We start from the raw sequence: 53,177 nt of genomic DNA, 5'->3' as shown, positions 1-53,177 counted from the left end.
GCGCCGCACTCGAAACCGCCGCGGACAAAAGAAGCGCGAATACCGACCAGAAGGGCGAGCGTCGAAGGCATGCGCGTGCCGTGAGCGCGAGACCGATTGCGACAGCGTAGAGCCCCAGGATCGATATCGCCTCGCCGAGGGGCGGCGGCGGCCGCCAGAAGCCCGGCTGGTTCGAGGACAGGAAGGCAAGGCTGAACAGCGCCATGAGAAAGATCATGCCCATCACAACCAGCAGGATGACCATCGCCCACCAGCCATGGCTCGCCGGCCCGGTAACGTAGGTCGGGACGCGGATGTCGGCGCCAATGTCGACACCCTCGATTTCGACCGGCCGGTCGGTTTCCCAAAGCCATCGCAGTACCCAGATCACCGCGAGGACGCCGCTCACCCATGCGAACATATAGGCCTGCACCGTCAGCGCGAGGAAGAAGCCCGCAGTAAAGATCGCGGCGGCGAAGGGCCATGGCGACGGCCCCGGCATGATCTGCAGATATTGGGGCTCGGCGAGCAGCGGGCTGGTGACGATCGTCTCGCGACGGCCAGTCGCCGAGCGCGGGAGGAAATAGCGCCCCTTTTCGACTTCATGCGCGAGCGCCGGATCGTCCCACAAAGGCTCGCGGCTGGTGACGACCGGGATCGAGCGCGTCGAATAGAGCTCGCTCGGCAACCATTCGAGCGTGCCGCCGCCATAGACATTCCCGGCATTGCCCTCGCCCGGCGCGAGCCGGAAATTGCGCGCCAGGTCGACGAGGAAGAGGAGCACACCGAGCCCGAGCATGAAAGCGCCGACCGTCGAGATGAGATTGGGAAGCTCAAAGCCCTGCCCCGGCAGATAGGTGTAGACGCGGCGCGGCATGCCCTGCAGCCCCGCCAGATGCATCGGCAGGAAGGCGACATTCATGCCGAGGAACATGAGGCCGAACACCCATTTCGCGAGCCGCTCCGACAGCGCCCGCTTGCTCACCATCGGAATCCAGTAATAGAAGGCCGCAAACAGCGGAAAGACCATGCCGCCGATCAGGACATAATGGAGGTGCGCGACGATGAAATAGCTATCGTGCGCCTGCCAGTCGAAGGGCACCATCGCTACCATCACACCCGTCAGACCCCCCGTCACGAAAATAACGATGCTGCCCATCACGAAGAGGCCGGGCGCATTGAACTTCGGCTTGCCGATTGCGAGCGTCGCGATCCACGAGAAGACCTGGATGCCCGCCGGCACGCTGACCGCCATCGAGGCGGCCGAGAAGAAGCCCGTCGTCATCGGCGGCATGCCGGTGGTGAACATATGATGCGCCCACACGCCGAAACTGATGAAGCCCGTCGCGATCATCGCAAGGACGATGAGCCGGTAGCCGACGAGCCTCTCGCCCGCGACGGTCGCGACGATCATGCTCATCATCCCGGCGGCGGGCAGGAAGATGATATAGACCTCGGGGTGGCCGAAAAACCAGAAGAGATGCTGCCAGAGCAAGGGGTCTCCGCCGCGCGTCGCGTCGAAGAAGGGCCAGCCGAACGCGCGCTCGATCTCGAGCAGCAAGGTGCCGAGAATGATGCTCGGAAAGGCGATCACGATCATCACTGCGAAGACGAGCATCGCCCAGGCGAAGATCGGCATCCTGTCGAGGCGCATGCCCGGCGCGCGCGTCCGCAGCACGCCGACGATGATCTCGATCGCCCCCGCGATCGCGCTGATCTCGATGAAGCCGATGCCGAGCAGCCAGAAGTCGGTGTTGATTCCCGGCGAATAGGCCTTGGACGTCAGCGGCGGATACATGAACCAGCCGCCGTCGGGCGCGAGCCCGACGAAGATCGAGGCGAAAAAACAAAGTCCGCCGACGGCATAGGCCCAGAAGGCATAGGCGGACAGCCGCGGGAACGGCAGATCGCGCGCCGCGAGCATCTGCGGGAGCAGGAGCACGCCTGCCGCCTCGACCGCGGGCACCGCGAAGAGGAACATCATCACCGTGCCGTGCATGGTGAAGACCTGATTATAGGTGCCCTGCGGCAGGATCTCGAGCATCGGCGCGGCGAGTTGCGCACGCATGAGCAGACCGAGGACGCCCGCCATCAGGAAGAAGAGGAAAGCGGTTCCGAGATAGTAGATGCCGATATAATTATTGTTGACCGCGAACAGATATTCCCAGCCCTTGGGCTTGCACCAGATCCGGCGGAGTTCTTCCTCCTCTTCCTTCGGCCGCTCGTCCCTGGTCGGAAAGCGATCGTAAAGCGCGGGATCGAACCCCGTTTCCCATCTCATTTGAGTGTGACCAGATAGGCGGTGAGCGCCTGCAGTTCCTCGCCGCTGAACTGGTGATAGGCGGGCATACGGTTCGCGGGCTTGATCGCCTGGCTGTCGGCGACCCAGCCCGCCATCGTCCCCGGATTATTGGGCAATATGCCCGCGCCCAGCGTCCTGCGCGAACCGACATGCGTCAGATCGGGGCCGGCCAGTCCACGCGCCGGCGTGCCGCGGATCGTGTGACAGGCGGCGCAGCCGCTCGAGAGAAAAAGTGCAAGCCCCTCGCCGCCGGCGCCTTGCGACGGGAGCCGCGAAGCCTGCCACCGCGCAAAGTCCGCCGGGGTGTGGGCCACCACCACAAACCCCATCAGCGCGTGCGGGCCGCCGCAATATTCGGCGCACTGTCCCTTGTAGATACCCGGCGCATCGGCCTCGATCAGCAGGCGATTGGTGCGCCCCGGGATCATGTCCATCTTGCCGCCAAGCCGCGGCACCCAGAAGCTATGGATGACGTCGGCCGCCTCGAGTTCGAGCAGGACGGGCTGTCCTATCGGAATGTGGAGTTCGTTCGCATCGCGCAGCGTCTCGCGGCCTTGTCCGTCCTGATAATGGACGCGCCACCACCACATCTCGCCGATGACCTTGACGCGCATGGCGCCTTCGGGAACGCGCGCCGCCGAAAGCGAACTGGTGAGCATCAGGCCCCACACGAGCAGACCCGTGAGCACGACCGAGGGAAAGGCAAATCCCAGAATCCAGATCGCCTTCTCGCCGCCGAGCCGGGTCTTGAGCCGAGGCGATCCGCGCAGCGCGATCCAGAGTGCGCCAAGCACGATCGCCAATATCACGGTTCCGCCAGCAAGCAGCACCCAGGCAAGCAGGGTCACGGGCTCCGAATAGGGGCCGGCAGGATCGAGCACGGCGGGCGGCCAGCCTTCCGAAGGCAGCGTTCGCTCAGTCATCGAGGCTCAGCAGCCAGGCGGCGATATCATCGGCTTCGGCTCTTTTCATCGGTATCGCCGGCATCCCGGTCCCCGGCGCCATCGCCGGCGCGTCGGTGACGAAGGCGGCAAGCAGCGGCGCGCGATTTGGCAGTTTGCCCGCGATCAGCGGGCGCGCGCCGAAGCCCGCGAGCGGCGGTCCCACGCGCCCTTTCGGCCAGGTGATGCCGGGCATGGCATGGCAAGCGCCGCAACCGAGCCGCGCCGCGGCATCGCGCCCGCGCGCGACGGCGGCGGGGTCGGCGGGTGCCGTTTCAACCGGGACGGGCGCGCAGGCGCCGAGCAGCATCAAGACCGAAATCGCAGCACCCCCTTTCATAGCCGTTCACCGTCCTCGTTTCGCTTTGGGAACCACCTCGCGCGGCCATTGGTTCCCGAAGCGTGCGCAAAGCCCCCCTCCTCCTCCTGTTCCTCCTATCCGCATGCCAAGCGCCCGCGCCGACTGACCGCTTTCGCGCGACGGGCGAGACGATCGCGATGAGCGGCGGCGATGCGGGCGCCGAAGCGGCCTGCTTCACCTGTCACGGGCTGCAGGGCGAAGGCGACGGGCGCGACGCGCCGCGCCTCGCCGGGCTCGACGCGGGCTATCTCCATCGGCAGCTCGACGATTATGCAAATGGTCGCCGCGAGCATGCCGCGATGCGCGCAATCGTCCGCAAACTCGGCGACGGCGACCGATCGAAAGTGTCGGCATTCTACGCGGCGATCCAGCCCGCGGCGTGGCCGGTCGAAGCCGGCAATCCGGCGGGTGCGCGCCTCTACGACGAGGGCGATCCCGCGCGGGGATTGCCGTCTTGCGCCTCGTGCCACGGTGTGGGCGGCGTGGGCGATGCCGCCAATCCGCCGCTGGCCGGTCAGTCCGCCGCCTATGTCGCGGGCCAGCTTCGCGCGTGGCGCGAAGCGAAGCGCAACAATGACCCGCTAGGCGAGATGCGCCGCGTCAGCCGCCTGCTCTCGGTCGCCGAGCTTGCGGCGGTGTCCCGTCATGCGGCGTCCTTTCCGCCCCATCCTCCGGAAGCTCGGGCAACATCCCCCGCAGCACGTCGTGCCGATCCCAGAAATGATGTTTCAGAGCCGCGCCAACGTGCAGCGGGATCATCGCGACGAGGAGAATGATCAGGAGCGTATGGATTCCCTCCGCCCAGTCGAGAATCCACCACTGAATGCCTTTTTCCAGACTATCGAAGGGCATGTGCGGCCAGGGAAGGAGCCCCGCCACTTCGAGCGGCTCGCCGCCGACCACCGACCACATCGCCCAGCCCGAGAGCGGCAGACCGAAAAAGCAGACGTAAAAGAGTATGTGCGTCACATAGGCTGCGACCGTCTGCCAGCCCAGCCGGTCGGCATCGTTGATGGGACCCGGCACGATCATCCGCCAGATCGAACGCAGCGCAGCAAGCACGAGCATCAGCAGGCCGAGTTCGGCATGAACCCGAAACGCCTCCAACTTGTCGCCACCCGCGTCGATGCGGCTCATGCGCCAGCCCCAGCCGAGCTGGAATAGGATGAGCGCGGCCATCGTCCAGTGGAATAGCTGCCCGACGGGCGAGTAGCGGCGGTCGGCGGCATAGCGCGCCGCCCACGCCTGGATCGCCTCGATCATGCTGCCACCGGGGGCGGCTCGCCGAGGAGGCGCCAGCCGGTCCAGAGCGCCGCGCCGAGATAAAGAGCCGCGGCAGGAGCCCACATGATGAGCCCCGCCAGTTGCTGATCTTCGAGCGGCGCCAGCCCCCAGGCCATCGTCGTCGCGAGATGGGGCGCATAGAGGGGCGTGCCCGCGAAGGTGATGAGCGCCCCGAGCAGCCCCATCTGCACCATCATGGCAAGCAGCAGGCCGATCGCGAGCGGCGGCGACGACGAGCGGAGCGAAGCCCAGAAGCCGAACGCGGTCGCGAGCAACGAAAGCTGCATCAACCAGAAGGCGCCGTCACTCGCCAGCGCGAGAGCATAGGGCGCCGGCGCGTGCCAGATCCAGAATGCGAGAATGTGCCCGGCCGCCCATAGCGGCGCACCGCCGCGCGGCCGAAACCGCGGCAGGCCGAGCGCAAACAGCGGAGCCGCAACCGCGGTCAGGATGATATGGTGCGCGACGCGCACCGAGAAGAGCGCCGACGACAGGGCGCATAGCGGCGACACGAACAGAAGGGCGATCAGCGCGAACCCGGCCCAGAAGGGACCGCGCGCTTTCCATCGCCACGCCATCAGCGCCGCGGCGCCCAGCGCCGCGAGCAGCCCGGGATCGAGATTCCAGCGCAGCATCCAGTCAGCCGGGATCGGCGCGGGACCACAATAAGGAATCGAGGACGGATCCATCCAATTGCCAACGTCGCGCCCGGCGCGCGGGTTCCGGGAAACTATTGGGCGGTCGGCGCATTATCCAGACGGGGGCCTGCATGGAGATCAATATGGCAACGGCCCCATCGCCTTTCACCGACCCGCCCTATCGCCGACACGCGCCCCATCCGCTGCACGCCATTCTCCTCGCCTTTCCGGTCGCCCTGTTCAGCAGCGCGCTCCTTTCCGACATCACCTATCTCAACAGCGCCGAGATGCAGTGGAGCAATTTCTCGGCCTGGTTGATCACGGGCGGGCTGATATTCGGGGCTCCGGTGCTCCTGTGGTCTGCCATAGCATTTGTCCGAGGCCGAAAGCAGCCAAAGCGCGGGCCTGCCACCGCCTATTTTCTGCTGATCCTCGTTATGTGGATCGCGGGCCTCGTGAACGCCTTCACGCATAGCCAGGATGCCTGGAGTTCGGTCGGCACGGCCGGCGCGACCCTCTCGGCCCTATCCACAGTTGCAGCGATTGCCGCCGCCTGGCTTCTCCACGCAGCGAAGGAGCCCCGCGCATGAACCGGCAGACCTCGCTTGGCCTCGTCGCTGCGGCGGCGCTAGCGGCCGCGCTCGCCGGCTGCGGCAAAGGCGATGAAAAACTCGACCAGACGGGCGCCAGCCCGAGCCTGCCGAATATCGACGAGACGCTCGTCCCACCGATGAAAATCGCCAAGCCTGCAGGATGGAACGGCGAGCTTCCGACCGTTCCAGCCGGTTTCAAGGTCGTGCCGGTCGCCACCGACCTCAAGATTCCGCGGCAGATCCTCATCCTCCCCAATGGCGACATTCTCGTCGCCGAAGGTTCGGGCGGCCATGCACCGAAGCTCCGCCCGAAGGATGTGATCGCGGGCTATATCAAGAGCCTTGGAAAATCCTCGGTGAAGGGCGGCGACCGCATCACCTTGCTTCGCGACGCGAACGGCGACGGCAAACCCGAACTTCGCACCAGCTTCATCGAGGATCTCGATGCGCCCTATGGCCTCGCGCTCGTCGGGAACGACCTTTATGTCGCCAACCAGGGTGCGCTGCTGCGCTTCGCGTACACGCCGGGCGCAACGCGCATCGCTGGCAAGGGCGAGGAAGTGACCAAGCTCCCGGCAGCGGTCAATCATCACTGGACGAAATCGCTCGCCGCGAGCGCGGACGGGTCGAAGCTTTATGTCGGCATCGGCTCGAACAGCAATATCGGCGAGCGGGGAATGAGCATCGAGGAGGATCGCGCCGTCATTTGGGAGGTCGATGCCGCCACCGGCGCGAGCCGCATCCTCGTCTCGGGCATCCGCAACCCGACCGCCCTCGCCTTCGAGCCATCGTCGAACGCCCTCTGGGCGGTGGTGAACGAACGCGACGAGCTTGGCGCCGAGCTCGTACCCGATTATCTGACCTCGGTGCGCGAGGGCGCTTTCTACGGCTGGCCCTACAGCTATTGGGGACGCCATCCCGACCCGCGCGTTCATCCACAAAAGCCCGAGCTCGTCAGGACCGCAGTCACTCCCGATTATGCGCTCGGTTCGCACGTCGCGCCGCTCGGGCTGAGCTTTGCGACCGAAGGCGGGCTCCCGGGCTATGAGACGGGCGCCTTCGTTGGAGAGCATGGCAGCTGGAACCGCCAGACTCTCGCCGGCTACAAGGTCAGCTTCATCCCCTTCGCCAACGGACGTCCTGCCGGCAAGCCGAAGGATTTCGTGACCGGCTTCATCAAGGACGGCAAAGCGCGCGGCCGCCCGGTCGGCGTCACCTGGGACCCGGCGCGCGGCGCGCTCTGGATCGCCGACGATCTCTCGAACACGGTGTGGCGCGTCACCGGACCTCGCGCGCTCGCGATGGGATCACCGGTCGCTGCTGCAGCCAGCAAAAGATGATCAAGCGGCGCCGCTCGGCTTGAAGCGGATCACGCGCCAGATAAAATAAGCGAAGAACGCCGCCATGTTCGCGCTAAGGAGTGGCACTGCCCACCTTCTTCCGCCTTCCGGCACCTTCGCGCCCCCGCGGCGCGCGGTCAGCGTTAGACGCGCGCTGGGCGGCGCTGATGGAGCGGGGACATAGCGACGCGTCTCGGGAACGTGCCGCCCCGCCGGGCGTAGCTGTCCCATGACGCGTCCCATCCCCTGTCTATCGATATCGAGAGCCTGCGCGGCCCCTTGCGCCGCGATGGCGAAAGTAGCTCGGTGATAGCCCAGTCTGATACGGGCAAGCCGCGCTCGAGGGCGCATCATATCAGGGCGAACATCGTGCTTTACGGTGCGCTCTTTGCCAATCTCGGCATCGCCGTCGCCAAATTTGTCGCCGCGGCGATCAGTGGTTCCTCGTCGATGCTATCGGAAGGGGTCCATTCGCTCGTCGACAGCGGCAATCAGATGCTGCTCCTCTACGGCCAAGCGAAGGCAAAGCGGCCGCCCGACAATCGTCACCCCTTCGGCTACGGCCGCGAACTTTATTTCTGGGCGTTCGTCGTCGCAATCCTCATCTTTGCTGTCGGAGCCGGCATTTCCATCTACGAAGGCTGGATTCACTACCGGGATCCCGAGCCGCTTCGCGATCCGACGATCAACTATGTGGTGCTCGCCATCGCATTCCTGCTCGAGGGTGCGTCGTGGACGATCGCGGTGCGCGAGTTCAACGCCGGGCGGCGCGGGCTCGGCTGGTGGACGGCGGTGCGGCGGTCGAAGAATCCCGCAGGTTTCATCGTCCTGTTCGAAGACAGCGCCGCGCTCGCCGGCCTCGCCATCGCCGCCGGCGGCATATGGCTGAGCCATGCGACAGGGGATCCGCGGATCGACGGCATCGCCTCGATGGCGATCGGCGCAATCCTGGCGGCGGTCGCGATCCTTCTAGCCCGCGAGGCGAAGGAGCTGTTGATCGGCGAGGCTGCGGACCCCGAACTGATCGCGCGTATCTGGACCATCGTCGAACGGCGCCGCGAAATTACCGCCGTCAATCATGTGCGCACGATCCACACCGCACCCAATTCGATCTTCGTCGCCGTAAGCGCCGACTTCGAGGATCGTCTCGCCATGGGCGAGGCCGAGACGTTGATCGAGGCGATCGAGGCCGAGCTCAAGGCTGCGTCGAGCGATATCAGCTCGATCTACATCCGCCCCGAAAAGCAGTCCGATGCGCTCGTCCAGCCTCGCCCGTCAGCGGCGGCCGAACCCGCACGGCGGCCGCGCGGCACAAACTAGGCTTTGAGCTCGCCCGGTCGCAACTGGATCCGGATGAGCGCGCTCGTGCCCGGCATATCGCGCGAAGGGTCAACCGCGCCGTAAGAGACAGCCGCCTTGTGGGTCCGCGCCAAAGCTTCGATGAGGCGCGTTCCGAGACCCGTGCCGCGCGCCGTTCCGTCGGACGGCATCCCTGCCCCGTCGTCGACAACCGCGAGTTCGAGCAATGTCTCGTCGGCCCGGCGAAGCGATATCCGAATCTCGCCATCATCGCTGTCGCCATAGGCATATTTGCACGCGTTGCTCACCCATTCGTTGGCGATCATGCCGAGCGCAACGGCCTTGTCGGTGGCCACACGCATGGGCTCGACGTCGGCGATGACACGCCGCGCGGCGACGCCCGTCGACCAGGTCGCCGAGAGATCCTCGGCAAGGCCGCCCAGATAGTCGTCCATCGCCACATATTCGACGTCGTCGGTGGTGTAGAGGCGCCGGTTGACTTGCGCGACCGTCGCGATCCGTTGCTGCGTCTTCTTCAGCGCCTCGCGGGCGGCGGGATCGGCGATCGTCTTGGACTGGAGGGCGACGAAAGACATCACCATCTGGAGATTGTTCGCGACGCGGTGGTTCACTTCCTTGAGCAGCGCTTCCAGCCGCGCATTGGTCGCGCGCAGCTCGCTCTCCACCTCGGCGCGCGCGCGTCGAAGCTGGGCACGCTCGAGTACCTGCTCGAAACTCTAGGCCAAGAGATCGAAAAAATCCTCGCCGACCGACTTTACCACATAATCGTCGGCACCCGACTTCAACGCCGCCACGGCGATGCGGCTCTCCTCGGAGCCCGTCACATAGACGACGGGCGGGCAGTCGCGTAGTGCGCGAAGCGCCTCGAGCGTGGCAAGACCGTCCTGCCCGGGCATATAGTGATCGACGGCAACGAGATCGAAGGCAGTGACCTTCGCCATGTCGACGCCCTCGCCGCCACTTGCCGCGAGGCTGACTTCATAACCTTTCCGGCCAAGCGCGCGCGACGCAAGCCGCCGCATGCCGTCGTCGTCATCGATATAGAGAATGTGGGCCAGGGCGGGTCTCAAGCCGGGTCGGGATCGGGGACCTGGATCACCGAGAGGAAGAGACCGAGCTGGCGAATGGCGTCGGCGAAATTCTCATAGTTCACCGGCTTGGTGATATAGACGTTGCAGCCGAGGTCGTAGCAGCGCTGGATCTCGATCTTGTCGTCGGTGGTCGTGAGCACGACGACGGGCGTGCGGCGCAGCGGACTGCTGTCGGCCTTCAGCCTGGCGAGAATGTCGGTCCCGCTCATGTCGGGCAGATTGAGGTCGAGCAGCACGAGCGCCGGCCCGTTGCGCACCGGGCCCTCCGCCGCATCGTACAGGAACTCGAGAGCCGAGGTGCCGTCAAGAAAATGATGGATCTTGTTGGAAATGCCGGCGCGCCGGATGTTCTTCTCGATAAGGCGCGCATGCCCCTCATCGTCCTCGATCATCACGATGTTTACGGGCAGTTGGTCAGGCATCTTCTTCTCCGCTTTGCCACACGAGAGGCAGGATCAGCCGAAAGGTGGAACCCGCACCGAGTTCGGACTGGATTTCGATATTACCGCCGAGGCGATAGGCAAGCGCGCGGGCGTGGGCAAGGCCGATGCCCTCGCCCTGCTGATCCTGGACACCGGACCTCCGGAAGAGGTCGAACACGCGTTCATGATCGCGCGGCTCGATGCCGCGACCATTGTCGGCGACCGCCACCCAAGCGCGCCCGAGATCGGCGCCCCCGGTTATGCGAATGATCCCCGCCCGCCCCGGCTGCGAATATTTGAGGGCATTCTCGATGAGGTTCGAGAGGATCTGCTCGACCGCGACCCGGTCATTGATCACGGTCGGCAGGTCCGACACTTCGACCGTCGTGCCGGTCTCGTCGATGCGGTGCTGCAGGCTGCCGACGATCGCGCCCACGACGTCGCCGAGAGCAAGCGTTTCGGGCGCGAGCGTGCGGCGACCTTGGCGCGAGAGATTGAGGATCGCGTTGATCAGCCGGTCCATCTTCTGCGTGGAGGTGCGAATGAAGCCGATCGATTCCGGCAGATCCTCCTCGATCGCGAGCCGCGTCGCGGCGTCAGGCGCCTTCCAGCCCTGCGCATCGCCCTGTTCGAGATAGCCCGAGATCGCCTTGCGCGCGGTCTCGAGTTCGGCCGTGAAACCCATCACATTGACGAGTGGCGAACGCAGATCGTGCGACACGATATAGGCGAAGCGCTGGATTTCGGCATTGGCGCGCTTGAGTTCGCCCGTGCGCGCATCGACCAGTTCCTCAAGCCCTTCGTTGAGACGGCGAAGTTCCGCGCGCGATGCGCGGAGCTCGACGAGATTGTTGCGAACGAGGAGCAGCGTGGCGGCTGCAACGACCAGCAGGAGAATCCCGGTTCCGATCAGCGTCAGGGTGAACAGGGATTGCGTGCGCTGCTGGCGTGCTTCGCGATCCTTGAGGAGGGCGAGTTCGCGCTCGAGCATCGTCTCGACGACCGCGCGCGCAGCGCGCACCTCGAGCACCCCCTTGTCGTTCGCGAAGTCGGCGATCAATGCCGCGCGGTCCGTGCCGCGAAGGCCGAGAGTCGCCTGGTAATGACGGCCATAGGCGTCGAGATGCGCGCGGAGCCTGGCGGCGCGGCCGCGCTGGTTTGGATTGTCGCTAATCAGCGCCTCGAGCGAGGCGAGCTGGGCGCGCGACCGGTCCTCGGCCTCATCCATGATCGCCGCGAAGGCCGGGTTCTGCGTGAGGATCAGCCCGCGGCGCGCCGTTTCCATTCGTTCGGTCGCGCTGGCGAAAGCCCCGAGATTTGCCTCGACAGCGAGCGTGTGCGCCACCTTTCGGGCGTCGGCCTCATTCTGGCGCTGCACATAAAAAGCAGTCAAGGCCGCCGCGAGGAGCGCAACAAATCCGAGCGTCAGGAGAAGGATGATGAGGCGACTCGCCCGCGTGTCGCGGCCGAGCGACGAGATCCTGGCCGATTCCATCGATATGCCCCTCGGCCCAGTCGAACAATTTGTGCCGTGCATGCACTGCCATGCCCTTCGTGGCAAGCAGCCTTGCTAGCTCTATCAGCCGAGATTGCAGGCGGCCTGGGTGGCGATTAACATGGATCAATATGATTTTGGATGAGGGTCGCCGATGCTCAGGCGTAGGCGCGGCACCGGGAGGACATTCACTCGGATGCCGCCGTAAGTCGAGCTTCGTGAGCGCGCCGCAAGCGCCTCGCAGATAATGCAGGAAAAATATGCCCAAAAGGATATTGGTCGTCGAAGATGATCCACTTGTCGCCATGATGCTCGAAGATGCGCTGGGCGCGCTGGGGCATGATATTGTCGGGGACGCCGGCGATATCGCATCGGCGCTCAGACATATCGCGACAGGCGAATTCGATGCCGCGATTGTGGACGTCTATCTCGAATCCGGTTTGCCGTGCGACGCGGTTGCAGAGGCTCTTGCTGCACGGTCGATCCCTTTCCTCGTCGCGACGGGCGGTTTCGTCGGTCAGCCTGGCCCCTGCTGGTACGACAAGCCGATCCTCGCGAAGCCTTTCACCATTGATAGCCTCGAAGTCGCGCTCGCCAGCCTCGCTCCATAATGAACCGAGCGCGCGCCGCCGATCAGAGTCCGGCTTTCTCAAGGGCGGCGGCGACCTCATCGCCGAGCCCATCCGGCCCTTTTGGAGACATGCGGTTGAGCAATGTCTGTATCCGCTTCTGGGCGACTTGCAGGGCCTTGTAGCGCACCTCGCGTTCGCGGTTCGTCCGCCAGGATCGGCTCTCACCAAGCAACGCCGCCCATTTCGCCTCTTCAGCGGCAAGGACGGCCAGGGCAAGCCGCAAACCGTCGCGTTGTCCGCGGGCATGATCGTCATTCATCGCAGCCTCCCCACCTTAACCTGCAACTGCAACGAACGGGCCTGCGCCAGATGTCTTTGCTGCTCGCCGCTCCACGAGAGGAACCTTTGCCGCGCACACGGACTGTTTTACGGAAAGGAGAGCGACCATGAAAGACGAACCCAAGAAGGGCGACGAGGTGACGTGGAAGAGCCACGGCGGACGCGCCGAGGGCAAGGTCGTGCGAAAAGTGACGAAAGCAATGGACATCAAAGGCCATCATGTCGCGGCATCGCCGGCGAACCCCGAATATCTGGTCGAAACGGCCGAGGGAAAGCGAGCTGCCCACAAGGCTGGGGCCTTGAATCGAAAAGAGCCGCGTTAAGGACAGCTGCCGAACTCGGCCCTGCGCGCGCCTGCGGCCCCGCCCGCCCGAGTGTCCGCGACCCTCGTTCACGATGCCGCATCGATCATGATCTGTAGCGCTGCGGCCACGGCCTGATCGAGAACATCGCGGCGGCCGATATCGCCGAAATGAAAATCCATGACCCGCACCGCGTCGGCGTCGGCGGCGCCAATGTAGACAAGGCCTACCTCTTCGCGGCCTTCGCGAGGGCCGCAGAACCCCGTGATCGCAATTGCAATCTCGGCATGGCTTGTCCGAAGAGCGCCAGTCGCCATCGCGGCGGCGACCTCGGGATTCACCGCTCCATCTCGCTCGGCGTCTTCTCGGGCGACGCCGAGCATCTCGCATTTGGCGTCGACCGAATAGACGATGAAGCCGCGCTCGAGATGAACTCCGAGCGCGGCATCGGCTGCGAGAACCGCTGAGAGCTGACCGCCGGTGCAGCTTTCGGCTGTCACGAAACGCAGCGTCTTTCCGGCCAGATGCCGGGCCAGCTTACGCGTCCGCCGTTCGATCAGCGTTGCAGCGCTCACCCTACATCGTGGCGAGTTCGGCGGGGGGAAGGCCCGCGGTCTCGGCCTGACGCTTCAGCTCCTCTTTCCGGGCAAGCATCCTTTCGCCGAGTGCGTCGAGGTCGACGTCGGCGGCACGCGCCTGCTGGAACATATTGTCGTGCTGCTTTTCCTCTTCCTTCACATGATGCTTGATCTCTTCCGACAGCACCGTGACCTTCGCCTCGAAAAATTCGTCGTCGGGTCCCGAAGCGACGATATCGTTGATCAGTATCTTGGCGCCATCATGCTCGACATAAGCTTCCTTGAGGAGATCGTCGTCGATCTTTCCCTTGAGCGCCGGATAGAAGACCTCCTCCTCGATCTGCGCATGGATCTTGAGCTCGGTGCAGATCCGGTCTGCGATCTTCGCCTTGCGGTCGGTGCCGCTGGCCTTCTCGAATTCCTCGAACAGGGCTTCGACGGCACGATGATCGGCCGCGAGGATATGGGTTGCGTCGGTGTCGACTTCGGTCGGTTTCATGGCAGTCTCCATCGTCATGCCCCGCGCCTGTTCAGCGCGCGGCGAGCCCGAAAGTTGCGCTCGATCCGCTCAAACCGCGCCGTCGTCGGCATCGCGCTGGCGCGACGCGCCTTCGGACCGCTTGATGAAGCTGATCTTGCCCTGCGGCTCGAGGATCGCCCATTCCACGTCGGAAATGTGGGCAATGCCCGCGAGCCGCATCTCGGACTCGATCTCGTCGGCGGTAAGCCGGTCGCGGTGAAGATTGTCGCGGATGATCTCGCCCTGCTTCACCACGACGCGCGGATGGCCTTCGAGCAGATTCTTGAGCCGCGGAAAGAGATAGGTCGCCCAGCTCAGGGTGAGCGCCCAGAAGGCGAAGGTCACAATCGCGAGCAACGCGCCGGTCAGGCTGAAATCATTATGGGTGACGCCCTGCTGGATGAGGTCGCCCATCACCACAAGCAGAACCAACTCGAAAGGCGTCATCTGCCCCAGTTCGCGTTTCCCCATGAGACGGAGGAGCGCATAGAGCAGGAAAAACATCGCACTCGCGCGAAGGACGATATCCATCAGGGCAGGACCTTGATCTCTAGCGGCATGCTGCCGAGCCCCTGCTCGCCGTCGAACAGCGCAATCTCGCCCTTGGTTCCTGCGAAGAGCGGCGGGTTGATCTGGCCATCGATCTTGACGACCAGCGTCTCGCCCGCGCGAAGCTCCCCATAGGAGAAACGATAGGCGCCGTCCTTGTAGCTTTCCTCGGCGGCGGCGGGGAGCATCGTGTTGATCGTCATGTCGGTCCAGAGCGACGGGGGGACCGCAAGCACCGCATCGGAAACATCGCGGATCGCCTCGACACGAATGCGGGTTTCGAAAAACTCGCCGTTGCGAATGACCGAGGGCGTCTTCACCTCGAGCCGCGCTGCTCCAAAATCCTCGACGCGCAGTGGACTAGGCTGGCCACCGACGAGGCCCGATAGCGCGACGGCGACGATGGCAGCGAGCAGGACGAAGGAAACGGGGCTCGCGTGGCGGTGCCAGCGCTGCCCGGAGATCATCTTCTGGCTGATTCCGTCCGGGCGACGGCTGTTCGCTGCAGCCGCGTCGCCGCCCGTCCCCTCGGGGCCCGCCGTCAAGCGAGGGGCTCCGGCCACGGCCGCGCGAGATAGGTACGAACCGCATCGGCGCGATCGCCGACTGCCGCGACCGCGATCAATATCTCGGACTGGCTGACGCCCAATATGCGCGCCCAGGCGAGCATCGCGTCGGGCGCGCTTCGATCGATGCGGTCAAATTCGAACTGTTGGTGGATCACGCCCGTCTCCCGTTGATGATGACGGGCGAACGCGTGCAGGGTACAAAAGTTGCGGTTCGGCGACGATCGCCGAAGGGCGTTCGCCGGCGTCAGGGCAATGGCCAAGCCTCGCCGTCATCACTCTTTGATGCGCGCCGCGAAACGCCGCGATGCGGCCAAAGTTGCGCACGGCGGCGAAGATAAATCTGGGCGATCGCAGGCAACTTTCGCCCGCGTCCAAGGGTTTCTCGGACCAGAACCCACAGCCAATGGAGAGTATCATGAGCGTCAAGGGACAAATCAAGGAAGCTGCCGGCTATGTGAAGGAAGAAGCCTTTGAAAACGGCGACAGCCCCGAGGCCAAGCGCAAGGCGCAGGAAGGCCGCGACCTTCGCAACGAAGGCCGCATCGAAGACGGCAAGCCGCCGAAGACGGGTACTCCCGGCACCGAAAACTAATCCTCCCGCCAAGTTGATGGCCCCCTTCGGGTCCGCGCATGCGGACCCTTTTTTTTTGCCCGGCGTCCCGAAGCAGCTGGCGGAGGAGAATTCGCATTGACCCAGAGCAAGTCGGCCGAACTTCTGCGCGCCCGGATCATTGTCGCAACATGACACCCCGCATAGCCTTTGTCGGAGCCGGCCCAACCACGCTCTACACGCTGCATGCGCTTCTCGCCCACCACCCCTCGCCCTTCCGTCTTGCCGTGTATGAAGCGCAGGCGTGCGCGGGCCGCGGAACGCCCTATCGGCCCGGCTGGAACGACCCCGCCATGCTGGCAAATATCGCCAGCATCGAAATCCCGCCGCTTGCCGAGACGCTGTGCGACTGGCTGATACGTCAGCCGCCGGAGCGCCTCGCCGATCTCGGCATCGATCCCGATGCGATCGGCGAACGGACCTTCTATCCGCGCGTCGCGCTCGGCGAATATTTCCGCGACCAGTTCGACGCCGTTATCGACATGGCGCGGGCGCGCGGTATCGAGCTCGAGCTGCGCACGCGGTGCCGCGTCGAGGACGCCGTCAGCACGTCCGGCGCGATGATACTCAAGGTTCGCACGAGGTCGGGCGAACTCGCCGACGAGGCTTTCGATCATGTCGTCCTCGCGACGGGCCACCAATGGCCCTCCGAGCCCGAGGTTCGGCCGGGCTATTTCCTCAGCCCCTGGCCCGCCTCGGCTCTGGCCACGGTACCGCCCTGCGATATCGGCATTCGCGGCAGCTCGCTTACGGCCATCGACGCCTGTATCGCGCTCGCCAACATCCATGGCTCGTTTGACGAAACCCGGGACGGCGAGACGCATTATCGTACGGCATCCGCCACCGATGCGTTCCACATGACGATGATGTCGAGGAAGGGCCTGCTCCCCGAAGCCGACTTCTATGCGCCGCTTCCCTATGAGCCGCTCGCCATCTGTACCGAGGAGGCGATCACGCGTCTCGTCGCGAGCGAAGAAGACGAGCTGCTCGATGCCGCTTTCGCACTGTTCAAGGCGGAGCTTGCCGCTGCCGATCCCCCTTACGCCGCGGGCATCGGCCTGGAGGAGCTCGACCTTGAGGGCTTCTGCGAAGCCTATTTTGCGCGGCGCGCAGCGAGCGATCCCTTTGTGTGGGCCGAGGCCAATCTCGCCGAAGCCCAGCACGACTATGCCGCAAGGCACACAGTCGCCTGGCGTTACGCGATCCTGCGCATGCACGAAACTCTCGCGCTTCTCGTGCCATATCTGGAGGGAACGGACTACCGCCGCTTCGTCCGTTACTTCAAGCCGGTGTTCGTCGACGATTATGCCACCGTTCCCCACAAATCGATCCGGCGGCTGATCGCGCTCCGCCGCGCCGGGAGGCTCGATGTCATGGCGATCGGCGACGATTACCGCATAGACACGAGCGGCGACGAGGCCGGCGCGTCCCTGATCCTGGGCGGCGAGCAGCGGCATTTTGAGGTGTTTATCGAGGCGATGGGCCAGCGCCCACTCGGCGCCGCAGCCTTTCCATTCCCCTCGCTGCGGCAACAGGGCATCGTGCGCGATGCAGCGCCTGGTGCCGGCAAGTCGGAGGCACGGGGCATCGCGATCGACGATGCCTTCCACCCGATTGCAGACGATATCCCGGAATCCCGCCTCTACTGCCTCAGCCTGCCCTTCCTGCTCGGCCGCCACCCTTTCATCCAGGGGATCACGAGTTCGCACGAAATGGGCATGGTGGTCGGAGAACAGCTTGCAGCCGCGATCGGCCAGGCGAATGCCGAGGAGAAGGCTGCGTGAAGCTCTTCGCCATTTATGTCGGCGGCGAGATGGCCGGCGCCAATATCGAGCTGCACGACATGCGCTTCGTCGCCGCGCCCACGATCACCGACACTTATGATGCGCTCCGCCGCCAATGGTGGGGCACGCCGGGCAGCCTCCATATCGACTGCTGGGCCGAGATCGATCACGCCGATGGCTATGACATCGTTTTGAAGACCGCGCCCTTCGAGGGTCCCGAACGGCTCTATTATGTCAATCTAGGCGGCTATGTCCGGGGCGAATTTCTCGAGCGCCACCGCAATCTTTTCATTGTGGCGGACACGCTCGCGCGCGCGAAGTCGCGCGCACTCGCATCGGTGCGGCAGTGGGTGCAGCCGCACCGCGACGAGATGTACGAGGCCGAGCAGGCTTTTGCGCTCGACGCGGTCGCCGCCGAAGCCCGGCTCCACATCCATCTCGTGCCCGCCCCGCGGCGCGAGCTCGCGATCACCTGCGAATATCGCCCGATCCGCGCGCCGCGCCGGCAAAGCCGGACCGCCGCGACCGGTCCCTGACCCAAGCCGCGAGGCGCAGCCCCCCTCCGCAACTCCCGCCTTCGCGGCGCATTGATGCAGATACAGACGCTCCAGACAAAAGGCTCCTCCCATGACCATGACGATCGAACAGCTTTCCGAGAAGATAAAGGATATCGATTTCGCGATGCTCGCGACGCACACGGCGGGCGGCGCCATCGGGTCGCGGCCGATGAGTAACAATCGCGAAGTCGATTATGACGGCGACGCCTGGTTCTTCACCGACGAGTCGTCCCTCATGGTCGCCGATATCGCGGCCAACCCGAACGTCAATCTGAGCTATCAGGGCAAATCGGGCCTGCTCGGCATGCGGCCCTTCTTCCTCGCCGTCGAGGGCCACGCAGAGCTCATCCGCGACAAGGCCGAATTCGCCGAACATTGGACGAAGGGCCTCGAACGCTGGTGGCCGGACGGCATCGAGACGCCAGGGATCGTCCTCATCAAGGTGTCGGGCACCCGCGCGCATTATTGGGACGGCGAGGATGAGGGCGAAGTTCAGCTCTGACAAGGAAAGACATCCCGCCACGGTTCCCGGTCGGTGAAGGACAAAGAGAAGCCAGCACCCCATCGGTCTGCCACTACCCTCTCCGATACCCGCGCCGCGAGAAAGCCGAGCTCCATGCCGAACGCTTCCGACAGCGACAATGCAAGCGCCGGAGAGGTTGCGCTCGATGGGGGCTGCGCTTGCGGCGCGGTTCGGTACCGCCTTGAGGAAAAGCCATATGATAGCGGCTGGTGTCACTGCCGTGTCTGTCAGCATGTCTCGGGGTCGGGCGGCATGGTCTTTACGACCGTCCATCTCCACCGGTACCACATCCTTGCGGGCGAAGAGCATATAGGACGCTTCGCATCGACCAGCTTCGGCACGCGCAGCTTCTGCCGGACGTGCGGCTCGCCGCTAACGATCCATGTGCGCCACCAGGCCGATGAGATCGATATTGCGGCGGGGACGCTGGACGATCCGGAAGAGATTGCGCCAGCTTTCCACCTTTATACCTCCGAGGCGCCGAGCTGGATGCCGATGATGGCGTTCCTTCCGCGCTACAAGGCGCTGCGACCGAAGACGCGGGGGCTCGACGAGGGGGTCACTGAGGCGGGCTGAGGCGTAAATGAAGACGGCGCCCAAAGAGCCGCACGTGGCAAAATCGCAACCGCTTTTGCAGCGGGGCGTTTCCAGGTCAGATCATGACGATTTCGAGTTCCGCCGCGTCGAACCGAAGCTCGATCCGCTACTGAAAGGACAAGACATGCGCATCCTCATCCTCGGTGCCGGCGCCGCACTTTTTCTCGCCGCTTGCGACAGCAAGCAGGAAGCTGCCGAGGACAGGATGGAACGTGCGGCCGAGACCAGCGCCACGGTCGCCGGCCCCCTCCCTGCGGCGCTCGGGCTCAGCGAGGCACAACTGCTCGACGCCGATATCGTCGGCGCGGACGGGAAGGATCTCGGAGACGTATCGCAGGTGCTGCGCGGCGCCGACGACAAGGTGGACCGTCTCCTCGTCGAGCTCGATGGCGTCGGTCCCGACCGCTATGTTCATGTACCGGTGCAGGGCCTCAAACCTATCGTACGCGGCGACGACACCGATCTTCAGACGAGCATGACCAAGGCCGACCTCGATGCGCTGCCCGAAGTGAAACTGCCAACCCCTTGAGATCGTGACGCGCGAGGCGCATCGACTGTGAACGGAGAAACCCTCCATCGGCGGATCGATGTCGGCGGAGTCGATATCTTTTACAGGGCGGCAGGACCGCCCGACGCTCCGGTCCTGCTGCTGCCGCATGGCTATCCCTGTTCGTCGTTCGAGTTTCGCAATCTCTTGCCGCGGCTTGGCGATCGGTGGAGGCTGCTCGCAGCCGATTATCCGGGCATGGGCTACAGCGATACGCCCGAGCATTTCGACTATAGCTTCGACGGCTATGCGCAGCTTCTCGACGGGTTCGTGCGTGCGCACGGCGTCGAGCGCTTTGTGCTCTATCTTCACGATTTCGGATCGCCGATCGGCGCGCGTCTCGCGATCATGCGGCCTGAACGCATCCTCGCGCAGATCATCCAGAATGGGGACATTCCCTATGAGGATGCGCTGGGCGACAAATATGCCGAGATAGAGAAGAGCTGGTCGCTTCCCGAACCCGAGATGCGCGCCGAGATCGGCAAGGCAATCAGCGAGGATGTTTTTCGGGAGGAGTTTCTGAACGACGTGCGGCCCGATCTCGTGCCGCGCATTCCGCCGGACCTCTGGAAACTGCACTGGTCGCTGATCAACCCGCGGCGCCGCGAAATCGCGATCGACCTTATCGGGGGCCTCAAGGCCAATCGCTCCTGGTTCAGCGCGCATCGACGCTATCTGCGCGAGCACCACCCGCCGACGCTCATCGTCTGGGGTCCGCAGGATTTCTACATGCCCGAGAAGTCTGCGCGCGCCTATTTGCGCGATCTCCCCGCGGCCGAGCTGCATCTGCTAGACGGCGGCCATTGGCTTCTCGAAACCAACCTCGACGAGGTTGTCCCGCTGATCAGGGACTTTCTCGATCGGACGCTGCGCTCAGAAGCGACGCCGAACCGCGTTCCCTTGCCTTGTCCCAGCGGCGCCAGCTGCCAGCAGCCTGAGCCGGGCCACCGCAACGATAAAGGGCGCCGGAACCGGCGCCCTTCACCCTGCCCTTAGGGAAGGCAGTCTTATTTCTTCTGGGTGTCGCCGACGCCGGTTTCGGACGGAGCGATCTCGCCATTGTCGTCCATCGCGTTGGCCTTTTCTTCGCCTTGCTCTTCGACGACATCGGCTTTCTGCTCCATCGCCTCTTTGGCGGGACCTTCGGGCATCGCGTCGGCCTGGTCGTCGATCGCCTCGGCCTTCGCTTCGGCCTGATCCTCGACCTTGTCGGCGGCGGGGCTCTGGCAGGCGCCGAGCGCGAGGGCCGAGGTTGCGGCGAGGGTTACAAACAGCTTTTTCATCGAGACTCTCCCTGTTGATGACTGCCCTGCTAACGCGGCGAAGCCCACAGGGTTCCGCAGGCCTGCGCTATGGGCATCGTCAGCGTCGCGCTGCCATGATCCGCGCGATCATGTCTTCATCGCGAAGCCGCCGCCAGCGGGCCTCGACGAAGCTGTGTACGCCGAACAGGAACAGCCCGGCGGCAACGAGCAGATAGAGCGGCGGATTGTCGGTGAGCGCCGAGAGCGCGTCGCCGAGGCCCTTGACCTCTCGGGCAGCGCCGAACCAGCCGCCGCGCACGAGCGAGGCGCCGATGACCGCGAACACGACCGCGCGCGCCGCAAGACCCGCCCGCCCGACGGGCACGGCCCATGCAGGTGCTGCCGCATCGAGATCCTTTGTAAATTCGGTGGTCCAGGCCTTGTCGGCCTGGTGCACAGCCGCCACGAGGAAGGCGGCGCCGACGAGCCCTAGGAGCAGGCCGCCGAGGGGCAGGTCGAGCAGCATGCCCGCCGCCTCTTTCTCGCGGCCGTCTTCGGCGCCGCCGCCCGAGGCAAGGCGAAGCGCCGCCCAGGCGAGAATGAAATGGGCGATGCCGCTCGCGGCATAGCCTATCCGCACAGCGACGCCCTTCGCACCGGTTCCCTTGTTTTCGCTATCGAGCGCCGCCCCGTACAGGCGATAGGCGCCGTAAAGCGCCAGACCCATCGCGAGAAGAGCAAGAAGGATCGAGCCAGCGGGCATATCGCGGACCGAGCGGAACACGGCTTGCGGACTGGCGTCGTCGGCCGACGAACCGGTGAGCGCTATCCATGCCAGCAGGCAATAGACGACGCCGCGCGCGAACCACCCCGTCCGCGCAAATGTCTCGAGCCGACGCAACCTGTTCATAATGCCTGTCCCCGAATGTTGACCCATCAGGCCAACGCCCGCTGCACCCGGCAGTTCCGCGCGGCTCTCACCCCGCCGCGGCTGCCCCCCCTCTCCCTTCCCGGCCACCCCGCGTCGCTCGCCGACACCCGTGCGCCCGATGCCGCCGTGACGAAGCTGCGCGGTTCAGCCGCAGCTTTTCGCAAAGGCGCCGGTCACGAAGTCGCGGCCGGTCCGCAGTCCGACCGGGTCGACGCTGTGCGCGACGCCGTAGGAGATATGCGTCTCGACCTCGACGCCGAGCCGCTTCAACTGGCTCTCGGACATGTGCAGCGCCGCGATCGGCACGACGGGGTCGGCCGTGCCGTGCACCAGCAGGACTGGCGGTTTCGACGGAACATGATGCGCGAGATCGGCCGTGCCCGCGAGCATGCCCGAATAGCCGACGATAGCGGCAACGGCGCGGGGGCGGCGAAGGCCGACCTGAAGCGCCATCATCGTGCCCTGGCTGAAACCCACAAGGGCGAGATCGGCCTCGCTGAGGTCATATTGCGCGAGCTTGCGATCGATGAACGCGTCGATCGCCGGCGCTGCCGACGCAGCGCCTGCAGCCAACGCCGCCGGGGCGAAACCCGACAGCCCCCACCATTGGTAGCACCCGCCCATTATCGAACATCGCTGCGGTGCATGCGGCGCAAGAAACAGCGTGTCTGGCAAGGCCTCCTGCCACTGCGGCGCCAGCGAAATCATGTCGGAGCCGCTCGACCCGAAGCCGTGGAGCAGCAGCACGATGTTTTTGGGGGCGCCTCCGGAGCGAGGTTGCAGGCTGGCACCGTTCACGATCTTGGACAAACTTCTTCTCTCAGCTTCGGCAGCGCAGGGCGCGCCCCCGGGCGGCAAGGATTGCAACGCTGCATAGGTAGAAAGTCGGCCGCGCATGTCCAGCCCATGGAATGTACCGGACAGCTCCGCCGCAGCGCAGCTCGGCATGAGCCAAGTGCTCCGCAACCAAGTGTAGGACCCGCCGGTTTGTCGATGACAGGCAGAACAGGAGGAGTCGGCAATGGCACGCAAATCAGAGGCCGGAAAGGTCGGAGAAACCGCGTCCGAGAAGCGCGGAAAACAGACGGCGGCAAGGAAACTGCGGAAGGAGGTCGGCGAGACGAAGACGATCCGCACGCCGCCGAAAGACCGGGAATCCGATCTCGACCGCGCGCCGAAATGGGAGCCGCGTTATGCCGGTTCCGACCGGCTCAAGGACAAGGTCGCGATCGTGACCGGCGGCGACAGCGGGATCGGGCGCGCGGTAGCCGTATTGTTCGCCCGCGAAGGTGCGGACATCGCCATCGTTTACAAGAGCAACGAGGCCGATGCCGAGGAAACGGCTTCGCTCGTAGGCGCCGAAGGGCGCACCGCGATCCTCGTCAAGGCCGACGTGGGTAAAACCAGCGCCGGAAAGACTATCGTCGACAAGGTCGTGAGCAAGCTGAAGCGCATCGATGTTCTCGTCAACAATGCGGGCGAACAGCATCCGGCGGACGATATTCGCGACATCAGCCCGGAGCAGCTGCAGCGCACATTCGCCACCAATATCTTCGGCATGTTCTATCTTGTGCAGGCTGCGCTGCCGCATCTCAAGAAAGGCGCGGCGATCATCAATTGCACGAGCGTGACAATGTATCAGGGGAGCGGTGGTCTGCTCGACTATAGTGCGACCAAGGGCGCCATTACCGCCTTCACGCGCTCGCTCAGCGAGAGTCTGATCGAGAAGGGCATCAGGGTGAATGCGGTCGCGCCCGGACCGATCTGGACCCCGCTCAATCCACGCGGCGGAGCGCCAGCCAAAAAAGTCGAAAGTTTTGGCGAGACGACGCCGATGAAGCGACCGGGAGAGCCCAACGAGGTCGCACCGAGCTTCCTCTTTCTTGCGTGCGACGACAGCAGCTACATGTCGGGCCAGGTGCTCCACCCGAACGGCGGAACGGTCGTCAACGGATAGACCGCGCCGAGCGGCAATCATATCTGGGCGCCGCCGCCGCTCGCAACGATTGTCACGCGGTGCCGCCACGGCCAGCGCGCTCGTGTCCGTCTTCGCAAGCGAGGTCTTGCATGCCACCGATTAGCGTCTTTAGCGGAACCCCAAGATGTTCCGTTGGTTGACCAAAGGGGGCCAGATAGGGAGAATTGTCATGCCCCGTGGGGACAAATCGAGCTACACCGACAAGCAAAAGCGCAAGGCCGGGCATATCGAAGAAAGTTATGAGAAGCGCGGCGTCGGCAAGAAGGAAGCGGAGAGCCGCGCATGGGCAACGGTGAACAAGGAGTCGGGCGGCGGCAACAAGTCGGGTTCCGGCCGTGGCCAGCCCGATACCCATGAAGCCTCGAGAAAAGGTGGTCGCAAAAGCGGTGCGGGCAAGAGCAGCGAAAAGCGATCGGCGGCTGCGAAAAAGGGTTGGGAAACGCGCCGACGAAATACCAAGGGGTAGATGCGGCGCGGGTCGAGCTGCGGCCGAATATAGGGCTCCTACACGGGAGTTCCGGTCCAGGCAGCGCTGCCGTCACAATCATAAGATTTCAGCCGATCGACAAGGCTTCGGCGCTCCGCCGCTACCTCGCGCAGGAGGAGGATCGCGGCCTCCCGGTCGAGGCCGACAGGATCAAGACGGCCTTGATCGATCCTCGCGATGAGATCGGAGAGGAATTTCAGTTCTTGACCGGCCAGCATCAGAAATGTGTCGCTCTGGTTCATGCCTGTTCAACGCCCCGGCGCCCCGGCGGGCTGCATCAGGCGCAGGTAAAGTCCGACCGGCAAGCCTCCCCAACCTTCGTCGTTGAAGCATTCTTCTCGCCGACTTCGCAATCTTCCGGCGCGACAGGACACGGGGCCAAGCTCAATCCGGACCACCCATGCGAGGAATCGGTATAACCTGCGTTAATCAGACCGGGATTTCGGGCCTTTTCCCAGAAGCAGGGGCAACTCGCTCGCTTGCGCGGCGTTCGGTCGGACATGGTCCAGCCGGTCGCAAATTTCGAAAACGGCGGAGGGTCTCGGCGCGCCGCGACCGGGTCGAACTCGCGCCCATCCGCCCGATCCTGGAAGGTTGATCCTATGTCTGCGACGATCCAGCCCGTCATCCTTTGCGGCGGCGCGGGTACGCGGCTCTGGCCCGCTTCCCGCGGCGCGCGTGCCAAACAGTTTCTGGATATCATCGGAAAGGAGAGCCTGTTCGCCCGCACGCTCGATCGGGCAACCGGAGCCGGCTTTTCGGCGCCGCTCATCGTGTGCGGCGCCGAGCATGTCGCGATGGTGCGCGAGCAATCCCAGGGTCGCGACCTTCGGCTGATCGTCGAGCCCGCGGCGCGCAACACCGCTGCCGCCATCGCGCTCGCGGTCGCTTCCTCGGCCGATGACGTTCTGCTGCTCGTCATGCCGAGCGATCATGTCATCGCCGATGTAGCCGCATTCCGGGGCGCCATCGCCAAAGCCGCCGATCTGGCGCGCGACGACTGGCTGGTCACATTCGGCATCGCCCCCGATCGGCCCGACACGGGCTTCGGCTACATCGCCAGCGGCGCGCCGCTCGGCAACGCGGGATTTGCCGTCGCCCGCTTCGTCGAGAAGCCGCCGCTCGCCGATGCCGAAGCGATGCTTCGCGAGGGTGGCTACAGCTGGAACGCCGGCATCTTCCTCTTCCGGGCCGGTCGCATGCGCGAGGCGATGCTCGCGCATTGCCCGGCCATATATCGCGCGGCGGAAGCCGCGGTCGCCAATGCGCTGCACGATGGCGATGCCCTGCACGCGGCAAGCGCGCCGTTCGAACAGGCGCCCTCTGATTCGATCGACTATGCCGTGATGGAGAAAGACGCCCGCGTTGCGGTCGTCCCCGTGTCGATGGGCTGGTCGGACCTAGGCAGCTGGCAGGCGGTGCACGCGCTCGCAGGTGCCGACGCGGCCGGTAATGCTTGCAGCGACGATCTTTTCGCACACGACAGCCACAATTGCCTCGTCCGCGCGCCCGGAAAACGCGTGTCGCTCGTCGGCATGGACAATGTCGGCGTCATCGTCGACGGCGACGATATCCTCGTTATCGCGCTCGACCGATCGCAGGAAGTCCGCGCCGCAGCCAAGGCGCGCGCCTGAAGTCCATGCCGCGGCCGCTTTCCAAAGGGGTCAACGCAGCTGACTGTCCTTGCTTCCCCGGCGGTTGAAACCGGCCGGACGGCGTTCGGCGTCGCGAAGCGTCTGGCACCCGATGCAGGTACGGCTCGCAGGCAAGGCCTTTCGCCGCGCCTCCGGAATCCGCTCGCCGCAATCGTCGCAATAGTCCGCGCCCTTGCCGGACAGCAGCCGCAGGCGCGCCTCCTTGACGGCATCGCTCACCGTGTCGTCGATCTGCTCCTGAACGGCGCCGTCGCGCGCCCAGCCATTCGCCATGTTGAAGCTCCATGTTTCGGGGACGAAAATGGGAACGCATGGCGGGGCGGGCAAGTTGCCCCGCCACCGGGAACGATCGCGGCGCCGGATGGTCTTGAGTCCATGGCCAGAAAGACCGCCGCACCGAGCCCTGCAGACCGCGCCCCCTCTTCGAAGCGCGGCGAACGAAAGGCTGCGGCTCCCCCGCCCTTTCGTCCGGTCCAGCTGGCGACGCTCGTCGACCGCGTTCCCGCCGGCAGGGGCTGGGTTCACGAGATGAAATATGACGGCTACCGCCTGCTGATCGCGATCGGCGGCGGCGAGGCCCGCGCCTATACGCGCTCCGGTCTCGACTGGTCGGAGCGCTTCGCGCCGCTCCTCGCCGAGGCCGCAAAGCTGAAGGTAGACAGCGCGCTGATCGACGGTGAAGCGGTCGTGCTCGATGCTGAAGGCCGCTCAAGCTTCCAGTCACTGCAAAATGCCCTGAAGTCCGCGCCCGATAGCATCGACTATTTCGCGTTCGATCTGCTCGAGCTCGACGGCGAGGATCTGACCCCCCTCCCCCTCCTCGACCGCAAGGCGCATCTTGCCAAAATTCTTCCCAAGGCCTCCAGGCATATCCGCTTCTCGGACCATATCGAGGGCAGCGGCGAGGCATTGCTCGAGAGTTTCTGCGCCGCAGGTCTCGAAGGTGTCATCTCGAAGAAGGCCGACGCGCGCTATGTCGGCTCGCGCGCGGGAAGCTGGCTCAAGGCGAAGTGCATCAAGCGGCAGGAGTTCGTCATCGTCGGCTGGACACCCTCGGACACGTCGCGCGCGTTCCGCTCGCTCATGCTCGGCGTGCATGAGAAGGGCGCGCTGCGCTACGCGGGCAAGGTCGGGACCGGATTCGATACCGAGGAGCTCTTCCGCCTCCAGGCGATGATGAAGCCGCTCGAACGAAAGGAGCCGACGGTGAAGGCGCCCCGCACCGAGACGCGCGGCGCGCACTGGATCGAGCCGAAGCTCGTCGCCGAGATCGCTTTTACCGAGATGACAAACGAGGGCACGCTCCGCCACCCGAGCTATCTCGGACTTCGCGAAGACAAGAAGCCGGAGGCCGTGGTCGTAGAGAGCGAAGAAAAGGTTGCGGTGGCGACGAGCGTCTTCCCCGTTCCGATCAGCAACTCCGACCGCGTCATCTTTCCCGAGGCGGGGCTCACCAAGGGCGAGCTTGCAGAATATTATGCCGCACTCGCGCCGATCATGCTGCCGTGGGCGGGTTCGCGCCCGATCAGCCTCGTGCGCTGTCCGCAGGGCCGCGCCAAGAAATGCTTCTTCCAGAAACATGATGCCGGAAGCTTCGGCGATTCGGTGAAGCAGGTCGCGATCGAGGAGAAGGATGGCGACAACCAGCCCTATCTCTATATGGACACGCCCGAGGGCCTGATGACCTGCGTCCAGATGGGCACGATCGAATTCCATGGCTGGGGCGCGCGCATCGAGGATGTCGAGAAGGCCGATCGGCTCGTCTTCGATCTCGATCCCGACGTCGGTCTCGATTTCGAGGCGGTCCGCAGCGCCGCCTTCCAGTTCCGCGACATCCTGAAGCAGATGGGCCTCGAGACCTTCCCGATGCTCACCGGCGGCAAGGGCGTCCATGTGATCGCCCCGCTCGTGCCGCGCGCCGAATGGCCCGAGGTCAAGGACTTCGCGCACCGGCTCGCCCGCGCCGTCGCCCAGATGGATTCCGACCGCTTCACCGCCGCCCTCCCCAAGGCGCAGCGCAAGGGCCGGATCTTCGTCGATTATCTCCGCAACCAGCGCGGCGCGACTGCGGTGATGCCCTATTCGGCGCGGGCCCGCGAAGGCGCGCCGGTCGCCGCGCCCATCAGCTGGAAGGAAATGGAGACGATCGACAAGCCTTCGCATTTCCGCATCACCGACGCGAAGGAGCTTCTGAAGCGCGCGAGCCTCAAGGCGCTGCAAGGCTGGGGCCGCGCCGACCAGACGCTGCCCGACCTGTGAAGATCGCGACCTATAATGTGAACGGCATCGGCGGCCGCCTCGACATTCTGCTCGGCTGGCTCGCGCAGGCCGAGCCCGACATCGTTTGCCTGCAGGAATTGAAAGCCCCTCAGGAGAAATTCCCCGAGAAGGCGATCCGCGACGCGGGCTATGACGTGATCTGGCACGGCCAGAGCCGCTGGAACGGCGTCGCGATGCTGAGCCGCGTCGGCGAAATCCACGAAACGCGCCGCGGGCTCCCCGGCGATCCCGGCGACGAGCAGAGCCGCTATATCGAGGCCGCGGTCGGCGGCATCCTCGTCGCCGGCCTCTATCTTCCCAACGGCAATCCCTGGCCCGGTCCGAAATTCGATTACAAGATGCAGTGGATGGCGCGGCTCGACGCGCATCTGACAACGCTCTTCGACCTCGATGCCCCCGTCGTCATCTGCGGCGACTTCAACGTCATTCCCACCGACCTCGATGTGTACAAGCCCGAGAACTGGAAGAAGGACGCGCTCTTCGCGCCCGAAGCCAAAGACGCCTACCGGCGCATCCTCGACCAGGGCTGGACCGATGCGATCCGCCAATTGCATCCCGAGGAGCGCATCTACAGCTTCTGGGCCTATTGGCGGCGCTCGTTCGAACGCAATGCCGGCATCCGCATCGACCATCTGCTGCTGAACAAGCCCGCGGCGAAGCGGCTCGAGGCAGCCGGCGTCGACACCCGCCCGCGGGCGCTCGACAAGACGAGCGACCATGCGCCCGCCTGGATCGAACTTGGCGCGGGCTCCACAAAGCGAAAGCGCAAGGCGTCATGACGCGCACCATCGCCGGCTGGAAGCTGCCACCAGCCGAGCGCGACCAGCTGCTCGAACGGTTCGAACCGCGCTATGCCGAGCTGGTTGCCGACCATGTGACGCTCCGCTTCGGGACCGCCGAGGACACGCCCCTACCCGCCGCGCACGCGGGCGAGATCGTCGGCGAAGTCGACGACGGCGCGGGCGTCCAGGCGCTCGTCGTGCGCATCGGCGGCACCACCGATCGCGGCGACGGCAGCCATTATCATATCACCTGGTCGCTTGGGCCGGGCCGCGAGGCGAAGGAGAGCAACGACGTGCTCGCCGCAACGAAATGGCAGCGGGTGCATCCTCCGATCGCCATCGCGCTCGCGCCCGCGCGCTGGACCGTCTGACAAGCTCGGATCGGCAAGTCGCGGGCCGCGAAAACGGCAGGCGCGTTCGCGACTGCCCGGCCATTTCCAGCTCCCGCTTTCGATCCCGTTGCGGCGATCGGGCTTCCCTTCCCATCGCCGGCGCGGAACGCTCGGCGACCGCGCGCATTGAAGCAGCATTGGCAAAGGAGTGAGTGACGATGGCTGCGCGCCCTTATTGGAAAGGCCAGATCCGCCTGGCGCTCGTTTCGATCCCGGTCGAGATCTATTCGGCGACGAAGAGCGGGGCGACGATCGCGTTCAACCAGATCCACGAGCCGACCGGCAAGCGCATCAAATATGAAAAGGTCGTGCCCGGCGTCGGCCCGGTCGACGTCGACGAGATCGTCAAGGGATTCCAATATGCCAAGGACCAATATGTGCTGCTCGACGACGAGGAGATCGAAGGGGTCAAGCTCGAGAGCAAGAAGACGCTCGAGCTCACCCAGTTCGTCGAGGCCGAGGATATCGACGAGATCTATTTCGAGAAGCCCTATTATGTCGTCCCCGCCGACGACCTTGCCGAGGAAGCGTTCATCGTGCTGCGCGAGGCGCTGCGCCGCACGGGCAAGGTCGGTCTCGGCCAGCTCGCGATGCGCGGCCGTGAATATGTCGTCAGCATCAAGGCGTGCGGCCGGGGTCTCGTCATGGAGACGCTGCGCTATGCCGACGAGGTCAACAAGGCGGCGAGCTATTTCCGCGACATCGCCGACAGCGATCCCGACGAGGATCTGCTCGATCTCGCGACGACGCTGATCGACAAGAAGACGGGCAAGTTCGACGCGAGCGATTTTCACGATCGCTATGTGGAGGCGCTGAAGGAGCTCATCGAGCGCAAGAAGAAGGGCAAGACGCTCAATCTCGACGACGGGAAGGACGAGAAGGCGCCGAGCGGATCGAACGTCGTCGACCTGATGGCGGCGCTCAAGAAGTCGATCGGCGACGGCGGCGGGAAGGCCAAGGCCGCCAGCGCCAAGAAGGCGCCGGCCAAAAAGACGCCGACGAAAAAGGCGCCGACCAAGACCGCCGCGCGCAAGCGCGCATGAGCCGCGCCTTCACAATGCCCGCATTCGCAGTCGGGCGCTCAGGCACCGGGACCGAACCGCCGGCGCGCCGGGTCGCGCTCGCACCGGAAATGATCCTTGATGTGCGCGTTGAAATAGGCGCCGAGCGATTCCGCAGCGCAGAGCCCGTCGTAGATCGCGCGCGGGACGCCATGATAAAGATATCTGCCGGTGCCCCGGAAGCTGATGGAAAGCACCGACGCTGCGTCGTCATAGGCGACATGGTCGATCATGGTCGAGCGGGTGAAGCGGCGCGCGCGCATATGGGCAGAGCGCGTCGCATCCGCACAGGTTCCCACCAGGGCGCGGGCAAGCGCGCGCCGCCGGTCCGAGCGAGCGCCCCCTCCCCGCAGACCCGCCCCGCCTCTCCTCTCCGGCCCTGATCGATGACAACCGAGCCGACAGCCGACGAGCTTCGCGCAATCGCCGAACACCGCGGGATGAAACTCGTCCGGTCGCGAAAGCGAACGCCGGGCGTTGGCGATTATGGGAAGTTCGGCCTCACCGATGCGGCTGGCAAGCCGCTCCTCGGGATCGGCGAACAAGGGCTCACGGCAAGCGCCGCCGACATCGCGCACTATCTTCGCGGCGGCGCGGCCGACAGCTGGAAACTCTCGGCCGAACGCGAACCCGCGGCGAAGCCTGCCAAGAAGGCACCGAAAGCCGCCGAACCTATCGAGGAGCAAGTACCCATCCGTCGACGCGGAAAAACGCGTCCGCCACCGTCACCCGAGCCTGTACGAAGGCGGCAGGATCCGCCGCCGCCGCCGAAAGCCAAGCCGGCGCTGAGGATCGTCAAACCCGAAGCCCTGCCCGAGCCCGAGCTCAGCCTGCGGCCCGCGACGGGCAAGGACCGAAAAGCTCTCGCCCGTCTGCTCGCGCAGCTTGCCGAGCCGCCCAAGCGCATATCGATCGACGCGAATATCGAGGCGATCGGCAAGGCCAAGGCCGCGCTTCTCGTCGCCGATGCCGGCGGGCTGGTCGGATGCTGCGCCTGGGCGGTCGTTCCGACCTTGCAGCACGGCCTCGTCGGCCGCGTCACCCTGCTGCTTGTCGACGGCGAGCGTCGTCGGCGCGGCATCGGGACGGCGCTCCTGACCGCCGCCGAGACGGCGCTCACCAAGGCCGGATGCGGCACGATCGAGATCATGAGCGACATCATGATCAACAACGCCCACAACTTCCTGCGCGCGCGGAACTATGAGCAGAAGAGTTACCGCTTCGTCCGTTCGGCGGGAGGGGCGCCAAAGGCCCGGCGAGACTGAGCGCGCGCCCTACCCGATTATCTTCCGCTCCCGGCCATGCGCCTTCCCTTGCCCCACGACATCGGGATAATGCATCACCGCCGGAACAAAGAGGCGGGCGCCGTCGTCTCTCCCCAGGCGATCGGCTTTCCCTCCGCAGCATCGACCAACGGATGATATCATGTTCGAGCGCCTGACAATTCTTGCGCAGCATGCGATGCCGAAGCGGCGGCTGACCGAATTCGCCGGCCGTGTGGCTTCATCGTCCGGCTGGCTGACCCCCAAGCTGATCCGATGGTTCGTAGCGAGATACGGCGTCGACATGAGCGAGGCCCACAATCCGGATATTCGGAGCTATGCAAGCTTCAACGACTTCTTCACGCGCCCGCTGTTAGCGGGCGCCCGCCCGCTTGCCGCGGCCGATTTCATCTGTCCGGTCGACGGTGCGATCAGCCAGTTCGGCGCGATCGACGATCATCACATCGTCCAGGCCAAGGGCCACCGTTTCACCACCACCGCGATACTGGGCGGCGACGCCGCTCTCGCGGCGACGTTTCGCGACGGCAGTTTCGCCAATCTCTATCTTTCGCCCAAGGATTATCACCGGCTGCACATGCCGTGCGACGGGGAGCTCAGACGCATGATCCACGTCCCGGGCTCGCTCTTTTCCGTCAACCCGACGACCGCGCGCGGGGTGCCCGGCCTTTTCGCGCGCAACGAGCGGGTCATATGCCTGTTCGAGTCCCCCACTCACGGCCATTTTGCGATGATACTCGTAGGTGCGACCATCGTCGGCAGCATCGCGACGCCATGGCATGGCGTGGTGAACGCAAAGCGATCGGGCAAGATATCGTCATGGTCCTACGCCCCCGATGAAGCCGCGCTGCGCAAGGGCGACGAGATGGGTCGCTTTCTCCTCGGCTCCACGATCGTGATGCTGTTCGAGAAGCAGGCGATCGCGTTCAACCCCGACTGGTTTCCCGAACGGCGGGTACGCCTCGGGGAGGAGATGGGAAGCGCCGTAGAAAAGGCCTCGGGCGGATAGCCGATCAACCCTGTAACCGGCGCGGCAGCCGACGCGCCTCGCTGGGCGTTTCGGGCGGCGGGACGGTGCCAGGCCAGTTGGCGCAGGCGGATCGGCCCCCATCGGTGACGCGCCAAGGTCGAGCGGGGCGTCAAGGCTTGTGCCAACCCGCCAGAAAACGCGCGCCGGCTCCGGCCTCGATGGTAGCGACGTCCTCGGCCCACAGGCACTCGCCCGCCTGCGCGGTCACGCCGTCAGCTGCGACCGTGCCGCTGAGCGGGACGATCATCGCCCCATCCCTCGCATCGGCAAGCGGCGAAAGGTCGTTGGCGTTCAGGTGCGCGACCACGAGATGGCGGCTGTCGAGCAACAACGCGCTCTCTGCGATATCGACTTGGCGGCAGAGATCGCGTGACATTGGCGCGGCCTTCGCGACCGCCGTCCCATCGGCGAGGTGCAGCTCGCGCGGGCGGCCGTAATCGTAGAGACGATAGGTGACATCGACATTCTGCTGGATTTCGACGAGCGTGACCCCGGCACCAATTGCATGGACGGTTCCGGGCGGAATATGAAAGAACATGTTCGCCCGCACGGGATGCCACTCCATGAGCGCCTCGATAGCGCCCGAGCGGGCGGTTTCGGCGAGTTCGCGCTCGCTGAGCGAACGACGCGTACCGATCCCGAGCATAGCATCCGGTTCGGCACCCAGAATATACCAGCATTCCTCCTTGCCTGCGGGAAGTCCGCGCGCCTGCGCCTGCCGGTCGTCGGGATGGACCTGGATAGACAAGCGCTCGCTCGTGAAGATATATTTCACGAGCAGCGGATTGGATTTGGGGGGACGAAACCAGATTTCGCCGACGCGACCACCAGTCCGTGCATCGAAGGGCGGGGGAAGCCGATCGACGCCCCAGGGTTTCTCGACCCAGATCGTATCAAGCTTTTGTGCTTTCATGGTCACATCCATCACTCCCATTCTGAAGCATATGCCGGCTGGCTCCGGCGCAGCGCATATTCCCAGGCGCGGCCAGGAAGGCGGACAGCGCAAATGGCGTCGGCGACGCGCCGGAAGAGCGGGTAAAGTTGTTGCTCGCGAGTTGGCATGCTACCGAAACAATGGTCGCCGGGCCGGGTTGCAGCGACTAACCCATGTTGTGACGATTTAGCTGTAGCGCGCCGAAGGCCTCTACATCTTTGCTTCCCGATGCCGCCTGTCGTGCCTTCCCTGCGGGGCGCCGCGCGATGCTCTTCACAGCTTCCGACATCTCCCACAGGCGGACACTTCAACCCCTTGAAATCCTGACCATAGCTTTCCTACATCCACGCCGCAGCCGCTCGGGCTGCAACATCCTCAACTTGGCATGGAGAAGAAGATGTCCAGCAAACATATCGATTATCTGCGGCGCGAGCATGCCCGCCTCGACGCCGAGATCGATCGGGAGGCGCAGCGCCGCCAGCCCGACGAAGTCCTGATTGCGCGGCTCAAGAAGCTGAAGCTGGCGATCAAGGACCAGATCGCGGCATGGAGCCGCGATACCGGCAACAGTCGCGTCGCCTGACCCGATCGCGGAGCCGCGCGCGTTGCGGCTCCGCACTTTGGCGCTGCGGATTTTCGGAACATGGCGCATCCAGAATCTTCGCGCGCGCGACCTCTTGAAATCGAAAAAATGGCTTCCTAATTTTTTCCCGGATGCCGGATTTTCCGGGTCCTGAGGACATAGAGAGCGCCGGCTCTGAGTCCCGGCGCATCTCATGCCCGAATTGCTTCAATCAGGAGGATTTGGAAATGAGAACCGATTTTGACTTTACCCCCTACCGCCGCTCGACGGTGGGCTTCGATCATCTCTTCGACCTGCTCGAGAAGGGGCAGCGCGGCGAAACGTCCGATGGCTTTCCCGCCTTCGACATCGTGCGCGATGCCGATGACCGCTTCCGCGTCACGCTGGCGGTCCCGGGCTTCAAGCCCGACGAGATCGAGATCGTCGCGCAGCAGAACCAACTGAGCGTCACGGGCAAGCCCGCCGAGGAAGACGCCAAGCTCGTCTATCTCCACCGCGGCATCGCGCGCCGCGCGTTCGAGCGCCGCTTCCAGCTCGCCGACTATATCGAGGTCGGCGGCGCGAGCTTCGCCGACGGGCTGCTCTCGATCGAGCTCAGCCGCGTCGTCCCCGAGGCGATGAAGCCGCGCAAGATCGAGATCGGCGGCGGCGACACCGAGCCGCGCCGGATCGGATCGTCGAACGAAAAGACGCTCGAAAAAGCGTAACAACGGGCGGGGCCGCCGTTCAGCGTTGGCCCCGCCCTTCAATATCAAATTGCATTTAAACGCCGGACGGTGGCGGCCGCAGCCCCGATCTCAATCGAGCGAGCGAATGATATCTGCCGCACTCCACTCGGCGGGTCCGATCAGCATATCGTGCGCGATCCGCACCGAATGGAGCGCGGCTTCGATCTGCCGCCGCCACATGGCAAGAAAGTCGAACAGCACCGGGAAATCCGGCGGCAGATCATAATCCTGCCAGACGAAGAGCTGGAGCAGCGAGGGATGATCGGGCCGGTAATAATGGATCTCGGCGGTCGTCAGCCCATAGCCGTCCAACTGTGCGATCAGCGCGCGATCGGTCATGGCGCGCGCGTCTCGCCGCCGTCGAGCGACCGAAGCGCCGCGAGCACATCGTCGACTGGCACCGCTCGCCTCGCCCCCGGGGGTTTGCGAAGCGCGGGCTTGTTGCGGACCGCCGAGCGATCCGATGCCCAGGATGCGAGAAGGGCGCGCTTGACCTCGGGCTCGAGGCTCGGGTGACGCGCCACGTCGAAGGGATGAAGAAAACGGGAAAATGGCTCGGACATGATCGTGCCTCCTTCCTTGTAGCCTTTCCTTTCTCGTCGTGCGGCAAAGTGCCGCAGGGAGAGATTTTGGGAGCGAAGCGAGTCGAGTCAAGAGGGTTCAGCCCCTGATATGGGGCGTTAGTTTCGCGCCAGCGCAGCCATCAAAAAATTTTCGCCAGACCTCTTGAAGCGAAAAAAATCCCTTCCTAGCTCATCGGCGCCGCGCGCCCCGGACAGGCGCGCCGGCTTATCATTTCGTTATGCAACATGGAGGTTATGCATGCATTTCCGTCCCTTGCACGACCGCGTGGTCGTCCGCCGTATCGAAGCCGAGGAGAAGACCTCGGGCGGCATCATCATCCCCGACACCGCCAAGGAAAAGCCGCAGGAAGGCGAAGTCGTCGCCGTCGGCCCGGGCGCCCGCGCCGAGGACGGCACGGTCACCGCGCTCGACGTCAAGGCCGGCGACCGGATCCTGTTCGGCAAATGGTCGGGCACCGAGGTCCGCATCGACGGCGAGGAACTGCTCATCATGAAGGAGAGCGACATTCTCGGGGTCATCGAGCAGGCCGAGGCGCTCAAGCAGGCGGCGTAACGCCCATTCATCACCCACTGAAAGGACAGCAAGAAGGAGGTAAAAATGGCTGCCAAGGAAGTGAAATTTGCGTCGGACGCGCGTGATCGCATGCTGCGCGGCGTGGATACGCTTGCGAATGCAGTGAAGGTCACGCTGGGCCCCAAGGGCCGCAACGTCGTGATAGACAAAAGCTTCGGCGCACCGCGCATCACCAAGGACGGCGTCACCGTCGCCAAGGAAATCGAGCTTGCCGACAAGTTCGAGAATATGGGCGCGCAGATGCTGCGCGAGGTCGCAAGCAAGCAGAACGACAAGGCTGGCGACGGCACCACCACCGCGACCGTGCTCGCGCAGGCAATCGTCCGCGAAGGCTCGAAGGCGGTCGCCGCGGGGATGAACCCGATGGACGTCAAGCGCGGCATCGATCTCGCCGTGACCAAGGTCGTCGAGGATCTCAAGGCTCACGCCAAGTCGGTCGAGGCGAACAGCGAGATCGCGCAGGTCGCGACGATCTCGGCAAACGGCGACGAAGAGGTCGGCCGCATCCTCGCGGAAGCGATGGAGAAGGTGGGTAATGAGGGTGTGATCACCGTCGAGGAGGCCAAAAGCCTTGCGACCGAACTCGAGACGGTCGAGGGCATGCAGTTCGACCGCGGCTATCTCAGCCCCTATTTCATCACCAACGCCGAGAAGCTGAAGGTCGAACTCGACGACCCCTATATCCTCATCAACGAGAAGAAGCTCTCGAACCTGCAGGCGATGCTGCCGCTCCTCGAGAGCGTCGTCCAGTCGGGTCGGCCGCTGCTCATCATCGCCGAGGATGTCGAGGGCGACGCGCTCGCGACGCTCGTCGTCAATCGCCTGCGCGGCGGACTCAAGGTCGCAGCGGTCAAGGCGCCTGGCTTCGGCGACCGCCGCAAGGCGATGCTCGAGGATATCGCGGTACTCACCGGCGGCAATGTCGTCAGCGAGGAGCTCGGGATCAAGCTCGAGAGCGTCACGATCAATATGCTCGGCCGCGCGAAGAAGGTCGTCATCGACAAGGATAATACGACGATCGTCGACGGCGTCGGCGCGAAGTCGGATATCGACGGCCGTATCGCGCAGATCCGCCAGCAGATCGAGACGACGACCAGCGACTATGACCGCGAGAAGCTTCAGGAGCGGCTTGCCAAGCTCGCGGGCGGTGTCGCGGTGATCCGTGTCGGCGGCGCGACCGAGGTCGAGGTCAAGGAGAAGAAGGACCGCGTCGACGACGCACTCCACGCAACCCGCGCGGCCGTGGAAGAAGGCATTCTTCCGGGCGGCGGCATCGCGCTGCTCCGGTCGCTGAAGGCGCTCGAAGGCCTCAAGGCCGCGAACGACGACCAGCAGTCGGGCATCGACATCGTCCGCCGCGCGCTCCGCGCCCCGGCGCGCCAGATCGCCGACAATGCCGGCGAGGACGGCGCTTGGATCGTCGGCAAGCTCCTCGAAAGCGAGGAGTATAGCTGGGGCTTCAACGCCGCCACTGGCGAGTATCAGGACCTCGTCAAGGCAGGCGTGATCGACCCCGCCAAGGTCGTACGCACCGCGCTGCAGGATGCCGCGTCGGTCGCGTCGCTGCTGATCACCACCGAGGCGCTCGTCGCCGAGCTGCCGAAGGAGGAGAAGGCCGCGCCGATGCCGGCGATGGACTTCTGACATATCGAGGGCGGCGGGAAACCGCCGCCCTCACCTGCCCTGTTTCTGTGCGGAGCATCAAGGAGATCGGCAATGCCGTTCGGAGGTCATAATATTCGAAATTGTGTGTCGGAGATCAAGCTGCGGCATGGCAAACAGGCCGACTTCATCGTCTCCAGGCAGGTGCAATGGTCGCGCGACCGCGGCAATGACGAAGAGATCGCATTCTGGAACGCCGTGCTGACTGACTTGCATCGAACCACGTCTCCGCATTGAAAAGGTGGCCGCCAAGGGGCGCTCCGATCCGGGCGGGCGACCGCTTGCCAACCCATGCTTCCTATTCAGTTCGTTCGGCCGGTCATGCCGCGGCTTTGCGCCCAGCCGTAAAGATCGGCGATCATGCCTCGCTCGATCTCGGGTTGCAGATAGATCACGACGGCTGTTTCAGCTTCCCTGTCGATGAAGCGCATAGTCGCGTAGAAGACACCCTCTCGCTCGGTGTCGCCGCCCTCGATTTCGTCGGGCCATATCTCAATCGTTCGCACGGGCCTCTCCTTCCCATTCCGCTGTCCGCGATCGATGAAGGGAGAATGCCAAAGTGTTAGGAAGGTTGCACCTGGAATGGGCGCAACCGGGGAATAGAAAAGGCCGGGCCGCATCGAAGTGCGGCCCTGCCCCGAGAGGGTGCCTCGGCGTCACTCTTCTTTCCGACGTCAGCGGTTCTGACGATTCTCGTCGTCGCGGCCGGCCTGGTTGCCCTGGTCCTGGTCATTGTCCCGACCGGGCTGGCGACGCTGCTGATCCTGCTGTTCCTGCTGGCCGGGGTTCTCGTTCGGATTGCGATCGGGTTGGCCGCCCTGCTGGTTGTTCTGTCCCATGTGGGTCATCCTCTTTCCAAACTGCTTGGGCGGCAGGCTTGGAAACGACGCGCCATAAAGCAGCGAGTTCCCGCCGCTTTCAACAGCTTACCGCAAGAACCGCCGTGCCCGCACGCGATCGCCTTTCCACAACTCAACAGTCCCGTATTGAGCTCGGCACAGCTACGCCCGCGCCCTGCGGTCGGCCACCGCTGCGACGATCGCATCGCAAAAGTCGGGCAGGTCGTCGGGACAGCGACTGGTGATGATATTGCCGTCGACCACGACGCTCTCTTCGACCACCTGCGCGCCGGCATTGGCAACATCGGTGCGGATCGACTTGTAGCTCGTCATTCGCTTGCCCGATGCGAGCCCGGCTTCCACAAGAAGCCACGGCGCATGGCAAATCGCGGCAACCGGCTTGCCAGCACCTGCGAAGGCCCGAATGATCGAGATCGCCTTGTCCTCAACCCGCAGCAAGTCGGGATTGATCTGGCCGCCCGGCAGGACGAGCGCGTCATAACAGTCGGTGTCGACGTCGGCGATCTTGAGATCGACTTCGACCTCGTCGCCCCAATCGTCTTCGTCCCAGCCGGTGATATCGTCATCGTCGATCGATGCGATTTCGACCTCCGCGCCCGCGTCCTCCAGACGCTGAAGCGGCACTTCGAGTTCGGATTGTTCGAAGCCATCTGTCGCCATGATCAGTATTCTGCAGCCGGCGAGTATATTGTCCTTGGTCATCGGAAAGCTCCTTTGCTGTCCCATGACCAATGCGCCGCGGCTATCGTCGTTCCCGCCCTTGCCAGCGCGCGCTGCTCTTCGTCCTCCGCTATTGACAATGGCCGCACCGATGCCTGAGGCCGCGATCGCGTAGAGGGCAGCCTCGACAATTTTCCAGAATGGCGGCGACCGTGCGTCCCATCATTGCAACCTTTCTTCGCCAACTGCATTTGAACGGCGCACGGGCTTCGACGGTGATCGGTCGGTCTGCCGCCGCCATGTGCATCGCTTCGCGTATCGCCGCGGCTGTTCGATCCCACGTCTCAGTCGAATTGCCGTCGGCGTACGCATTCAATCGTCGTCCGCGCCGCTCCCCAACGTTGTCCGAATATCGGCGCGCATATCCGACTCAACGACATATCGCTCAGCTTGGCCGTCGGAGTGTGCTACGCGCCTAATGTTTGAGGCAAGCGGATGCTCCAATCAAATCATCGGATACACGGTCAGCATTTTTTCTGTTTGGGTATAGTCACGCCGGGGTCTTCCCCTCCCCACTTCCCCCACTTCGCTCGAATAGGCTGACCGGTAGCAATCTTCCTTTGCCCGTTCATGAAGATCCTAGGTTGAGACGTGCGATGCTGCACGCGATCCGCAGCGGCGCGCGCGATCACGCGTTCCTCACCGGTTGGTCGCACCCGAGCGCCTGAGCGCTGCCTAGGTGATCGGAGGTCGGTCGATGATATTGCCGGGAGCGTTTTCTGTGCCGGGTCGTTCGTATCCGCATGCAGCTTTGCCGCGATATAAACCTGGATCGGCCGAGCTTCCGCGATAGCGGCCACACGTCGCTCAGCCGTGAGACCGACATGGCATGAAACTCTCGCGCGCCTCGGAAGACCCGGCGAAAGTGGGCAATGTCGGCTCCTCGAGAGCCGCGCACCGGATTGCCCTTCTCTACGCCTTGCGTCATCGACGCCTGCCCGACTTGCTCAATCCGACGCGCTTCACCGAGCTCGTCCAGCTCCGCAAATTGAATGATCGGTCACCGTTGCAAACGACGCTTCTGGATAAACTTGAGGCAAAACGCTTGGCCTCGAAGCAACTCGGCGCAAACTGGATCATACCGACGCTCTGGCAGGGCCAGATGCTGCCGCGCTTCATTCCGTTCGCTCTCCCATCTATCGTCAAAGCGCGTCATGGGTGTAACCAGTATCAAATCCTGGAGACGTTTCCGGATTGCGAACGCTGGAAGCAGGTCAAGCGAGCCGCGCGCCGGTGGCAGCGCCGGGAGTACGGCCGCTGGCTCGACGAATGGGCTTATCGCAATGTGCCTCGTGGCGTTTTCGCCGAGCCGTTACTCGGCGGCGCACGTCCTCTCCCCATCGACTACAAGATCTACGTCTTCGGCGGTGCCGCGACGCACGTCCAGGTACATTTGGGGCGCGGTGTCCGTCACCGCTGGATATTGCATGACCGCAACTGGCGGCAGCTCGTGCCTGCCGCCGATCGACCTTCCAGACCCTCCTCCCTCGGGGCGATGCTGCAAGCTGCAGAGACGCTTGCCGGGAACCTAGCCTTCGTTCGGGTCGATTTTTACGAAATCGACTGCCAACCGCTTTTCGGCGAGTTTTGCCTTTATCCCGGCTCTGGCCTGGATCCGTTTGCAGCCGACTGGATCGACGTTGAGCTGGGAAGGCTTTGGAAAGATGCGTTGGAGAGATCCGGTTCCCCAGCAGCCAGTTCGCCGGACGCAAAGCACGCGCGGCCCACTGGGTATGATCCTTTCCAGATTTGATTCTACATGAGAATTCGGCAGGCCGGCGACGCCAGCCGCCCATTGGAGAGATCGGGTCACATTCGTCGATGCGTTGACGTCGCAGCGCGACATATTGCGCCCAGTTCGGGAACTTGCCCCCACTCCATGCGTCGGTTCGGCGGGACGGGGGGTTGCCTCCCTTCCCGGCAACCTGCCCGCCACCCTCAACAAATGGAGATGGATCATGGACAGGTTCGACGACCGCACCCCGCTCTGGGATTATAGCGACAACAGCAGCCCCGACACCGGCGCATCGCCGGGTCGCTACAACCGCGGCCCCGCAGAGTATGCGTCGCGCGCTTATGTGGCGATCGAGGAAGACGAGCGCGAGCAGCGCCGCCCGCGCCGCGCCTATCGCGAGCAGGAATATCGCCGCGATAATTGGGAGGATGAGCGCGCGGGCGACTATCGCCGGCCGGTCCGCCGCGCTGAGCGCTCCGATTGGCCCCGTTACGACCGCACGCCCCGCCGCGACGCCTATTACGATGCTGCCGGCGAAGCCCGAGGCGAGGATCGTTCGCGCGGCGGTAACTACTGGCCGAGCGAGTTCGGCTATCTCCCGGTCGAGGGCTATTCGCCTTACGGCAAATATCCGCGGACGCGCAGCCCCGATTATGACCCGGACGAACGCGGCTTCCTCGACCGCGCCGGCGACGAAGTGCTTTCTTGGTTCGGCGATCGCGACGCGCGCCGTCGCCGGGAACTCGATCATCGCGGCCGCGGTCCCAAAAGCTATATCCGCTCCGACGAGCGCATCCGCGAGGACGTGAACGACCGTCTTACCGAGGATGTCTGGATCGACGCCTCCGAGATCGAGGTCAGCGTCGCAGATGGCGAAGTCACGCTCTCCGGCACGGTCGAGGATCGCCGGTCGAAGCGCCGCGCCGAAGATGTCGCCGACGACGTCACGGGCGTCAAACATGTGCAGAACAATCTGCGCTACAGCTCGGGCGTCGTCAGTCCCAAGCTCGATTGACCCGGCAAGCCGACAGGAAGGGGCCGCTTTGGCGGCCCCTTCTTACTGCCCGCGCTCGGCGGCACCGATATTTTCAACATGAATTCCCTGTCGGAACTCGCCCAAGGCGCGTCGAGAGCGGACGCTCATCGTCATTCCGAGTACGCCGCCAGTATGACATCGGAACCAACCGCGACCGGCGCGCGCTTCACCCCGGCGGGGTAAAGGAGACGATATGCCCCCGATTACCGCTACCGCGATCAATTGCTCGCTGTCGGCCCGTGGCCGCAAGAGCTCGACCGATGCCATGCTCGCGGTGCTTACCGAACATTTCGAGGCGGAAGGCGTCCGTGTCGGCAAGCCCATCCGTATCGCCGCGCGCAGCATCAAATGGGGTGTCACCTCGAACGAGGGTGCTGGCGACGAATGGCCGAAAATTCGCGAGGCGATCCTCGCCTCCGATATTCTCATCTTCGGCACACCGATCTGGATGGGTCAAGCATCAAGCGTCGCCAAGCTTGTGATGGAACGAATGGATGCCTTCCTGTCGGAGACCGACGACAAGGGGCGGATGCCAAGCTTTTCGAAAGTGGCTGTTGCCGCGATCGTCGGCAATGAAGACGGCGCGCATAATGCTTCGTCGCAAATCTTTCAGGCGCTGAACGATGTGGGATGGACGATTCCCGCCGTGGCCGCCTGCTACTGGGTCGGTGAGGCGATGGGTTCAGTCGATTTCAAGGATCTTCAGCATCGCCCCAGCAAAGTAACCGAGACCGCCAAAATGGTGGCCGCTAATGCCACGCATCTTGCCCGACTATTGAGGGAATCACCTTATCCTGGCTGAGCAGGTCGATCGCGCGAGCCGTCCGACCTCCTATCCTGCTGCCTTGGCCCGCACATGCTACGAGACAATCAGCAAGCGCTCTTTGGCGCGTTAACCGCTTGTAGCCATTTAAGAACGGTCCGGTTTTGGCGGGAGACCGAGAGAGGCGGACATCCGCGGCGCGCCGGATAGCCACGACCGGAAGCGACCGATTGCGGACACCGGCTTTGTATGTATCCTCCACTATATGTTTGGGGAGCGACCGATGATCGGGAGGCGGAAGGCAATCACAGCGGTGGCGTGCGCCACGTTTATGCCGGGAACGGCAATGTCTTGTCAGATATCATCGCCTCGCCCAGACCCTGTATTTGATAGGCAGGCGCAAGAAAAACGTTTGAGACTCGTCGAAAGGTTTTTTGAGAAGATCGGTCAAGCGGGGTCGTTCGAAGAAATCGAGCGCTCGACCGAGAGCATGCGACGGGCCAGTTTTCGGTGGCCCGCTCCGCAACCGTTCCAACTGCTGGAAGCCACGCCAGTGGGCGATCTGGTGATCGCGCGCGCACGAGGGATTGAAGCCACGCCCGAGAATGAGTGCAATCCGTTCGTCACGGTCCACGCTTATTACTCGTTCCATTTCGACCAAGACCAGATCGCTCTGATGAATATGATTAGTTATGGCGCTCTGTGGCCGGCCCAAGAGATACCGGAGGCTATTTTTCTGGAACGAGACTAACTCGCTCTTGAGCAGCCGACTGTTGCATCCGCTTGCCATCCCATTCAGCCACCTGTTCGCTGCGAGCCAGCGCCGACGCTTGACCTGGCCGGTAGCAGACGGGCGGATTCAAGACCAAATTTGCTCTCAGCGGACGTTTGGAGGGCGACCTGAACTCATAACGCACTGCGAGCACCCGAACTCCCGCTACCGCACGCCCCGGTCGGTGGTCCCGACAAACACGAGCGGCGCCCAAACCGCCGGAGACGAGGTATCGTCTTTTGCGCGAAGCGCCAGTATCGCCTGCCGGAACGCAGCCCCCGGAGCGCCGGGATGCTTTTCGATGCCTGCAAAGAGATGCGTGACGATTTCGGCCCCGGCCTCATCGTCGAGCGGCCAGTGCGACACCAGAAGCGAACCCGCGCCAGCATAAAAGAAAGACTGCGCCAAGCCCGACAGCCCGTCCGCTTCGGCGCTGCCGTTCGAACTTGCCGTGTTGCACGCCGACAGTACGACGATATCCGCTGCGAGCTTCAGTTGCGCGGCTTCCGAGGCGGTGAGAAGACCATCGTCCCTGTCGGACTGCGCCCCCGCTAATGGCGGCGTGAAGACGAGACCCGGCTCGCCATCGAGCCCCGTCTCGCTCGCCAGCAGACCGTGCGTCGAAAAAAGGACATAGCGTGCATTGGCCAGCCCGGGATTCGACTTGACCGATCCCTCGGTCGCCGCGGAGCCCATAAGAGCAACAGTCTGTCCAGGATCGAACATCGATCGCACGCCCTCGATCTCGCGGCGCGTGCCTGGAAGCGAAGGCATCGCCATGATCCGGGCCGGGTCCGCTATGCCACGCTGGAACAGTTCCGAATATTCCACGATACCCCGGTCGTCGCCTGGATGACCCTTGAGCGCCGGATCGCCCGCAGCGAACAGGATCGTCTGCGATGACGGACGATTGCGTCCGGGTCCAGGGCCGCAACCGGCCGGGCGATCACCCGCAGGCCGAAGCAGGCAACGCAACGAGTAAAGGCTTGAAACCGACGGCAGCGTCGAAATCTCGTAACGATCAATCAGAAATTGCGGCTTCTGCGTGTCGGCGCCGGCTGTGACGAGCAAGGTCAACGGCAGGCTGCTCAGCGGACCTGGCGTCACGGTCATCAGACGTGTTGCGCCGCCGAGGGACGTTTCGATGGGCGCAATGAGCTCCTGATACAGATTGCGCGCAAGCTGCTCGTCGAAATTGTCGACGCTCCCGGCCCAGCGCTCGCGAAGGTCGCGCTTGATCTGACCGCGCAGCCGCTCAACGCTCTTCGCCAAGGCATCGCGGGTCAGGGTCGAACGATGCCATGTAAATCCCGAGAGCGTCAGAACAAAGACCGACGTGCCCCGCTCGTCAGAAAGGAAGAAGAGAACGGCCTCGTCCTTGTCGAGCAGCGCCTGCACCCGTTCGGCGGCGATCGGCCGAGGCTTGACGAGCTGATCATAGGCGGGGTCGATCGCGGCGATCTCCTCGGTCGACATCTCGTCCATCACGGCATCAACGTCGCGCAAATAGAATCTTCCGAGCAACTCGCGATCGGTATCGGGGCTGCCGGGAACCGATAGCCATTGCGCGATCTCGCGGTTGAGCGACGCAACGCTCGCGCGCACCTCCTCGCGGAACCGCTCCCTTTCCGCGACCGGGCCGTCGCTGCGCGATGTGCGTGCCGAAACCTTGGCGAGTGTCGCCGCGGTCTCGCCGATCGACGACCATTGGGCCGCCTCGAACGCTTCTCCGCGCGTGAGCGAGCTCGCCGCTTCGGGAAGAAGGGCGCCGAGCAGTCCCTCAAAGACGGGACGGTAGCGCCGGACGGCGCGCACAAGCCCCTCGGTTGTGTCGGCCGCCTCGACCCGCGCCACCGCGCCTGAGACGGCCTGCCGATATTCGGCCGCGGCATCGGCGCGCTGCGCCGGATCGAGTGCGAGGATGGCAGCGCCGCGCGCCGCATGCGCATCGATGCGCCGGTCGTCGCTCCTGTCCCAGGTCGTATCGACGACCGGCATTGCCTCGGCGAGAATCGGGGCGCCTTCGTTAGCGCGCCCCTCAGCGACGAGCGCAGCGCCGAGCCGGGTCAGAAATTCGAGACGCGACGCGCCCCGCCCGCCGCGGAGCAGGTCCGGCTCGGCATCGAAGCGCGCCACCGCCTTTGCCATGTTCCCGCTCCGCGCGAGAAAAGCGATCTCGTCGCGGGCGAGGCGACCCCGGACTGCCGCCCAGTCATCGGGGTCCCATCCCTCGCCGTTATGCTCGCGTTCCCATTCATACCCGGCCGCCGCCTCGACATAATCCGCAGCGCCACCGGCCGCTTCGCCCGGCACCAACGCCGCAACCGCCAGAAAATCGGGGAGCGCGCGTTTAGCTTCGGGGGAGCCCATCATTGCCAACGTCGAGAGCAGGCTGTCGGCGGCGGCGAGATAACCGCGCGCCTCCTCATTGCGGCCCTGCAGCGCAAGGTTGCGGGTCAGCCGCAGGAGCGACATGCGGAGCGCCGCATCGGAGAGCCGCTCGGTTCCCTGGAACTCCATTGCCCGCACGATGTTGTATCGCAGCCCGTCCCGCAAAAACTGCTCGCCTTCCACCGGCCGGCCGTAGAGCGTCAGCATCTCGCCGAGGTTGCCGAACGCCGACGCGAAGATCGGCCCATCGAAGCCCTTTAGCCTGTTCACCTGGGCGTGAAGGAGGCGCGCGGTGCGAAGGGCCATACCTTCGCCCTTTTCGTCGCGATCGAAATCACCATGATCCACCGCCCAGGCGGTCAGCGCATCGCTTTGCAAGGCGAGCAGTCCGACGCAAGGATCGGACCCTTTGCCCGCGACGCAAGCTTCATGCTCGCGGCGTGCCAAAGTCATCGCCTCGTCATAGCGTTTGGCGGCGAGCGCATCGTTCAGCTCGGCACTCGCGGGAACGGGGTCGACGGACAGCTTGGCGGAAACCTCGGGCGCGGCCAAGGCAAGCGCCGCGAAGAGCAACCATGATTTGCACCGGATCAATTGCACGCCCCCTGCCCTAGCGCGACCCCTGACCGACCTACCGCGGCGCGCGGAGGACGCAAGCAAGATCGCTGCGCCTTACCGGCCTCGCGATCGCCGCCTCGGGCGCCAAAGCAGTTTTTCGAACACCCGCAACCGATATGTGCAAGCTAGGCAGCGGCAGACGGCTACATTCCGGGTACGGCTCCGCCCGTCAGCGCTTCTTGCACGCAGGCCTGCTGGAAAGCGCGTGCGGCGCCCGGATCGGCGCGAGCGAGCGCCGTGACCGCCGACGTGGCCGCGGCGCGGCGTTCCTCGGAGAAATCCTCCGTCCGGATGTTCCACCAGTCGCGCACCTGCCAGCTCGGCCCCGATACCTGTCCCTCGGCGGCGAGCTGGCCGACGAACATTTCCACATGCGCGCGGCAGACGGCCTCGTGGGCGCCGCTCTCGCTGCCGGATGGCGCCCAAGCGGTCCGCTGCGCGCGTTGCGCGCGGTAGCGCGCGAGCAGCGTGCGGCCGTCGATTGCGGCCACATGCTTCACCTGCCGGGCTGGATCGCGACGGCAGATCATTCTCAGACTATGGTCTGCAAGGTCGTTAGCCGGCTTCGCGGCCTCACCCTCGCCGAACGACCGCAGCTTCGCGCCTGAACTCGAGAAGGCGGCGCCCCCGAGCAGCTGCGACTTGAGCGTAAGGCAGTCGGCACGATAGGTCGCCGTCGTAAACGCCGCGCCGTCGGCATCATCCTGCGGCAGCGTGAAGGCGGCCGCGAAATCGAGCGTCGCGTTGCCGCGGTCGACCCAATGGAGATCGAAATATTTGGCGCCGTTCGGACCCAGTGTGTCCGGCACGGCAACGGCAACCCCAGCTTTCGCAAGAAGCGCTTCAAGCTCTTTGCCGAGCGCCCTGGCTTCGTCATCAGAAGCCCCTGCCAATGCTAGCCGATACTGCCCCTCGGCACCATCGGGCAAGCCGAGCGCGACGTAAGCGCGTGCCAGATCGCGATGCCACTCAGGCAGGATCGCGAGCATATGATGGCGCGGGGCCACCAGCGTTTCGAGGATGCCCGCCGCTTCGGCGGGGTGACCCGCGTCGATCGCTTGCGCTGCGATCCGAGCGGCGGCGGCATCCCTGTCGGCCTGGCTGCCGTCAACGGCTGGAGGCACGGAAGCACCGACTGCCACGGAAGGGCCGATGACCGCGAGGAGGAACCCGGCGATGACATGCCGGCAATGGGTCGCGCCTCGCTTCGCCTGATGCCTCACAAGGTGAGCCTTTTTCCCGCCCGGCTGCGGCGCATCCATTCTCATCACCGATCCCCCATGATCGTACTGCCCTGGTTCCCTCACCCGCGCCCGCTTCTCGCATCGCGGGCCGACAGAACAAAAAGATCGGAAACCTTTCATTGGAGCAAGCTGATTCGCCTGTTTTGCGGCGAGAACTCCCGTGCAAAAAAATCAGGCCGGATTTGACGTGAGCGCTATCGTTTTGCTGCGCAGCGACTAGCCTTCGCTTCCTTCATCGCTCACTTGCGATATTGCCATTGATACTCGGGAATATTGCCCTTGCGAAGGAAAGCGGCGGTCCAGAAATTGATCGTCAATCCCGGCTTGCCGCCGTAGGCTGCCGACTGCACGAAAGCGTGGCCAGGACAAGCTATGGTGTCCGACCGCGAGGTGTCGATCAATTCCAGGCATTGTCCGACGAACCGTGCCGACTTGGGTCCAGTCGATTCCACGCCCGTGATGCGAGCGATGACGGTTCCAGCAGGTGCCGCGATCTTCTTGAGGTAGGGATCAGCGGTGTCGTTCTCCACGATAGTCACAACGCCATTTGCCACTGACAGCTTGATCTTGTGGTCAACGCCGTACCATTCGCCATCGATCGCCTTGACCGGATTTGCCGGCAAGTCAGGCACCGTCTGAGCCTGCGCCGGTACTGCCATCAGCGCCAACGCCACCATCATATTCGCAGTTCGCATCTGTTTTCCCCCGTTACAGGATTGAGGCTGCAGCATTCCGCCCAGCCTGGCAATAGCGGCGATCATTGAAAGGGTCGCAGCGCTTCCTTCGACACACAATTTGGCCCGTCGCCTCCCATGAGCGGCGAACGGTTGGCCGCATCCAATGCTCCTCCGCAACCTTTTGTTAACCTCGAAACCGCATTTTTGCCGCGGGGGGCACTCATACGGCAGCAGCCGAGCGAATGGAGAGTTCGCAGTGCTCGAATTTACGACGAGGCCGACATCGGTCGCCGGGCCGGTGGGGCCGCTGACAATCGACGATCTGCCTTCATCGACGGCAGGCTATTGGGTCGCGCGCCGCAAGGCGGAGTTGCTTGCCGCGATCGATGGCGGACTGATCGGGCTGGCCGACGCCTGCGCAAGATACCGCCTCAGCGGCGAAGAGCTGGAATCGTGGCGCCGCACTATCGACCGCGCGGGCATAGCCGGTCTGCGCGTGACGAAGGCACCTCGCCCGCGGCATCAGACTGTCGGATAGATTCTTCGCCACCGCCCGCACCCCCACTGCGTGCGGTGTCCAAGGGGACGGCGCGAGCAGACTGGTCCCTCTCGCGCCGTCCTTTCACATCAGCGGCATTTCAATTCGCCGCGATCGATAGCCCGCCCGAGCAGCCCGCCGCCGGCCGCGCCGATGATCGTGCCGACCGTGCGATCACGCCCGCCATCGAGTTCGCGCCCGACGAGCGCACCGACGGCGGCGCCAATGATCAATCCGGTCGTGCCATTCTCGCGGCGGCAGTGGTAGCGGCCATCCTTGCTCCGCCAAATGCGATCATTGTGCGAAATGCGGCGAGGCTCGTAATAGCGCCCATATCCGTCATAGAGGCCACGATCCTTGGCGCGCTTGCCGTGCGCCGGCGCCCAGGGCGGCGGATCCGCCAGCGCCGGGCCGGCGGGAACGGCGAGCGCAGCGAGGACCGCAGCGGCGATATATTTTTTCATGACCCGTCTCCTTCAATCAGGCACCGGACGTAGCGGCGCGCAGCCGAACACCGGCTGAACAAACCGCATGAGCGGCCGATTGCCTACCGAACGATTCCTATCTGAAGCAACCGGTGGTCGACGTCCAATGCGCGCCAGGGCAGCTCTTTTGGCGCAGCGGTACAATAATTACCCGGCCCTCGACATTATCTGCGCCGTGCGACCCAGGAGACCTCGTCCTTTCAGGAAACCGAGATCTTCATCTGACGCCCGCACGGTTTCGGCCGCGCGGGCGTCTTTTTTGGCGCTTGCCGGTTGGCGATTGGAATGGCCGATTGGGTCGGGCGGCTTTCAACTCCAATTCCAGATATGCGGACATTCCGTCGCAGTACGACAATGCCGTGGCCCCTCGTTTCTTGGCGCGGCCTGATCGGTACACTGCGCTAGATCAATCTCGGACCTTTCTTCCGATCCCATTCGACAGCATTCGGTCCACCGGCATTTTTTGCGCGGGATGTCACAGCGGAAGAATCCCGCTCGTCAGGCATGGTGACGCCGATTTTGGCTCAGGAAGAAAGGAAGATCAGATGAACCGGTTGAATTGGTCCGAAGTGGCTCCCGCTGGAGCGAAGGCGCTCTACGGTGTGCACCATTATGTCACCACCAGCACGGGCCTGCCTGAAGAACTGATTCACCTCGTCTTCCTCCGCGTCTCGCAGATCAACGGATGCGCTCACTGCATCGATCTGCATACCCGGGACCTTCTCAAGACCATGCCGATCGACAAGATCGCGCTGCTTCCGGTGTGGCATGAAGTCCCGCATCTGTTCCCAGACCAATATCGCGCGGCTTTGGCCTGGGCGGAGGAAGTCACGCGTGTCAGCGAGACCCACGCTTCCGACGAGGCCTATTCAGCAGCAGCCGAGGCATTCGAGCCGAAAGACCTCGTGGACCTGACGATCGCGATCGCGGCGATGAACGCCTTCAACAGGCTTGGCGCACCATTCCGTCTTCCGGTTGCGGTCAAGCCCTGAGGCGCGAGAGCTGCTCCCTTTTTGGCGTCGCGGTACAATATCAGGTCTACCAGCGAAGCTAGGCGCGCCATGCGACCCAAGAGAGCTCTTCCTTTCAGGAAACTCAGCTCTTTATCTTACGCCCGTCCGATTTCGATCGGGCGGGTGTTCTTTTTCGGCAAATCGTTCGTTGTGGCCGACCGGAGACAGTCTGCTGATGGCATCAGAATGCAAGGAGCTGCCATTAGGTCCGTTGCGGCAGATTGCAGCTCCGGCTTCGTTGGCGAGAATGGTCAGCCACGGTCCCGCGGTCTGGACAATTTACAGGTGCGACACTGCAAGTGCGCTTGGGTGCGAGGTCGCAACGTCAGCCGTTGAGGCATTGACCGAGACCGGGGGCTTGGTTTCTGAAGTGCAACAGGCCGTTTTCCCACCGGGCGATTGAAACGATCATTCCTCGGCAGCACCGAAGTCAGACGGGCGTCGCCGAGCAGAATTTTCATCCCTGTGCGCCAGCGCCTGTGCGATGCGATCGAGCAGGTCGGCCCGGCGATAGGGTTTGCCAAGCACGTCACGCTCGCTGCGAAGTGGTCCTTCGACGACTAAGTCCTCGTTATAGCCCGTGGTCATCAACACGGGCACTTGAGGTGCGAGCCGCCGGACTGCTTCCGCGAGCGCAATGCCATCCAGGTTTCCGGGCATCACCAGGTCGGTGAAGACTAGATCCACCATGTCGGTGGCAAGCAGGTGCTCAAGCGCCACGAGACCCGCGTCACCATTCTCGGCGACCGTTACGCGATAACCAGCGTCCTCGAGATTTTCGCGCGCCAGCGCGCGGACTTCGGCATCGTCTTCGACCAGGAGAATATGGGCCTCGCCGCGTTCGACAGACTTTTTTGGACCCACAACCGGCACATCGGGTTCGTCAGATGTGGAGACCGGGAAAAGAATGCGTACGGTGGTGCCCTTGCCGACCTCGCTCTCGATTTCGAGCCGCCCCCGCGATTGCAGGACGAAGCCGCTCGCCATCGCGAGGCCCAGCCCTGTCCCCTTCCCGGTAGCCTTGGTCGTGAAAAACGGCTCCACCGCCCGCGCGATCACATGCTGCGCCATGCCTTCGCCCTCGTCGACTAGCTCGACCGAGATATAGTCACCCGGAGAAAGTCCCCGGGCCGGTGCATCGCCGTTCAGATGGACCTTCGCCGTTGCAATCGTCAGGACGCCACCTCCCGGCATCGCGTCGCGCGCGTTTAGCGCAATATTGAGGATCGCCATTTCGAGCTGCTCGGGATCGACGACCGCCTTTGGAAGGCCGCGCCGGAGCGACAGGTGCAGTTCGATGCGGCCGCCGAGCGAAGCCTCAAGCATGTCGGCGAAGCCATTGATGCAATCGTTCACATCGACAGCCCTGGGCGTCAGCCTCGTCTTGCGCGCAAACGCGAGGAGCTGGCCCGTGAGCTTGGCGCCACGCTCCGCTGCGCCCCGCGCGCGTGCCAGATAGCCTCGCTGCTTTGCATCCTCGATACGGCTCCCGAGCAATTCGAGGTTGCCGTTCACGACCTGAAGCAGATTGTTGAAATCATGCGCGAGCCCGGCGGTGAGCTGACCGATTGCCTCCATCTTTTGGGCCTGCTGCGACGCCTGTTCGCTCTCTCGCCGCCGCGTCACATCGAGCTGGCTTGCGAAGAAATGCAGAAGCTTGCCGCCAGTGTCATAAACCGGTCCGATAAAGACCGCATTCCAGAACGGCGTCCCATCGCGCTTGTAGTTCAATATCTCGAGGGCGATCGATTGGCGGTTCGCGACTGCAGACCGGAGGTCCGCGACAAGCTCGCGATCGGTTTGCGGCCCTTGCAGGAAACGGCAGTTCCGCCCGAGAACCTCGGTCTCTTCATAGCCGGTCAGATCGAGGAAGGCCTTGTTCGCGAAGACGATCGGATTATCGGCAATGTTCGGATCGGTCAGGATCATCGGCATCCTGGTCATCTCGATCGCGGCGAAGAAGATATTGCTTCGCTCGTCGAGGCCTGAATGGGTCAGCGTGGTTTCGCGTCGATGATCGCCAAGAGTGGCCCCAGCCGAAGGTTCGGTCCCGCTCGCTCCGGCGTCGAGCTCCTCATGATCTGTCACGCGGTCAACAGCCTCCATCTCGCCCGCTTACCGGGCGGCTAACATCGTGATACCCATACGCCCCCGTGCCGATTTTGTTGCACCGTAGCGTGGCTCTTGCCGGAACGAAATCGTCCCTATGACGTTCATCCGCGGGGAAATTGTCAAGGGTCGGCCAAGGTGGCGGATCGTCCCATGCGAACGGGAGACGCATGCCACGGTCCGATCAGCTAAGCCGCGAGGAATTGCTCGAGCGTCAG

General features: G+C 64.2%; 67 protein-coding genes and 1 pseudogene (2 of these 68 cut by a window edge). 36 read left to right on the top strand and 32 right to left on the bottom strand.

The window, feature by feature from the left end:
- From SC1_RS07435 to SC1_RS22130, 4 genes are all read right to left on the bottom strand, one after another.
- Positions 1-2,260, bottom strand: the 5' portion of a protein-coding gene (locus SC1_RS07435) for a cbb3-type cytochrome c oxidase subunit I (RefSeq protein ID WP_062179549.1). Its footprint begins 272 nt before the window's first position; 2,260 of the gene's 2,532 nt are visible here — the first part of the coding sequence; the start codon lies at positions 2,258-2,260; its stop codon lies off the left edge, out of view.
- Positions 2,257-3,204: a cytochrome c oxidase subunit II gene (coxB, locus tag SC1_RS07430; protein ID WP_062179546.1), complete on the bottom strand. Its 948-nt coding sequence runs from the start codon at positions 3,202-3,204 to the stop codon at positions 2,257-2,259. The genes SC1_RS07435 and coxB overlap by 4 nt, the downstream gene beginning before the upstream one ends.
- The gene (locus SC1_RS07425) at positions 3,197-3,562 is read right to left on the bottom strand and encodes a cytochrome c family protein (protein WP_062179543.1); all 366 of its coding nucleotides are present in this window, start codon (positions 3,560-3,562) and stop codon (positions 3,197-3,199) included. Before SC1_RS07425 ends, coxB begins: the two co-directional genes overlap by 8 nt.
- 95 nt (positions 3,563-3,657) lie before the next feature.
- Complete coding sequence (locus SC1_RS22130) at positions 3,658-3,876, bottom strand: hypothetical protein (protein WP_062179540.1); 219 nt, start codon at positions 3,874-3,876, stop codon at positions 3,658-3,660.
- Here SC1_RS22130 and SC1_RS22625 point away from each other — a divergent pair.
- Positions 3,772-4,152, top strand: a pseudogene (locus SC1_RS22625) (cytochrome c); the annotation flags it as partial. The gene SC1_RS22130 and the pseudogene SC1_RS22625 sit on opposite strands and share 105 nt — an antisense overlap.
- Positions 4,153-4,183: 31 nt before the next feature.
- Here SC1_RS22625 and SC1_RS07415 read toward each other — a convergent pair.
- Both SC1_RS07415 and SC1_RS07410 read right to left on the bottom strand, forming a co-directional pair.
- Positions 4,184-4,846: a cytochrome b gene (locus SC1_RS07415; RefSeq protein ID WP_062179537.1), complete on the bottom strand. Its 663-nt coding sequence runs from the start codon at positions 4,844-4,846 to the stop codon at positions 4,184-4,186.
- Positions 4,843-5,556, bottom strand: a complete 714-nt coding sequence (locus SC1_RS07410; protein WP_062179534.1) for a cytochrome c oxidase assembly protein — start codon at positions 5,554-5,556, stop codon at positions 4,843-4,845. Before SC1_RS07410 ends, SC1_RS07415 begins: the two co-directional genes overlap by 4 nt.
- A gap of 92 nt (positions 5,557-5,648) precedes the next feature.
- Between SC1_RS07410 and SC1_RS07405 the strand changes: the two genes are divergently transcribed.
- From SC1_RS07405 to SC1_RS07395, 3 genes are all read left to right on the top strand, one after another.
- Positions 5,649-6,095 carry a DUF2231 domain-containing protein gene (locus tag SC1_RS07405; RefSeq protein WP_062183760.1) on the top strand — a complete coding sequence of 149 codons (447 nt, stop codon included), beginning with the start codon at positions 5,649-5,651 and terminating at the stop codon, positions 6,093-6,095.
- Positions 6,092-7,438, top strand: coding sequence for a sorbosone dehydrogenase family protein (locus SC1_RS07400; protein ID WP_062179531.1), 1,347 nt, complete (start codon positions 6,092-6,094; stop codon positions 7,436-7,438). Before SC1_RS07405 ends, SC1_RS07400 begins: the two co-directional genes overlap by 4 nt.
- 369 nt (positions 7,439-7,807) lie before the next feature.
- Positions 7,808-8,758, top strand: a complete 951-nt coding sequence (locus tag SC1_RS07395) for a cation diffusion facilitator family transporter (RefSeq protein ID WP_238586613.1) — start codon at positions 7,808-7,810, stop codon at positions 8,756-8,758.
- On the opposite strand, the gene SC1_RS07390 is transcribed toward SC1_RS07395, so the two are convergent.
- Genes SC1_RS07390 through SC1_RS07380 form a run of 4 tightly spaced genes read right to left on the bottom strand, consistent with a single transcriptional unit; the run spans position 8,755 to position 11,766 of the window.
- Positions 8,755-9,423 carry a sensor histidine kinase gene (locus SC1_RS07390; RefSeq protein WP_238586612.1) on the bottom strand — a complete coding sequence of 223 codons (669 nt, stop codon included), beginning with the start codon at positions 9,421-9,423 and terminating at the stop codon, positions 8,755-8,757. The genes SC1_RS07395 and SC1_RS07390 overlap by 4 nt on opposite strands.
- Before the next feature lie 51 nt (positions 9,424-9,474).
- Positions 9,475-9,828, bottom strand: coding sequence for a response regulator (locus tag SC1_RS22380; protein ID WP_238586611.1), 354 nt, complete (start codon positions 9,826-9,828; stop codon positions 9,475-9,477).
- On the bottom strand, positions 9,825-10,271 hold the full coding sequence (locus SC1_RS07385) for a response regulator (protein WP_056350270.1): 447 nt from the start codon (positions 10,269-10,271) through the stop codon (positions 9,825-9,827). Before SC1_RS07385 ends, SC1_RS22380 begins: the two co-directional genes overlap by 4 nt.
- Positions 10,264-11,766 (bottom strand): ATP-binding protein, encoded by a 1,503-nt coding sequence (locus SC1_RS07380; RefSeq protein WP_062179527.1) that lies wholly within the window; start codon positions 11,764-11,766, stop codon positions 10,264-10,266. The genes SC1_RS07385 and SC1_RS07380 overlap by 8 nt, the downstream gene beginning before the upstream one ends.
- A gap of 260 nt (positions 11,767-12,026) precedes the next feature.
- Here SC1_RS07380 and SC1_RS07375 point away from each other — a divergent pair, with 260 nt between their 5' ends.
- Positions 12,027-12,377: a response regulator gene (locus SC1_RS07375; protein WP_062179525.1), complete on the top strand. Its 351-nt coding sequence runs from the start codon at positions 12,027-12,029 to the stop codon at positions 12,375-12,377.
- A 22-nt stretch (positions 12,378-12,399) separates the two neighbouring features.
- On the opposite strand, the gene SC1_RS07370 is transcribed toward SC1_RS07375, so the two are convergent.
- Positions 12,400-12,657, bottom strand: coding sequence for a hypothetical protein (locus tag SC1_RS07370; protein ID WP_062179522.1), 258 nt, complete (start codon positions 12,655-12,657; stop codon positions 12,400-12,402).
- Positions 12,658-12,784: 127 nt separating this feature from the next.
- Here SC1_RS07370 and SC1_RS07365 point away from each other — a divergent pair, with 127 nt between their 5' ends.
- A complete protein-coding gene (locus SC1_RS07365) occupies positions 12,785-13,000 on the top strand; it encodes a DUF2945 domain-containing protein (protein ID WP_062179519.1) in 216 nt (71 codons plus the stop codon).
- Between the two features lie 68 nt (positions 13,001-13,068).
- Here the strand turns inward: SC1_RS07365 and SC1_RS07360 are convergent, their stop codons facing one another.
- The 5 genes from SC1_RS07360 to SC1_RS21815 all read right to left on the bottom strand — a co-directional run bounded on the left by SC1_RS07360 (position 13,069) and on the right by SC1_RS21815 (position 15,350).
- The gene (locus SC1_RS07360) at positions 13,069-13,554 is read right to left on the bottom strand and encodes a CinA family protein (protein ID WP_062179514.1); all 486 of its coding nucleotides are present in this window, start codon (positions 13,552-13,554) and stop codon (positions 13,069-13,071) included.
- Position 13,555: 1 nt separating this feature from the next.
- Entirely contained in the window at positions 13,556-14,056 is a 501-nt protein-coding gene (locus SC1_RS07355) for a hemerythrin domain-containing protein (RefSeq protein ID WP_062179512.1), read from the bottom strand.
- Positions 14,057-14,125: 69 nt separating this feature from the next.
- The gene (locus SC1_RS07350) at positions 14,126-14,608 is read right to left on the bottom strand and encodes a DUF421 domain-containing protein (RefSeq protein WP_056350254.1); all 483 of its coding nucleotides are present in this window, start codon (positions 14,606-14,608) and stop codon (positions 14,126-14,128) included.
- A complete protein-coding gene (locus tag SC1_RS07345; RefSeq protein WP_062179509.1) occupies positions 14,608-15,171 on the bottom strand; it encodes a hypothetical protein in 564 nt (187 codons plus the stop codon). The genes SC1_RS07350 and SC1_RS07345 overlap by 1 nt, the downstream gene beginning before the upstream one ends.
- On the bottom strand, positions 15,168-15,350 hold the full coding sequence (locus SC1_RS21815; protein WP_152682330.1) for a DUF3606 domain-containing protein: 183 nt from the start codon (positions 15,348-15,350) through the stop codon (positions 15,168-15,170). The genes SC1_RS07345 and SC1_RS21815 overlap by 4 nt, the downstream gene beginning before the upstream one ends.
- A 260-nt stretch (positions 15,351-15,610) precedes the next feature.
- On the opposite strand from SC1_RS21815, the gene SC1_RS22125 reads away from it, so the two are divergent.
- The 7 genes from SC1_RS22125 (at position 15,611) to SC1_RS07310 (ending at position 20,809) form a co-directional block, all read left to right on the top strand.
- Positions 15,611-15,787: a hypothetical protein gene (locus tag SC1_RS22125; RefSeq protein ID WP_167346272.1), complete on the top strand. Its 177-nt coding sequence runs from the start codon at positions 15,611-15,613 to the stop codon at positions 15,785-15,787.
- Positions 15,788-15,936: 149 nt separating this feature from the next.
- A complete protein-coding gene (locus SC1_RS07335) occupies positions 15,937-17,589 on the top strand; it encodes an FAD/NAD(P)-binding protein (RefSeq protein WP_062179503.1) in 1,653 nt (550 codons plus the stop codon).
- The gene (locus tag SC1_RS07330) at positions 17,586-18,125 is read left to right on the top strand and encodes a DUF1543 domain-containing protein (RefSeq protein ID WP_062179501.1); all 540 of its coding nucleotides are present in this window, start codon (positions 17,586-17,588) and stop codon (positions 18,123-18,125) included. Before SC1_RS07335 ends, SC1_RS07330 begins: the two co-directional genes overlap by 4 nt.
- Positions 18,126-18,216: 91 nt before the next feature.
- Complete coding sequence (locus SC1_RS07325) at positions 18,217-18,648, top strand: pyridoxamine 5'-phosphate oxidase family protein (protein WP_062179498.1); 432 nt, start codon at positions 18,217-18,219, stop codon at positions 18,646-18,648.
- A gap of 114 nt (positions 18,649-18,762) precedes the next feature.
- Complete coding sequence (locus tag SC1_RS07320; RefSeq protein ID WP_083435734.1) at positions 18,763-19,245, top strand: GFA family protein; 483 nt, start codon at positions 18,763-18,765, stop codon at positions 19,243-19,245.
- Positions 19,246-19,252: 7 nt separating this feature from the next.
- The gene (locus SC1_RS07315) at positions 19,253-19,795 is read left to right on the top strand and encodes a PRC-barrel domain containing protein (RefSeq protein WP_238586610.1); all 543 of its coding nucleotides are present in this window, start codon (positions 19,253-19,255) and stop codon (positions 19,793-19,795) included.
- Positions 19,796-19,822: 27 nt separating this feature from the next.
- Entirely contained in the window at positions 19,823-20,809 is a 987-nt protein-coding gene (locus tag SC1_RS07310) for an alpha/beta fold hydrolase (protein WP_083435733.1), read from the top strand.
- Positions 20,810-20,820: 11 nt separating this feature from the next.
- Here SC1_RS07310 and SC1_RS07305 read toward each other — a convergent pair whose 3' ends face one another.
- The 3 genes from SC1_RS07305 to SC1_RS07295 all read right to left on the bottom strand — a co-directional run bounded on the left by SC1_RS07305 (position 20,821) and on the right by SC1_RS07295 (position 22,786).
- The gene (locus SC1_RS07305) at positions 20,821-21,096 is read right to left on the bottom strand and encodes a hypothetical protein (protein WP_054727924.1); all 276 of its coding nucleotides are present in this window, start codon (positions 21,094-21,096) and stop codon (positions 20,821-20,823) included.
- A 79-nt stretch (positions 21,097-21,175) separates the two neighbouring features.
- Positions 21,176-21,967 carry a DUF1206 domain-containing protein gene (locus tag SC1_RS07300; RefSeq protein WP_193749128.1) on the bottom strand — a complete coding sequence of 264 codons (792 nt, stop codon included), beginning with the start codon at positions 21,965-21,967 and terminating at the stop codon, positions 21,176-21,178.
- Positions 21,968-22,132: 165 nt separating this feature from the next.
- Positions 22,133-22,786 (bottom strand): alpha/beta hydrolase, encoded by a 654-nt coding sequence (locus tag SC1_RS07295; protein ID WP_238586609.1) that lies wholly within the window; start codon positions 22,784-22,786, stop codon positions 22,133-22,135.
- A gap of 223 nt (positions 22,787-23,009) precedes the next feature.
- Here SC1_RS07295 and SC1_RS07290 point away from each other — a divergent pair, with 223 nt between their 5' ends.
- Entirely contained in the window at positions 23,010-23,945 is a 936-nt protein-coding gene (locus SC1_RS07290) for an SDR family oxidoreductase (RefSeq protein WP_083435731.1), read from the top strand.
- Positions 23,946-24,135: 190 nt separating this feature from the next.
- Positions 24,136-24,432, top strand: coding sequence for a hypothetical protein (locus SC1_RS07285; protein WP_062179490.1), 297 nt, complete (start codon positions 24,136-24,138; stop codon positions 24,430-24,432).
- A gap of 38 nt (positions 24,433-24,470) precedes the next feature.
- Here the strand turns inward: SC1_RS07285 and SC1_RS07280 are convergent, their stop codons facing one another.
- The gene (locus tag SC1_RS07280) at positions 24,471-24,695 is read right to left on the bottom strand and encodes a hypothetical protein (RefSeq protein ID WP_062179486.1); all 225 of its coding nucleotides are present in this window, start codon (positions 24,693-24,695) and stop codon (positions 24,471-24,473) included.
- A gap of 360 nt (positions 24,696-25,055) precedes the next feature.
- On the opposite strand from SC1_RS07280, the gene SC1_RS07275 reads away from it, so the two are divergent.
- Positions 25,056-26,087, top strand: a complete 1,032-nt coding sequence (locus SC1_RS07275; RefSeq protein WP_062179483.1) for a mannose-1-phosphate guanylyltransferase — start codon at positions 25,056-25,058, stop codon at positions 26,085-26,087.
- A 30-nt stretch (positions 26,088-26,117) separates the two neighbouring features.
- On the opposite strand, the gene SC1_RS07270 is transcribed toward SC1_RS07275, so the two are convergent.
- A complete protein-coding gene (locus SC1_RS07270) occupies positions 26,118-26,381 on the bottom strand; it encodes a DksA/TraR family C4-type zinc finger protein (protein ID WP_056350231.1) in 264 nt (87 codons plus the stop codon).
- Between the two features lie 102 nt (positions 26,382-26,483).
- Here SC1_RS07270 and ligD point away from each other — a divergent pair, with 102 nt between their 5' ends.
- From ligD to SC1_RS07250, 4 genes are all read left to right on the top strand, one after another.
- Positions 26,484-28,367: a DNA ligase D gene (ligD, locus tag SC1_RS07265; RefSeq protein ID WP_083435730.1), complete on the top strand. Its 1,884-nt coding sequence runs from the start codon at positions 26,484-26,486 to the stop codon at positions 28,365-28,367.
- Complete coding sequence (gene xth / locus SC1_RS07260; RefSeq protein WP_062179479.1) at positions 28,364-29,167, top strand: exodeoxyribonuclease III; 804 nt, start codon at positions 28,364-28,366, stop codon at positions 29,165-29,167. Before ligD ends, xth begins: the two co-directional genes overlap by 4 nt.
- Positions 29,164-29,541, top strand: a complete 378-nt coding sequence (locus SC1_RS07255; RefSeq protein ID WP_062179476.1) for a hypothetical protein — start codon at positions 29,164-29,166, stop codon at positions 29,539-29,541. The genes xth and SC1_RS07255 overlap by 4 nt, the downstream gene beginning before the upstream one ends.
- Before the next feature lie 179 nt (positions 29,542-29,720).
- The gene (locus SC1_RS07250) at positions 29,721-30,605 is read left to right on the top strand and encodes a Ku protein (RefSeq protein WP_054727942.1); all 885 of its coding nucleotides are present in this window, start codon (positions 29,721-29,723) and stop codon (positions 30,603-30,605) included.
- A gap of 38 nt (positions 30,606-30,643) precedes the next feature.
- Here the strand turns inward: SC1_RS07250 and SC1_RS07245 are convergent, their stop codons facing one another.
- Entirely contained in the window at positions 30,644-30,922 is a 279-nt protein-coding gene (locus SC1_RS07245; protein WP_238586608.1) for a KTSC domain-containing protein, read from the bottom strand.
- Positions 30,923-31,009: 87 nt separating this feature from the next.
- Between SC1_RS07245 and SC1_RS07240 the strand changes: the two genes are divergently transcribed.
- Both SC1_RS07240 and asd read left to right on the top strand, forming a co-directional pair.
- Positions 31,010-31,888, top strand: a complete 879-nt coding sequence (locus SC1_RS07240; protein ID WP_062179472.1) for a GNAT family N-acetyltransferase — start codon at positions 31,010-31,012, stop codon at positions 31,886-31,888.
- A gap of 160 nt (positions 31,889-32,048) precedes the next feature.
- Positions 32,049-32,912 (top strand): archaetidylserine decarboxylase, encoded by an 864-nt coding sequence (asd, locus tag SC1_RS07235; RefSeq protein ID WP_062179469.1) that lies wholly within the window; start codon positions 32,049-32,051, stop codon positions 32,910-32,912.
- Positions 32,913-33,042: 130 nt separating this feature from the next.
- Here the strand turns inward: asd and SC1_RS07230 are convergent, their stop codons facing one another.
- Positions 33,043-33,846 (bottom strand): class I mannose-6-phosphate isomerase, encoded by an 804-nt coding sequence (locus SC1_RS07230; protein WP_152682329.1) that lies wholly within the window; start codon positions 33,844-33,846, stop codon positions 33,043-33,045.
- A 418-nt stretch (positions 33,847-34,264) separates the two neighbouring features.
- On the opposite strand from SC1_RS07230, the gene SC1_RS07225 reads away from it, so the two are divergent.
- Positions 34,265-34,450, top strand: a complete 186-nt coding sequence (locus SC1_RS07225) for a YdcH family protein (protein ID WP_062183742.1) — start codon at positions 34,265-34,267, stop codon at positions 34,448-34,450.
- 227 nt (positions 34,451-34,677) lie between these two features.
- A complete protein-coding gene (locus SC1_RS07220) occupies positions 34,678-35,157 on the top strand; it encodes an Hsp20 family protein (protein ID WP_056350218.1) in 480 nt (159 codons plus the stop codon).
- A 90-nt stretch (positions 35,158-35,247) separates the two neighbouring features.
- Here SC1_RS07220 and SC1_RS07215 read toward each other — a convergent pair whose 3' ends face one another.
- Together SC1_RS07215 and SC1_RS07210 are read right to left on the bottom strand one after the other, a co-directional pair.
- A complete protein-coding gene (locus SC1_RS07215; RefSeq protein WP_062179463.1) occupies positions 35,248-35,517 on the bottom strand; it encodes an usg protein in 270 nt (89 codons plus the stop codon).
- Positions 35,514-35,741 (bottom strand): hypothetical protein, encoded by a 228-nt coding sequence (locus SC1_RS07210; RefSeq protein ID WP_056350214.1) that lies wholly within the window; start codon positions 35,739-35,741, stop codon positions 35,514-35,516. Before SC1_RS07210 ends, SC1_RS07215 begins: the two co-directional genes overlap by 4 nt.
- A 259-nt stretch (positions 35,742-36,000) precedes the next feature.
- On the opposite strand from SC1_RS07210, the gene groES reads away from it, so the two are divergent.
- The 3 genes from groES to SC1_RS21810 all read left to right on the top strand — a co-directional run bounded on the left by groES (position 36,001) and on the right by SC1_RS21810 (position 38,235).
- On the top strand, positions 36,001-36,315 hold the full coding sequence (gene groES / locus SC1_RS07205; RefSeq protein ID WP_056350212.1) for a co-chaperone GroES: 315 nt from the start codon (positions 36,001-36,003) through the stop codon (positions 36,313-36,315).
- Between the two features lie 45 nt (positions 36,316-36,360).
- Positions 36,361-37,980 carry a chaperonin GroEL gene (gene groL, locus SC1_RS07200; RefSeq protein ID WP_062179460.1) on the top strand — a complete coding sequence of 540 codons (1,620 nt, stop codon included), beginning with the start codon at positions 36,361-36,363 and terminating at the stop codon, positions 37,978-37,980.
- A 105-nt stretch (positions 37,981-38,085) separates the two neighbouring features.
- Complete coding sequence (locus SC1_RS21810; protein WP_156344027.1) at positions 38,086-38,235, top strand: hypothetical protein; 150 nt, start codon at positions 38,086-38,088, stop codon at positions 38,233-38,235.
- Between the two features lie 65 nt (positions 38,236-38,300).
- Here SC1_RS21810 and SC1_RS07195 read toward each other — a convergent pair whose 3' ends face one another.
- The 3 genes from SC1_RS07195 to SC1_RS07190 all read right to left on the bottom strand — a co-directional run bounded on the left by SC1_RS07195 (position 38,301) and on the right by SC1_RS07190 (position 39,560).
- A complete protein-coding gene (locus tag SC1_RS07195) occupies positions 38,301-38,504 on the bottom strand; it encodes a hypothetical protein (protein ID WP_054727962.1) in 204 nt (67 codons plus the stop codon).
- A 168-nt stretch (positions 38,505-38,672) separates the two neighbouring features.
- Positions 38,673-38,837 (bottom strand): hypothetical protein, encoded by a 165-nt coding sequence (locus SC1_RS22120; protein ID WP_193749127.1) that lies wholly within the window; start codon positions 38,835-38,837, stop codon positions 38,673-38,675.
- Positions 38,838-38,999: 162 nt separating this feature from the next.
- Positions 39,000-39,560: a type 1 glutamine amidotransferase domain-containing protein gene (locus SC1_RS07190; protein ID WP_062179457.1), complete on the bottom strand. Its 561-nt coding sequence runs from the start codon at positions 39,558-39,560 to the stop codon at positions 39,000-39,002.
- Positions 39,561-40,407: 847 nt separating this feature from the next.
- On the opposite strand from SC1_RS07190, the gene SC1_RS07185 reads away from it, so the two are divergent.
- From SC1_RS07185 to SC1_RS07170, 4 genes are all read left to right on the top strand, one after another.
- A complete protein-coding gene (locus tag SC1_RS07185) occupies positions 40,408-41,331 on the top strand; it encodes an ATP-grasp fold amidoligase family protein (protein ID WP_083435729.1) in 924 nt (307 codons plus the stop codon).
- Positions 41,332-41,536: 205 nt separating this feature from the next.
- Positions 41,537-42,328, top strand: coding sequence for a BON domain-containing protein (locus tag SC1_RS22620; protein ID WP_083435728.1), 792 nt, complete (start codon positions 41,537-41,539; stop codon positions 42,326-42,328).
- A gap of 214 nt (positions 42,329-42,542) precedes the next feature.
- A complete protein-coding gene (locus tag SC1_RS07175; RefSeq protein WP_062179454.1) occupies positions 42,543-43,151 on the top strand; it encodes a flavodoxin family protein in 609 nt (202 codons plus the stop codon).
- 373 nt (positions 43,152-43,524) lie between these two features.
- Positions 43,525-43,863 carry a hypothetical protein gene (locus SC1_RS07170; RefSeq protein ID WP_056350203.1) on the top strand — a complete coding sequence of 113 codons (339 nt, stop codon included), beginning with the start codon at positions 43,525-43,527 and terminating at the stop codon, positions 43,861-43,863.
- Between the two features lie 186 nt (positions 43,864-44,049).
- Here the strand turns inward: SC1_RS07170 and SC1_RS07165 are convergent, their stop codons facing one another.
- Positions 44,050-46,875, bottom strand: coding sequence for a CHAT domain-containing protein (locus tag SC1_RS07165; RefSeq protein WP_152682328.1), 2,826 nt, complete (start codon positions 46,873-46,875; stop codon positions 44,050-44,052).
- A gap of 309 nt (positions 46,876-47,184) precedes the next feature.
- Between SC1_RS07165 and SC1_RS22615 the strand changes: the two genes are divergently transcribed.
- On the top strand, positions 47,185-47,349 hold the full coding sequence (locus SC1_RS22615; protein ID WP_083435727.1) for a hypothetical protein: 165 nt from the start codon (positions 47,185-47,187) through the stop codon (positions 47,347-47,349).
- Between the two features lie 536 nt (positions 47,350-47,885).
- Positions 47,886-48,323: a hypothetical protein gene (locus SC1_RS21510; protein WP_083435726.1), complete on the top strand. Its 438-nt coding sequence runs from the start codon at positions 47,886-47,888 to the stop codon at positions 48,321-48,323.
- Positions 48,324-48,376: 53 nt separating this feature from the next.
- On the opposite strand, the gene SC1_RS07155 is transcribed toward SC1_RS21510, so the two are convergent.
- On the bottom strand, positions 48,377-48,898 hold the full coding sequence (locus SC1_RS07155; protein WP_152682326.1) for a hypothetical protein: 522 nt from the start codon (positions 48,896-48,898) through the stop codon (positions 48,377-48,379).
- 172 nt (positions 48,899-49,070) lie between these two features.
- Between SC1_RS07155 and SC1_RS07150 the strand changes: the two genes are divergently transcribed.
- Entirely contained in the window at positions 49,071-49,352 is a 282-nt protein-coding gene (locus SC1_RS07150) for a DUF1153 domain-containing protein (RefSeq protein WP_062179441.1), read from the top strand.
- 89 nt (positions 49,353-49,441) lie between these two features.
- Here SC1_RS07150 and SC1_RS07145 read toward each other — a convergent pair whose 3' ends face one another.
- On the bottom strand, positions 49,442-49,816 hold the full coding sequence (locus SC1_RS07145) for a glycine zipper 2TM domain-containing protein (protein WP_058538768.1): 375 nt from the start codon (positions 49,814-49,816) through the stop codon (positions 49,442-49,444).
- Positions 49,817-50,382: 566 nt separating this feature from the next.
- On the opposite strand from SC1_RS07145, the gene SC1_RS07140 reads away from it, so the two are divergent.
- Positions 50,383-50,829, top strand: a complete 447-nt coding sequence (locus SC1_RS07140; protein ID WP_062179438.1) for a carboxymuconolactone decarboxylase family protein — start codon at positions 50,383-50,385, stop codon at positions 50,827-50,829.
- Positions 50,830-51,258: 429 nt separating this feature from the next.
- Here the strand turns inward: SC1_RS07140 and SC1_RS07135 are convergent, their stop codons facing one another.
- Positions 51,259-52,938 (bottom strand): histidine kinase famiy protein, encoded by a 1,680-nt coding sequence (locus SC1_RS07135; RefSeq protein ID WP_238586606.1) that lies wholly within the window; start codon positions 52,936-52,938, stop codon positions 51,259-51,261.
- 191 nt (positions 52,939-53,129) lie between these two features.
- On the opposite strand from SC1_RS07135, the gene SC1_RS07130 reads away from it, so the two are divergent.
- Positions 53,130-53,177, top strand: the 5' portion of a protein-coding gene (locus SC1_RS07130; RefSeq protein ID WP_062179432.1) for a PAS domain-containing sensor histidine kinase. Its footprint extends 2,460 nt past the window's final position; only the first 48 of its 2,508 coding nucleotides appear in the window; it begins with the start codon at positions 53,130-53,132; the stop codon falls past the right edge of the window.

The sequence above is a fragment of the Sphingopyxis sp. C-1 genome, from assembly GCF_001047015.1.
In the GTDB taxonomy this organism is placed as follows: domain Bacteria; phylum Pseudomonadota; class Alphaproteobacteria; order Sphingomonadales; family Sphingomonadaceae; genus Sphingopyxis.
Note: the sequence above shows the minus strand (reverse complement) of the source record. Positions and strands in the feature narration are given on the sequence as shown.

Coding starts and splice junctions, on each gene's coding strand:
- asd (WP_062179469.1), top strand. CDS start 32,049: ATGTTCGAGCGCCTGACAATTCTTGCGCAGCATGCGATGCCGAAGCGG.
- SC1_RS22130 (WP_062179540.1), bottom strand. CDS start 3,876: ATGCTCGCGGCGACCATTTGCATAATCGTCGAGCTGCCGATGGAGATA.
- SC1_RS22125 (WP_167346272.1), top strand. CDS start 15,611: ATGAGCGTCAAGGGACAAATCAAGGAAGCTGCCGGCTATGTGAAGGAA.
- SC1_RS07210 (WP_056350214.1), bottom strand. CDS start 35,741: ATGTCCGAGCCATTTTCCCGTTTTCTTCATCCCTTCGACGTGGCGCGT.
- groES (WP_056350212.1), top strand. CDS start 36,001: ATGCATTTCCGTCCCTTGCACGACCGCGTGGTCGTCCGCCGTATCGAA.
- SC1_RS07335 (WP_062179503.1), top strand. CDS start 15,937: ATGACACCCCGCATAGCCTTTGTCGGAGCCGGCCCAACCACGCTCTAC.
- groL (WP_062179460.1), top strand. CDS start 36,361: ATGGCTGCCAAGGAAGTGAAATTTGCGTCGGACGCGCGTGATCGCATG.
- SC1_RS07375 (WP_062179525.1), top strand. CDS start 12,027: ATGCCCAAAAGGATATTGGTCGTCGAAGATGATCCACTTGTCGCCATG.
- SC1_RS07320 (WP_083435734.1), top strand. CDS start 18,763: ATGCCGAACGCTTCCGACAGCGACAATGCAAGCGCCGGAGAGGTTGCG.
- SC1_RS22615 (WP_083435727.1), top strand. CDS start 47,185: ATGTTCCACCAGTCGCGCACCTGCCAGCTCGGCCCCGATACCTGTCCC.
- SC1_RS07290 (WP_083435731.1), top strand. CDS start 23,010: ATGGCACGCAAATCAGAGGCCGGAAAGGTCGGAGAAACCGCGTCCGAG.
- SC1_RS07380 (WP_062179527.1), bottom strand. CDS start 11,766: ATGGAATCGGCCAGGATCTCGTCGCTCGGCCGCGACACGCGGGCGAGT.
- ligD (WP_083435730.1), top strand. CDS start 26,484: ATGGCCAGAAAGACCGCCGCACCGAGCCCTGCAGACCGCGCCCCCTCT.
- SC1_RS07155 (WP_152682326.1), bottom strand. CDS start 48,898: ATGATCGCCGCTATTGCCAGGCTGGGCGGAATGCTGCAGCCTCAATCC.
- SC1_RS22120 (WP_193749127.1), bottom strand. CDS start 38,837: ATGGGACAGAACAACCAGCAGGGCGGCCAACCCGATCGCAATCCGAAC.
- SC1_RS07250 (WP_054727942.1), top strand. CDS start 29,721: ATGGCTGCGCGCCCTTATTGGAAAGGCCAGATCCGCCTGGCGCTCGTT.
- SC1_RS07215 (WP_062179463.1), bottom strand. CDS start 35,517: ATGACCGATCGCGCGCTGATCGCACAGTTGGACGGCTATGGGCTGACG.
- SC1_RS07190 (WP_062179457.1), bottom strand. CDS start 39,560: ATGACCAAGGACAATATACTCGCCGGCTGCAGAATACTGATCATGGCG.
- SC1_RS07280 (WP_062179486.1), bottom strand. CDS start 24,695: ATGAACCAGAGCGACACATTTCTGATGCTGGCCGGTCAAGAACTGAAA.
- SC1_RS07405 (WP_062183760.1), top strand. CDS start 5,649: ATGGCAACGGCCCCATCGCCTTTCACCGACCCGCCCTATCGCCGACAC.
- SC1_RS07145 (WP_058538768.1), bottom strand. CDS start 49,816: ATGAAAAAATATATCGCCGCTGCGGTCCTCGCTGCGCTCGCCGTTCCC.
- SC1_RS07415 (WP_062179537.1), bottom strand. CDS start 4,846: ATGATCGAGGCGATCCAGGCGTGGGCGGCGCGCTATGCCGCCGACCGC.
- SC1_RS07255 (WP_062179476.1), top strand. CDS start 29,164: ATGACGCGCACCATCGCCGGCTGGAAGCTGCCACCAGCCGAGCGCGAC.
- SC1_RS07410 (WP_062179534.1), bottom strand. CDS start 5,556: ATGGATCCGTCCTCGATTCCTTATTGTGGTCCCGCGCCGATCCCGGCT.
- SC1_RS07140 (WP_062179438.1), top strand. CDS start 50,383: ATGAACCGGTTGAATTGGTCCGAAGTGGCTCCCGCTGGAGCGAAGGCG.
- SC1_RS07370 (WP_062179522.1), bottom strand. CDS start 12,657: ATGAATGACGATCATGCCCGCGGACAACGCGACGGTTTGCGGCTTGCC.
- SC1_RS22620 (WP_083435728.1), top strand. CDS start 41,537: ATGGACAGGTTCGACGACCGCACCCCGCTCTGGGATTATAGCGACAAC.
- SC1_RS07355 (WP_062179512.1), bottom strand. CDS start 14,056: ATGAAACCGACCGAAGTCGACACCGACGCAACCCATATCCTCGCGGCC.
- SC1_RS07315 (WP_238586610.1), top strand. CDS start 19,253: ATGAAGACGGCGCCCAAAGAGCCGCACGTGGCAAAATCGCAACCGCTT.
- SC1_RS07220 (WP_056350218.1), top strand. CDS start 34,678: ATGAGAACCGATTTTGACTTTACCCCCTACCGCCGCTCGACGGTGGGC.
- SC1_RS07350 (WP_056350254.1), bottom strand. CDS start 14,608: ATGGATATCGTCCTTCGCGCGAGTGCGATGTTTTTCCTGCTCTATGCG.
- SC1_RS21510 (WP_083435726.1), top strand. CDS start 47,886: ATGGCGCGGGGCCACCAGCGTTTCGAGGATGCCCGCCGCTTCGGCGGG.
- SC1_RS07385 (WP_056350270.1), bottom strand. CDS start 10,271: ATGCCTGACCAACTGCCCGTAAACATCGTGATGATCGAGGACGATGAG.
- SC1_RS07275 (WP_062179483.1), top strand. CDS start 25,056: ATGTCTGCGACGATCCAGCCCGTCATCCTTTGCGGCGGCGCGGGTACG.
- SC1_RS07270 (WP_056350231.1), bottom strand. CDS start 26,381: ATGGCGAATGGCTGGGCGCGCGACGGCGCCGTTCAGGAGCAGATCGAC.
- SC1_RS07185 (WP_083435729.1), top strand. CDS start 40,408: ATGAAACTCTCGCGCGCCTCGGAAGACCCGGCGAAAGTGGGCAATGTC.
- SC1_RS07300 (WP_193749128.1), bottom strand. CDS start 21,967: ATGAACAGGTTGCGTCGGCTCGAGACATTTGCGCGGACGGGGTGGTTC.
- SC1_RS07305 (WP_054727924.1), bottom strand. CDS start 21,096: ATGAAAAAGCTGTTTGTAACCCTCGCCGCAACCTCGGCCCTCGCGCTC.
- SC1_RS07325 (WP_062179498.1), top strand. CDS start 18,217: ATGACCATGACGATCGAACAGCTTTCCGAGAAGATAAAGGATATCGAT.
- SC1_RS07230 (WP_152682329.1), bottom strand. CDS start 33,846: ATGAAAGCACAAAAGCTTGATACGATCTGGGTCGAGAAACCCTGGGGC.
- SC1_RS07425 (WP_062179543.1), bottom strand. CDS start 3,562: ATGAAAGGGGGTGCTGCGATTTCGGTCTTGATGCTGCTCGGCGCCTGC.
- SC1_RS07175 (WP_062179454.1), top strand. CDS start 42,543: ATGCCCCCGATTACCGCTACCGCGATCAATTGCTCGCTGTCGGCCCGT.
- coxB (WP_062179546.1), bottom strand. CDS start 3,204: ATGACTGAGCGAACGCTGCCTTCGGAAGGCTGGCCGCCCGCCGTGCTC.
- SC1_RS07240 (WP_062179472.1), top strand. CDS start 31,010: ATGACAACCGAGCCGACAGCCGACGAGCTTCGCGCAATCGCCGAACAC.
- SC1_RS07400 (WP_062179531.1), top strand. CDS start 6,092: ATGAACCGGCAGACCTCGCTTGGCCTCGTCGCTGCGGCGGCGCTAGCG.
- SC1_RS07225 (WP_062183742.1), top strand. CDS start 34,265: ATGTCCAGCAAACATATCGATTATCTGCGGCGCGAGCATGCCCGCCTC.
- SC1_RS07285 (WP_062179490.1), top strand. CDS start 24,136: ATGCCCCGTGGGGACAAATCGAGCTACACCGACAAGCAAAAGCGCAAG.
- SC1_RS07365 (WP_062179519.1), top strand. CDS start 12,785: ATGAAAGACGAACCCAAGAAGGGCGACGAGGTGACGTGGAAGAGCCAC.